Origin of the sequence: Catenulispora sp. EB89 (assembly GCF_041261445.1) — a bacterium.
Lineage (GTDB): Bacteria > Actinomycetota > Actinomycetes > Streptomycetales > Catenulisporaceae > Catenulispora.
On record NZ_JBGCCU010000019.1, the window covers coordinates 115,344 to 173,014 of the forward strand.

Genomic DNA, 57,671 nt, shown 5'->3' on the forward strand with positions numbered 1-57,671 from the left:
GAGGCGCCGCCGAGGAGGGCGCCGGACTCGGCCTCGCAGATCGTGCCGAAGGCGCAGGGCTGGCTCTGCGGGGCGCCCGGGCCGGGGTAGGCCGAGCCTGTGGTCACGACGGCGAGGCTGTCGATGTTGACGTTGCCCGAGTCGGACGCCGTGCGCGCGATGGTGACGGTGTTGGCTCCGGCGTTCAGGGTCACCGGGACCGTGGCGACGGCCCAGGTGTTCCAGTCGGCTGTGGTCGGCAGCGTGAGCTTCGCGGCGGCGGCGCCTCCGGCGGTCACGCTCAGGGTGCGGGTGGTGTTCTGGCCGTCGCCGCCGGTGCTGTTGGCGTAGCGGGCGGCGAGTTCGTAGGTGCCGGCAGTGGCTGCGGTGATCTGGAACGACAGCGAGTTGCCGGTGTTCTGGAAGCCGGCGGCGAAGCCGGTTCCGGTGTAGCCGCTGTGGTCGCTGGCGACCGAGACGCCGTTGAGGTCCAGGCCTTCGGCCTCGCACAGGACCCCGAACCGGCAGGAGGGCACCGGCTTCGGGGCCCAGGGGGCGGAGGCGACGGGCTGCTTGCCGGCGCGCTCGGTGATGCTCAGGTTGTCCGCGCCGAAGGGGCCGCTGCCGACCTTGTAGCGGAGCTGTTCCTGGCCGGTGTCGATGGTGAGCCAGCCGTTCACGACCCTTTGCGTGAAGTGCGTGGGGGCGAAGCCGTCGCGGCCGACGGCGTTGAACGTCGGGTCGTTCTCGAAGGTGCCGTTTCCGGCGTACTCGGTGCGGATGAGGGTGGGGGAGAGGACTTCGAAGCGGGCGTCGCCGGAGGTGACGGCGTGCTTCGAGGCGCTTGTCGCGGTGGCCGCCGAGGCCTGGGTGGCTGATACCGATAGCGCGGTGGTCAGGGAACCGGCCAGGACCAGGGTGGCGGTGGCGGCTGCGGTGGCCGCGCGGCGGCGCGCTCTTCGAGGGGGACGGAGAAGCATCGGGAAGCTCCTTCGGAGGGAAACCGGGGGCTTAGAGGGAGGGACGGGAGGGAGAGGGATGAGAGGGACTTTTCAACGACCGGGACGGGGCCGCGGCGGGCGCGGTCACCCTCCCGGGGTTCGCGGCGACCGGAGCAGAGGACTGATCCGTGAAGCGGCTGGACTCGGACAGGACGAGCGCCAGGGCGCCCATCAGCGAGGCCCGCGGGCCCAGCGTGGAGGTGCGCACGGCGACCGGCGCGCCGAACGGGACGGCGGCGAGCTCGGCGTGGACCGGGTCGAGCAGCAGCGGGCCGAGCGCGGTCAGCTCGCCGCCGAGGATGATGACCGAGGGGTTCAGGACCAGCGCGAGGGCGCCGAGCGAGCGGGCCAGGCGGCGGGTGCCGTCGCCGATCACGGCCAGGACGTCGGCGTCCCCGGCCTCGGCGCGGCGGATCAGTTCGTTGACATCGTCGATGCGGATACCGCGCGCGGCCAGGCGCGCGAGCATGCCCTCGGCGCCGGCGTAGAGCTCCAGGCAGCCGCGGCGTCCGCACCAGCAGGCCGGGCCGTCGGGGTCGGCGGTGACGTGGCCGAGCTCGCCGGCGTAGCCGTCGTGGCCGCGGTGGATGCGGGAGCCGAAGGCGCCGCGGGAGCCGAAGGCGATGCCGAGGCCGACGCGGCTCGCGAGCTTGACGTAGAGGAGGTCCTGCCCGTGCGGGTCCCCGCCGGGTGGCGCGGCGACGACCGACTCGCCGAGCGCGCCGAGGTTGGCGTCGTTCTCGACGGCGGCCGGGATGCCCCAGGTCCGGCCGATCAGCTCGGCCAGCTCCGAGCCGTTCCAGCCCGGCAGCACGCCGGGGACGAGGAACCGCCCGCTGTCCGGCGCGATCGGGGCGGCGATGCTGATGGCCGCGCCGACGATCTGGTCGCGGTCCGCCTCGGCCTCGGCAAGCGTGGTCTCGATGCTGCGCATGACGATGTGCGTCCCGCGCTCGGCGGAATGGCCCTGCGGCAGCGACACCCAGCGCTCGGCGAGGACGCTGCGCGAGAGGTCGCCGACCGCGACGGCGACGTGCCGCACACCGACGTCGACAGCGATGGCCAGGCCCGCGGCCCGGTTGAGCGCGAGGCGGGTCGGCGGGCGCCCGGGAGCGTCGGCGGCGGGCTGGGGGAGTTCCGAGACCAGGCCACGGTCGGCGAGCTCGCCGATCAGGCTGGAGACCGTGGCGCGCGACAGGCCGGTGCCACTGACCAACTCGGCACGCGTGGCGCTTCCGGAGCGGCGCAGGATGTCCACGACGCGGGCACGGTTCGCCGCGCGGACCGCCTCGCTCGTCGGCTGCACCCTGCGTTGCATGTAACCCTCTCGTGTCGGAGGTGGACGTGACACACCTTTGGGGCGTGGCACAGTTCCGTCAAGACTTCGACAGAAGGGCGGGGTTTTGCCAACCCCTGGGGAAGGTTTTGGCAACGGTGGCAGGGGACTGAAGATCAGTCCGCTGAGCTGGAGCTGGTGGGGGCGCTGCCGGTGGGGCGCGTGCGCGAGGGGCTGCGGGCGATGGTGGTCGGGCGGGTGCGGGCGTTGAGTGTTACGGCACCATTGCCGCGCACGCCTGCGGGCTGTGACATGGCACGCCCGAGACGCGGGAATCCTTCCCACAGGTGGGGTTGTCCCGGATCCCTCGTCGCTGTCGGCGGTGCTTGCACAACCAGCCCGGACTGGCGGTGTCCGGCCGAACGCAGCCCGACCACAGCAGCGTGCGATCCGGCTGGACACCGCCAGGCCGGGATGGTTCCCTTTAGGGCGACGTCAGCGACGAGGGATCCGGGACGCGGCGACCAACATTCGGACCGCCGCCGAGGCGGGGGGTTGGGGATCCCTCAGAGTCTCGAGTGCCCCCGCCGGAGGCGCCTGCTCTTGACTTCAGGTGCCCACCACACGCGGCCGCCACCCGCCCACCCGACGTGTGCGCAGTGACTCGAACCCGCGCGCGGTCGTGCACAAGAACAACCGCCAGCCGCCAGCGCAACCAGCGGCACACCACCGAACTGCGTCCCCCCGCGAGGTCACCAAACCTTAGGCGAAGCCGTCAAAAAACGCCTTTGACTGTCAACCCACGAACAAACAGCACCCGCCATACCCACCGCACCCACACATCAAGCAGCAGCGCCTAAAAATTGCCTTTGAAGCCACGGCGCGACCGCACCCGGCCACCTTGCCGACTACCTCACCGCGACCGCCGCAGGATCAGGTTGACCACCAGCGCCGTCCACCCCGTCTGGTGCGAGGCGCCGAGGCCGGCGCCGGTGTCGCCGTGGAAGTACTCGTGGAACGGGATGAGGTCGTGCCAGTCCGGGTTCTTCTGGAACAGTTCGTTCTCGCCGAAGACCGGGCGGCGGCCGTCGGCGTCGTTGAGGAACAGGGAGACCAGGCGGCGGGACAGGTCGTCGGCGATTTCGCCGAGGGTTGCCTCGTGGGGCGGGGCTTCGGGTGCTCCTGGCGTCGGCGTCGGCGTCGGCGCGTGCGCGGGCGTCGGATACGGCATGCGCAGCTGGTCGCCGAAGAAGCGGTGGTGGCGGTCGAGGGCGTCGATGAGCATGTAGTTCACCGGGAACCAGATCGGGCCGCGCCAGTTGGAGTTGCCGCCGAACAGGGTCGAGCGCGACTCGGCCGGCTCGTAGCCGACGCTGTAGTCGGCCTCGCCGAGGCGCACCGTGAACGGCTCCGCGAGGTGCGCTCGGGACAGGGCGCGCAGGCCGTGCGGCGACAGGAACTCGTCCTCGTCGAGCATGCGGTGCAGCAGCCGGGGGAACTGGTCGTGCCGGACCATCGTCAGCAGCCGCAGGTCGCTGGCCGGCATCATGCGGCCCGCCAGCACGTCGGCGTAGTGCGGCTTGTTCGTCCGGTACCAGGCCACGCGCTGCTCCAGCTCCGGGACGGCGGCCAGCGCCGCCGAGGACACCGTGGCGGTGGCGCTCAGCGGCAGCAGGCCCACCACCGAGCGGACGCGCAGCGGCACGCCCTCCTGCCCCGGGACGCGCACCACGTCGTAGTAGAAGCCGTCCTCCTCGTTCCACAGGCCCTGGGTGTTGGCCGCCTCGACGATCAGCGCGAAGTGCTCGAAGAACTTGGTGACCATCTCCCCGTACGCCTTGTCCTGTGTCGCCAGGATCAGCGCCATGTCCATCATCGTGAGCGTGAACAGAGCCATCCACGCCGTGCCGTCGCTCTGCTCCAGCGCGCCGCCGGCCGGGACGCCGGCGCTGCGGTCGAACGGCCCTATGTTGTCCAGCCCGAGGAAGCCGCCCTCGAAGACGTTCTTGCCCTCGGCGTCCAGGCGGTTGATCCACCACGTGAAGTTCAGCAGCAGCCGGTGGAAGACACGCTTGAGGAAGCCGAAGTCCCGGCTGCCGTCCGCGGCGAACACCTGCAGCACGGCCCAGGCGTGGACCGGCGGGTTCACATCGCCGAAGTTCCACTCGTACGCCGGCATCTGCCCGCTGGGGTGCAGATACCAGTCCCGGAGCAGGAGCTGCAGCTGCTGCTTGGCGAAGCCGGGGTCCACCCGGGCCAGTGCCACGGCGTGGAAGGCCAGGTCCCACGCCGCGAACCACGGGTACTCCCATGTGTCCGGCATCGCGATGACGTCGCGCGCCGACATGTGCCACCAGTGCGCGTTGCGCCGCGCGCCGCCGCCGATCGGCGCCGAGTGCCCGGGATCGTGGTCCAGCCAGCGCGGCACGTTGTAGTGGTAGAACTGCTTGGACCACATCAGCCCGCCGACGGCCTGCCGCAGCACCATCGCCTCGTCATCGGAGCAGGAGCCCGGAGTGAGCGCGTCGAAGAACTCGTCGGCCTCCTCCTCGCGCGCCTCCATCACCTTCTCGAAGCCGCTGCCCAGCAGGATCGCGCGAGTCTGCTGCGGGACGTCGGGGCCGGCCATCCGCAGCCGCAGCCGGATCTCCGCCGACTTCCACGCCGGGACGGTCAGCACGTAGCGCAGCGCGGCCTTGGTCCCCACGCGCTCGGGGTTGACGGTCTGCGCCCCGTTGACGACGTAGTCGTTGATCCCGTCCTTCGGGAAGTCGCTGTAGCCGCCGTACCCCCACAACCGCTCGCTGTTGGTCTCGTTGTCGCACACCAGCACCTCCGGGCTGCCCTCGCCGATCAGCGACAGGGGCCGCAGGTGCTCGTGCTCGCCGACCAGCCGTGCGCCGCTGGCCGTGATCCGCGGCATGGCGTCGCGCCCCGGCATCCCCCACGACCAGGTGTTGCGGAACCACAGCGTCGGCAGCACGTGCAGGGTGGCCGGCTCCAGCCCCATGTTCTCCACCCGCACCCGGATGCACAGGTCGTGCGGCCCGGCCTTCGCGTAGTCGGCGGTGATGGCCCAGTACCGGTCCTCGTCGAAGATCCCGGTGTCCGCGAGCTCGTACTCGGGATCCGCGCCGCCCCGGCTCCGCGTGGTGTCCAGCAGATCGTGGTACGGGAACTCCCGCTGCGGATAGTGGTACCGCCAGCGCATCCACGAGTGCGTGGGGGTGGAGTCCAGGAACCACCAGTATTCCTTGACGTCCTCGCCGTGGTTGCCCTCGTGGCCGCCGACGCCGAACAACCGCTCCTTCAGGATCGGGTCCGCGCCGTTCCAGAAGGCGAGCGCGAAACAGAACCGCTGCTGGTCGTCACAGATACCGCCGAGCCCGTCCTCGTTCCACCGGTACGCGCGGGATCTCGCGTGATCGTGCGGGAAGTAGTCCCAGGCCGTGCCGCCCTCGGAATAGTCCTCGCGGACCGTGCCCCACGCGCGTTCGGCCAGGTACGGGCCCCATCTGCGCCAGGGCACGTGCGCGTCCCCCTCGGCGTCGGCGGCGTTCAGGCGGATCCGCTCGGCGTCTTCCATGGGGCCAGTGTGGACCCTGATGGTTTCGGTCTGTTTCCGGAAAACCCATGCGCGCCGAACGCGAACACGATGGCCTCACGGCCGCAACGTCCGCGCAATGTCCTGCGGCGATGCTTGTCGCACCGCCGAAACACGCCTTGAGCGGACGGCATCCGTGATCCCTGACGAGGAGGCGACGATGACCGCTACGACCGCGTTCCGCAAAAGGAAGCTCCTCATGCTTTCCTGGGAGTACCCGCCGGTCATGGTCGGCGGCCTCGGACGGCATGTGCACGCCCTGGCCACCACCCTGGCCCGGGCCGGGCACGACGTGACCGTCGCCACCCGCCACGCCCCCGGCGCGCCGCTGGACGAGGTCGTGGACGGGGTGCGCGTGGTGCGGGCCCCGCAGGACCCGCCGGTCATCCCCCTGGACACCGACCACCTGCTGGCCTGGGCCGTCGCCTTCAACCACACTCTGACCCGCACCGCCCTGCACGCCGCCCGCGGCCAGGACTACGAACTCGTCCACGCCCACGACTGGCTCGTCACCCACGCCGCCGTCACCGTCAAGGACCACCTCGGAATCCCGCTGGTCGCCACCATCCACGCCACCGAGGCCGGCCGGCACCAGGGCTGGCTGCCCGGCGACCTGAACCGCGGCATCCACTCCATCGAGTGCTGGCTGGCCCAGGAGGCCTCCCGGGTGCTGGTCTGCTCCCAGTACATGCGGCGCGAGGTCTCGGTGCTGCTGGACGTGCCGGCCGCCAAGATCGACGCCATCCCCAACGGCGTGGACATGCCCCGCTGGCGCGCCGAGCCCAAGCAGGTCGGTCTGGCCCGCGCGAAATACGCCGGTAGCGGGCCGCTGGTCGGCTTCGCCGGCCGCCTGGTCCACGAGAAGGGCGTCCAGCACCTGCTGCACGCGCTGCCCGAACTGCGCCGCGCGCACCCCGGGCTGCGCGCCGTCATCTGCGGCGACGGCCCGAACCGCGGCGAGCTGGAGGACCTGACCCACCGCCTCGGGCTCCAGCACGCGGTCAGCTTCGGCGGCTTCGTCGGCTCGCACCTGTCGGCCACGATGGCCGCCACCGACGCGATGGTCGTGCCGAGCCTGTACGAGCCGTTCGGCATGGTGGCCCTGGAAGCCGCCGCGGCCGGCGCCCCGCTGGCGGTCGCGGCCACCGGCGGGCTGGCCGAGATCGTCGAGCCCGGCGTCACCGGCGTGACGTTCCCGGCGCGCGACGAGGACGCGCTGGCGCGCTCGGTGTCCACGCTGCTGGAGGACCGGCCCGGTGCGCGCCGAATGGTCGCCACCGCCAAGGCGATGGTGCGGCAGCGCTACGGCTGGCCGACGGTCGGGGAGCAGACGGCGGCGGCGTACACGCAGGCCGTCGATGGGGCGCCGGCGGTGCCGGCCGAGCCGGAGGAGCTGTGGCGCTCGCGCGAGCGGCAGATTGTGATACCGGACGGCAATCTGCTGGCGTCGGCGGGGTTGGCGGCTTGAGCGGCGAGCGTCGCTACTGGGACACGTTCGGCGCCCACCCGGAGTCGGGCGGGACCCGCTTCGCGGTGTGGGCGCCGAACGCGCGGCGGGTGCAGGTGGCCGGCGACTTCAACGGCTGGGACCCGGACCGGGCCGCGGAGCTGAACCGCGACGACTGGACCGGCTGCTGGCACGGCTTCGCCGAGGGCGCCGGGCAGTGGGACCGGTACAAGTACCGAGTGCTGGGCGCCGACGGGGTGTGGCGGCTCAAGGCCGATCCGGTGGCGTTCCACAGCGAGACGCCGCCGGCCAGTGCTTCGCGGATCTTCGCCTCGTCGTACGAGTGGCAGGATGCTGATTGGCTGAAGGTGCGCCGCGAGGCGGCCGGCGGCCTGGTCGTTTCGCAGCCGATGTCGGTCTACGAGGTGCACCTGGCCTCGTGGCGTCGGGGACGGACCTACTGGGACCTGGCGTCGGAGCTGGTGGACCACGTGCAGCGGCACGGGTTCACGCACGTGGAGTTCCTGCCGGTGATGGAGCACCCCTACGGCGGGTCCTGGGGCTATCAGACGACCGGCTTCTTCGCCCCGACCTCGCGGCTCGGGCACCCCGACGACCTGCGGTACCTGGTGGACCGGCTGCACCAGGCGGGGATCGGGGTGCTGTTCGACTGGGTCCCGGCGCACTTCGCCCGGGACGAGTGGGCCCTGGCGCGCTTCGACGGCACCGCCATGTATGAGCACCCTGATCCCCGGCGCGGCGAACATCCCGACTGGGGCAGCCTGGTCTTCGACTTCGCGCGGTGGGAGGTGCGCGACTTCCTGATCGCCTCGGCGCTGTACTGGATCGAGGAGTTCCACGCCGACGGGCTCCGCGTGGACGCGGTCTCCTCGATGCTGCACCTGGACTACTCGCGGGGGCCGGGGCAGTGGGAGCCGAACATGTACGGCGGCACGGAGAACCTGGAAGCCACCTCGCTGCTACGGAGCCTCAACGAGGCGATCCACAGCCGGCATCCCGGCGTGGTGACGATCGCCGAGGAGTCGGCGGCGTGGCCGGGGGTGACGCGGCCGACGAGCGAGGGCGGGCTCGGCTTCGATCTGAAGTGGAACATGGGCTGGATGAACGACACGCTGCGCTATGTGGTGCGCGAACCTGTGCACCGCAGTCATCATCACAGTGATCTGACACAGCCCTCGACGTACGCGTTCAGCGAGAACTACTTGTTGCCGCTGTCGCACGACGAGGTGGTGCACGGCAAGCAGTCGCTGGCGAGCAAGCAGCCCGGCACGCGGGAGGACCAGGTCGGCGGCCTGCGCGGGCTGCTGGCGTACCAGTGGGCGTTCCCCGGTAAGAAGCTGCTGTTCATGGGCGGCGAGTTCGGGCAGCGGGCCGAGTGGAGCGAGGAACGCGGACTGGACTGGCCGACGGACGACTCGGAGGATGGCGGTCTCACCCGGCTGCTGGCCGACGTCAACACCCGCTACCGCGAGACTCCGGCATTGTGGACGCGCGACGCCGACGCGCACGCGACGTATTGGCTGGCATCGGACGCCGGCGCGAACCTCCTGGCCTTCGCCAGGTTCGGGAGCTACGACGACGGCTCCGCACTCGTCTGCGTCGCCAACTTCTCCGGAGGAGAGCTTCGGGACTACCGGATCAGCATGCCCTGGCCCGGAACCTGGCGTGAAGTCCTCAACACCGACGCCGCCATCTACGGCGGTTCCGGCGCCGGCAACCTCGGCGCGGTGGCGGCGGCCGCCGACCCGGCGTCGGGCGAGGCCGCGTCGGCGCGGGTGACGGTGGGGGCGCGGTCGGTGGTGTGGCTGGCGGGGCGGCATCCGGGGGTTGGCGGGGATGGCGACGACGGGGAAGGCTGACCTTCTCGGCAGCTGATCAGTCGAGGGCGGTGGCGGCGCCGGCCTCGATCGAGCCCTCGGCGCTGGCACGGCCGCGAGGTCCCCGTCGTAGGCGCATGTCACCGGAGTATGGTCAGGCCAACGCTCCGGTAACTCGCGGCGCGCTCCGTCACTGCGGACGCTAGCGCCGCGAGGTTGGCGGACGCCATCTGGTAGTCGATGCGCCAGCAAGTGCCATGTTCTCTTTCCTGCGAAGTCGAGGCCGCCAGCACGGAACCGTGGCGATCACCATTCCGCCAACCGTTCTTATGAGAGTCACGCTTATGATGGACGTGGCCTTCGCCGGTACCGAGTGTCCGAACCGGCTACGGATTCGGTGCTCGGCTTAAACGGGGGATGTGTTATGGCGAGGCGTCGTGTTCCTGCCCGCGAACTCGACCCGACTATCGATGAGTATTGTCAGATCCTGGCCAGGATAGCTAGGCAAGCAGACTCGACTCTCGGCCTGTCGACCTTACAGATGATGGCACGGCGAGGTGCCCGGTCCGGTTCGATCGCCCCGGCGGATGCGTTGCGGTTGATCCGGCCCGCTGCGGTGACGGTCGATTTGGTGGCTGAGAAGGATCAAAGCGCTACGAGCATCGCTGTCGCCACGACGATCGTCGCAGCAGCCGGCGATAACGTCGCAGAATGGGCGCGACTGATCATTCGGATCGTGACATGGCGCGGCTCGCTCCGGGAACTGCTGGACGACAAGCCCGCAACCGATGGCGGCGTCGCGCCACCAGTCGGTCTACGCGCCCACGGCGAATCCCTGTGGGCGCCCAACATCCTGCTCGCGCTAGCGCCACCGCATGTGGCGCGAGCAATCCTTGCCGACGTGACTCCGCTACCCGTGCCGCTAGTTCCAGGGCTTGCGATGACCGATGTCATGGTCAGGCACGCGCCGCTGTGCCGGGAGCTTGTCGACCACGTCGTGGGACCTGCGGGAACCGCTAACCAGCGCCGTGTTTTGGCCCGCAATCCGCTGGCCTCGGACGCGCTGCTGGAGCGTTTGCTGGATCTGGCTCCCGACGGTCCTGAGGTGGCCGCGGCGATCCGCGTCCACCCGGAGGTCGGTGGTCGTGTCCGCCGCGCGGCATTCCTGGCAGGCCGCCACGACGGCACGGCGCTGGAAGCGTCGTTCAAAGCGATGAAACCATGCGGCAGGCAGTTCCTAGAGATGATCGAGGCCGCCCCGCATGAGATCGAGTGGATCCTTTCATCGCTTCGCCACTGCAATCGGTACCTGGAGGCGCCGGCGCGCCGGATTGTCTACGGACTTCTGGCCGAGACGGCCGGCCCCGAAGTCGTCTGGGCCCTCGACCTGGAGCGCGCCGGGTCTCTGGAAAAGATGGACGCACGCGTCCGCGCCTCGATGAAAGTCGGTTCCGGCGAGCCGTTGAGGGATACCGTCCGGGACCGCCGCCGCATGGAATCGGCCGCGGTGGCGACGGCTGACAGGTTCGGCCTCGACTGAGGTGCCGCCGTGCTGCCTGGCCAGTCCCACGCCGTTCAGTTAGTGCGGTGAGGTGGTCGTCAAGGGATCAGGGTGAACCGACCCGGATTTGATCCAGGGCGCATTACTCTCCCGATCGGGAGGCGCGGAGCATGCAGGGCAGCGACGTGCCAACCGAAGGCGTAGGTCACCGGAGCGTGATAGGCCCAAAGCTCCGCGTACGTCGCGGCCTTTCTCCACTGCCGCCGCTGTCGCGGTTTGTGCGATATTCCCTGTCGTCAGAATGAGCTCGATTCGCCAGCGGACCTTAGGATCCGTTTCACAAGGAGTTCGGGAAGGTGACCCTGGGCGTAGCCCGGCGCTTGCCAAGCAGCTGTGGGCCCTGGGTGCCGCAAGATCAGAGTGCCGCTTCACTCGCGTCGGCTGGAGCTGTTCCCTGCGAATCGGTCGGTGTTGCGCGGACCCGGCATGCCGCTGGTGTGGCCAGATTGTGTGACTGTTTGCCTTCACCTCGACGGGTGAGCCATAAGCGCCACAGCTCTAGGCGGTCTCGTGACTCTGACGGCATAAGGATCTTTAGCAGGCGGGTGAACCACCATAGTACGGTCGCGGTGCTGCCTAGGATCAGCGATGTTCCTGAATCGTGGAATTGGGTGATTGCCGAGGTCATTGTGACCTCGCATCCAGGTCAAGAGTGTGCAGTTCGAGCATGGCGGTCCCGAGGGTGAGCTGCCAACTATCGCGCGTCTCCAGCGCGGCTACACCGTTGATGCCGATTATGGGATGGGTTAGGGCCTTGATGAGAGATGCACCGGTTGGATATCCGGACCAAGCCAACTCCCAGCGGTCGCCTGAGCCCCATAGCCCGCGGCTGTCGTGGTCGTGGCCTTTGTATCGCGGGACGTGAGGCTCTCCGTGTGGTCTGAAAGGGTCCCAGAACCAATTGCCCGTTGACCACGTACCTGCGGGGTCGTTGATGTTCAGGCGGGTGAGCAGCCCGGCGAGTAGTCGTTTCGTGTCGTGTGACATCGGCGGTACCGTCGCGAGGCGCTCCGCTTCGCGAGGACGAGGGGTCTGCGGCCCGGCGGACCACCGCTGGTCGGGGCTAAAGAAGACCGTGTCGCTGGTGCGTGCGGTCTCGGTTACCCGCCCAGCCTGATCCGAAGTGACCACAACGTCTGAACCTGTGACGATGTCGCGCATGCGCACGCCGTTCCAGTCGTCGGCGACGACTCTGAGGCCCGGTAGTCCCGGTGCCTCGCCGCGGACCAGCCGGCCGGCGACATTGTCAGGTGTGCGAGTGATGAGCACGAGTTCATCGAACCGAGGGGACACGGTCAGGGTGTAGGCAGTGATCGCATTAGCAGACCACGATAGACCGTTCTCAAAACGGCTCAGCGAGTCGAGGTTGAAGACTCCGAGGGCCATTCGGGCCCGGAGATCGAGCTGAGCGGGGGAGCAGCGGTCCAGACCAAGCCGATCGGAATCCGGTCCTTTGGCGCGTTGCCCGGACGGAATACCCGCGTAGGCTGCGGCGATCGTTTCACCTGTGTACCGGCCACGGTCTCTCGCGGCGGCCTGGCGTGCGGAGTTCGGCCTTCTCGTCATGCGAAACCCCTCTCACGTCACCCGACTGACGTGCGAAGGTCGCAGGACTGGTACCACTGCATGACACTGGCTCAGGCCGAGTGACCCACACTCCTGGCCGTACATGATTGGAGGTCGGGCTCCAACAGGGGTACGCATCCAGACACCTGATGCGGAGGATCGTACCCGACCAGCCACCCGTTTACCGAGTCGGAACCATCTGTCGCAGGGACTGAATGCGATCCGAGGATGCTCATGCGGTCGATGTATGGCTAGCCTCGCGGGACCTCCGCCGTGACCGAGACCGAGAACACGTACCGTGGCTTGACCTGTGCATCGTGGCCATTCGCGAAGTTAACCGTCTCTGGCGACGCGGACCCGATCCATGTTCCCAGCAAGAGTTCCGGCAGGAACTGTTCGATCGGAATCCCGGAGTGCCGGACATCGTTGTAGCCGACCGTGAAGCTCGCCTGATGGAGTGCTCCACGGCCCCGCCCCATGCTGTGGATCCAGCGTGCCGGGACACACGGCAGTTCGCCGGTGGAGGCGATGAGCCAGTAGTTGGCAGTCTGGGACCGTTCCAGTAACGCAGTTAACTGTGGGACATCGATCCGCCATGACTCACCCTGGTTGGCGGTTGTGCCGCCGAGGAGCGCCTGCGACTTCTTGATCTGGACCAGTTCTGCCAACTCCAGGACTGCGACCTTCGGTATATCTACTGTTAGCAGCAATGCGATATCGCAGCCCCACAGCGCTTCTTCGGACTTCACCGTCGGCCGTTGCTCGACCTTGATAAGTCCCGACAACGGGGTGCCGCCAGCGGTCAGGCGCAGTTCGGCGTCGCGGAACGCCGACTCGAACTCGTGCAACAAAAAACCCGTCACGAGCTCTTCTTGGGCGCGGCCTTGTTGCAGTATGAAAGATCGGAACCGGTCTGCGGCGCTGCGAAGGCTGTTGCCCAGCGTTCCTTGGACCGCTAGTGACCCCAGCCAGATATTTGACAGCGGGGTTAGCGGGTGGGGGTAGATCGGGACGCCGCCTGCCGGCAGCTCTCCGCGGGTTTGTACCACGATGCCCTGTGCCTGGTCCCGGACCTCGGCGTCGTCGTCGCTTTCGGCGAGTCCGGTCAGGACGTCCAAGACCTGTGAATGCAGTCCTGCAGCCTCGGCAAGCAGGTCCAGGATGTCAGAGCCGAAATCTTCTGCGTGGGCGAGCATGTGCTTGGCAGAGAGCGTGAAGGCGTCTGGGTAGTGGCGTACATACTCGCGCAGTCGGGACAAGACCCCGTCGCGTCGGACTTTGTGTTTCCAAGTGTCTCGGTATTTGCGAAGCTGAAGCAGATCGGCCCACACAAACACCAGGCCGCATAACGTAGTTTCCTCAACAGCTGCTGTGTCCCGCGCCATGATAGTAGCGACGGAGGCTGCGGTAGGTGCGAGACCGGACATGTGCAACTCGACAGCCGCGACCCAGCCAATCTTGACGAGAAGCTCGCCTCGGGCCGAGAGCGGCAAGAATGGCAGTAGGTCCGACGCACTCGAATCCGGCGTCCCGGTGAAATCGATCGGTGGCAGACCATCGAGTATGGATTCGTCTGCGACCAAACGCTCCGCCGCCTCGGCGTCGATGAGGGCAGCTGTGACGAGGAACCGGTCACGTCCGATGCCGACCAGGCTCGCAGCTTCGAGCACCGCCTCCGCGTCAATTGTCTGCAGGGCAGCACGTGCGACGGACACAGCCTGTGGCGACTTCCACAGCGCCGCATTCCAGTTGGGCGCAGGAGTCCCATATACGTACCGACCGGCCTGTGCGAACCATCGCTTCATCGAAGAAGGAGCTGGCCGACCAGGGACGTGCCATCCGGGCGCGTTGTCCGGTGGTTGGGTTTCCGCCCAGGTGATCAGAAGTCGAAGCAGAGCCGGATCGTAGTGCGCGCCGTCGAGTAGGAACCTCAGCTCGGTGGCGCTGATCGGCCAGTCGACAGCTTGCGCGGCGGTGATGATTGTGTAGACGGCGACGGCCAAGTCGCCGCCGGTACCGTTCGGTTCCCTGTCCTGCTCGGACATCTGCCAGTATCGAAAGGGCAACGATAGGCCTGCCTGGTCGCTCGTCAAGGCGGAGCGAATCTGGGCCCATCCCTCGTCCAGCAGCTGCGCCAAGAGACGTTCGCCGTCGGCGCGACGTAGCAGCTGACGCAGTGTGATTTCAGCCGCCGCCGGGCTGCCGTCAACCCTTGACGCAACTTGACGCCAAATAGCGCGCTTCGCGCGTGATCTGGCCGGGAGATCGGTTAGCTGAGCCGTCAGCCAAACCTCGAAGTCGTCTTGCCACCGACCCACGTCGTCTTCCGCTCTCTGCTATATGCCCGAGTAAGCCACATCCTTAGCGAGCTTCCTCGTAAGTGGCTAGTCTGTCGCAAACGGCCCAAAGGGGAGGTCGAGCGTCGGCGCTTGATGTGGCGACAGTGCCAGCGCGACTCACTTCACAGTAGCGACACCTTGAATCGGACTCCGCGGAGCCGGCACCGCCGCGATGTCCCAGTCGTAAGCGCATGTCACCGGAGCGTGGTCCGACCAGCGCTCGGCGTAACTGGCGGCCCGCTCCGTCACCGCCGAGGACGCGACCGCCGCGAGGTTCGCCGATGCCATCTGGTAGTCGATGCGCCAGCCGCTGTCGTTGTCGAAAGCCTTGCCGCGGAAGCTCCACCACGAGTAGGGGCCCTCGACGCCGGGGTGCTGGGCGCGGACCACGTCCACGTAGCCGGCTTCTGCCATCACGCTGGTGAGCCACTGGCGTTCCTCGGGGAGGAAGCCGGAGTTCTTCTGGTTGGCCTTCCAGTTCTTGATGTCGGCTTCCTGGTGGGCGATGTTCCAGTCGCCGCAGATCAGGACGGCGCGGTTGGTTGCGGCGGCCTCGGTGGTCAGGGTGGTCAGGTGGGCGTGGAAGGCCTTCATGAAGCGTTCCTTCTCCGCCTGGCGTTCGGTGCCTACCTCGCCTGCGGGGAGGTAGAGGCTGCCGATCGTGAGGGTCGGGAGCTGCATCTCGGCGTAGCGGCCGGAGGTGTCGAATTCGGGGTCGCCGAAGCCGATGCGGCTGGCGGTGGGGGCGATGCGGCTGTAGAGGGCGACGCCGGCGCGGCCTTTGGTGGCTGCTGGGGCGATCAGCGTGTGCCAGCCTTCGGGGGCGCGCAGGTGCGCCGGGAACTGGTCCGGTTCGGCTCGGACCTCTTGCAGGCACACGACATCCGCCGGGGTGGCGTTCAGCCACTCGGTGAAGCCCTTGGCGGCGGCGGCACGGATGCCGTTGACGTTGACGGTGGAGACGGTCAGCACGCGCACCAGCGTAACGGGCGCCGGGGACGGTCACGGCCATCGGCACCGGCGGTGACCGGCGCGTTCGAGGTAATCGGGATGACGCCCGCCGGGCATCCCCGGCATCATGCCTGAATGACGAGACGATCGACGAGACGATCACTGCCGGCGGCCAGCGGCGTGCGCGCGCCGTGGACCGCCGTGCCGGAGCACCTCAGAGCCCGCGTCGTGGACCTCCTGGGCGGGGGAGAGGTGGTCGAGGCCGTGACGCAGACCGGCGGGTTCTCGCCGGGGCCGGCGGTGCGGCTGCGGACGTCGGCCGGACGGCGCGCGTTCGTCAAGGCGGTCAGCGTGGAGACGAACCCTGATTCGCCGGACATGCACCGGCGGGAGGCGAAGTACTCCGCGCTGATGCCGGAGCACGCGCCGGTGCCGAAGCTGCTCGGTTCGCTGGACGAGGACGGCTGGGTGGTCCTGGTCTTCGAGGAGATCGACGGCCGGAACCCGGGCCCCGACTGGGATCCGGACGAGCTGCGCCGGACCGTGGACGCGCTCGGCGAGTTGGCCGAGTTGCTGACGCCGTCGCCGATCGACGACGTGCCGCCGGTCTTCGAACAGCTGGTCGGGTTCGACGGTTGGCGCGGTCTGGAGAAGGCCCACGCGGCCGGCGAGGACGACTTGGGATGGCTCGACGCGTGGGCCTTTGAGCGGCTGGACCGGCTGGCCGCGATCGAGGAGGGCATGGCGGCGCTGTGCGAGGGCGACACGCTCGTCAATTTCGACGTCCGCGCCGACAACATCCTGATTACCGCCGACCGCGTGTACTTCGTGGACTGGCCGTGGGCTGCGCGGGGTGCGGCGTGGCTGGACATGGCGTTGTTCGTGCCGAACGTGTGGATGTACGGCGGCCCGGAGCTGGCCGCTGCCGTCACCGCGCATCCGCTGCTCGCGGGTGCGGATCCGGAGGCGGTGCGGGCATTCGCGGTCGGGGTCGTCGGCATGATCACGTGCGCGAGCCGGCGGCCGGCGCCGCCGGGACTGCCGACGCTGCGGCCGTTCCAGGCGGCGTTCAGCGTGGCGGGGTTGGAGTGGCTGCGGACCCTGATGGACTGAGGTCACTCTTCCGCTTTTAACGCGATCGCGTTAACGTGCGCCGCGTGAGCGCACGTATCAGGATCCTGGAGGCGGCCGAGCGGAGGTTCGCCGAGGACGGCATCGAGGCGGTGTCGCTGCGTCAGATCGCGGCGGACTCCGGGCAGCGCAACACGTCGGCGGTCGCGTACCACTTCGGGACGCGGGCCGCGTTGGTCGGCGCGCTGTACGAGCATCGGATGGGGCCGATCAATGCGCGGCGGCTGGAGTTTTTGGCCGCGCACGCCAGTGGCGATGGCGATGTGCGGACTTATGTCAGGGCCCTGGTGGAACCGCTGGCCGAGACGCTGACGGACGCCGAGAAGGCCGGGCGGTCGTCGTGGTATCTGCGCTTCCTTGCCGAGGCGATGCGGTATCCGGAGTACGACCCGGCGTCGCTCGCCTTGGAACGCCCGGAGGGGTCGAGCATCCGGGCCCTGATATCGGGGCTCCAGGCGGCGACCGGTCATCTGCGTCTGCCGCCCGGCATGTTCGCCGACCGGATGCGGTTGTTGGCGCTGCTGGTCATCACGTCGCTCGCCGATCGTGAGCGGCATCCGGGCACCGGCGTCGGGACCGAGACATTGGTTGCCGCCGGCGCCGCAATTCTTTCCGACCCGAAGCACCCGAAGCACCCGACGCACAAGGAGTGAGCCCATGGCCCCCTACGCCACCCTCCAAGCCCTCCTCACCGGCCGCGAACTCCACGCCGGCCCGCGCAGGGGCCTGCGACGCCTGCCGGAAGGCGAGGAATCTCACCCATACGAGTTCATCACGGTCGCGCCGTGCACCCGGCTGATCGGTGCCGAGATTTCGGATATCGATCTCAGCGAGCCGATCACCCCCGAGGTATTCGCCGAGCTGGACCGGGCGCTGCTGGAATTCAAGGTCCTGTTTTTCCGGGACCAGAACCGGCTCACCGGTGCCGGGCATCGTGATTTCGCAGGAATGTGGGGCGAATTGGAGATCCATCCCTTCCTGCCGCAGGGCGATGTTCCGGAGATCGTGCGTTTTGAGAAGGGGGCGGAGAACGCGGGAGTGGAGAACGTGTGGCACGCCGACGTCACGTGGCGCGAGCAGCCCGCGCTCGGCTCGGTGCTGCGAGCGCTGGACGTGCCCGAGGCCGGCGGCGACACCTGCTTCGCGGACATGGCCGCCGCGTACGACTTCCTGCCCGAGCAGGTCAAGGCCCGGATCGAGGGGCGGGTCGCGGTGCACGACTTCACGCTGCCGTTCGGGCTGGGCATGGACGCGGACAAGCTCCGGGAGATGCAGGAGAAATACCCGGCGGTGGAACACCCGGTCGTGCGGATCCACCCGCGGACCGGGCGGCGGACGCTGTTCGTCAACGCGATCTTCACGACGCACATCGTCGGGCTGGACGACGACGAGAGCGAGGAGCTGCTGAAGGTGCTGTTCCGGCAGGCCGCGGTGCCGGAGTTCCAGGTGCGGTTCAAGTGGTCGGCCGGTTCGATCGCGTTCTGGGACAACCGGGCCGTGCAGCACTATGCGGTCAGTGACTATTTCCCGCTGCGCCGGGTGATGGAGCGTGCTGCGATTCTGGGGGACCGGCCGAGGTAGGCGGGGGTTGGGGCGCGGGGACGGTGGGAGGCGCTGTCGCTTCCGTCGAAGACGCGTCCGGCGGAGCCGCGGGAGTGGCGGTTTCCGGTGCGGCCGGGGGCTGCGGCGGGGTCTCGGGGGCCGGTGTCGCCGGGGGAGCGGCCATCATCCCGGGCGGCTCGCTGTCGTGCTGGTCCCGCCACTTCTTCAGCCCGTCCAGGAACCCGGCGCGCAGCTCGTGCTTGATCGGCTCCAGCTCCGCCTCCCAGGTGTCGATGCCCAGGTCGTTGGCGAAGCGGAGCAGGTCCGGGTCCAGGTCGTGCGGGACCCAGGTCCAGGTCGCGGTCCAGTCGGTGAGGCGGCGGCGCTCGGCCTCGGTGGCGCGGGCCATCCAGCGGGCGACGTAGGCCCGGCCGACGTCGATCGGGTCGGCGCGGCCGAAGCTCTTGTTCTCCTCGGCGTCCAGGAAGCGCTGGGTCGGGGACGTGACCTGCCAGAGCTTGGGGAAGCGGCTGTTGGCCAGCGGGGTCTTGGGGGACTCGGTGGGGTGCAGCACGCGCGGCGGCATGTCCAGCGGGGAGGGGAAGACCTTGTGCGCGGGCTTCGCGTGCTCGCCGGGGCCGGTCTTGGCCGGCTCACAGCCGGCGTCGTCTCCCATGCCGGGCTGGTGTTTCACCCAGACGTAGGGCTTGAGCCACTCCTCGGACAGCGTCATCGACTTGTCCACGGCGGCGATGAGCTCCAGGGACTGGTTGTAGTCCGAGGCCGCGCCCCACAGGTGGATGCGGGTGCCGTACTCCTGCGCCTCCTCGACCGCGTGCAGCAGGTCCTCGTCCCCGCTGACCAGGACCACGTCGGCGACCGCGCGCTTGCGGGCCAGGCCGGTGAGGTCGGCGTGCAGGAAGGTGTCGACGCCCTTTTGTTCGAACTTGCCGTCGTCGCGCCGCACGAGCTTGCCCAGGCGGAGCTTGACGCCGTCCAGCACGCGCAGCAGGCGCTGGTCCCGGGTCGGGCCGGTGGCCGGGGCCGCGTCGTACCAGTACACACGCAGGACGGGCAGGCCGGTCTCGAGGGCGGCGCGCTCGGTCAGGGCGGTCACCAGGCCGGGGTAGTCGACATCGATTCCGGGACGGCCGGGATCACCGCTCACCACGTTGGCGGCGGCGGCCAGTACATATCCGGCGTCGACCAAGACGGCACAGCGATCCATTGGGTAAAAGTGTCACATGGTCGAGGAAGGTGGCAACACGACAGACCGGCTGGGAGGCGGGTTTACGGAATAAGCCTGCTGACGGCAGAATCGGCGACATGCGAAGACACGGGGGGATGATGACTCAGTTCTTGGCTGGGCGTCGCGGAATGCGGAATATGGCAAGCATATGCGTAGTGATGATCACGGGGGTGGGGCTTCAGGGATGCGCCAGTAGCGGGTCGGTCGCGGTGGCCGGTGGCAGCCCGAGCGGGGTGACGACGGGTTCTTCGACGACGGTGGCGGCGACGACAGCGGCGACTACGGCGACGACGGCGGGACCCACTGGGGTGACGGAGACCTCTTCATCGGTCCCTGCGTCGCCGCCCGCCGCCGGCACGTGGACGCCCCAAGGCCAGCTGGCCGACCCGCAGCCGATCAGCGTCGCGCTGAACCCTGACAAATCGGTGACGGCGACCTGGCCGAAGGGCGCGCCGGCGGGGCACGCGCTGACGATCAAACTCAGGGCCGCGCGCAACGGGGCGAAGATCGTGATCCACCTCGCCATCGACAACGAGAGCGGCCAGCAGGTCAGCATGAACGAGGGGGTCTTCACCGGCGGCGTGGTGGTCGACGCGCAGGGCAACACGCTGAAGGCGGAGAACTTCGACTCGCTGTGGACGCTCGGGAGCGGGAGCTCGGACGGCAACATCGACCCGGGGCAGCCGCTGATCGGCGACTTCGTGGTGGACGCGCCGGCGTCGGGGTCGACGGTGAATGCTTACTGGACGCAGGCCGTGGGGGTGAACGGGATCATGGCGGGGATCATTTTGGTGCGGGATATTCCGATCAACTGAGGGCGTTGGCGGGGCGGGCCGGGCGCGGCAGCCGCGGTGCGAGGCGCGGCGGTGCGAGGCGCGGCGGTGCGAGGCGCGGCGGTGCGAGGCGCGGCGGTGCGAGGCGCGGCGGTGCGAGGCGCGGCGGTGCGGGCATTTTGTTATGCCACTTTCGCCCCTTGTATGTATGTATAGCCCGCGCCGCCAACAGAAGCGCGCGCCACCGAATCCGTTCAGGATCGGCGGCGCGCGCTTCAAAACCGGCCCGACTCAGATCGCCTTAGCGATCCGGAACCGAAGCCCCAGATCCGCGTCCCCGACGATCGCGGCCTGCAGCTTTGCCAGCTCGGCGGGGTCCACGTCGGTCGCGACCTCGCCCTCGGCGAACTCCACGGCCAGCACCTCGTCGGCGATCATCGTCGCGTGCTCGCGGACCGCCGCCGCCGTCTCCGGGCCCGCCTCCGCGCCGGGCAGCGGTTCCCACGTCAGCCGGATCCGGTCCGCCACATCCAGTCCCGTGGCCTTCCGCGTCTCCTGCAGGAAGCGCACCACATCGCGCGCCAGTCCCGCGCGCCGCAGTTCCGGCGTGATGTGCAGGTCCAGGGCGATGGTCTCGCCGCCGGCGGTGGCCACGGCCCAGCCTTCGCGCGGGGTCTCGGTGACGATCACCTCGTCCGGCGACACCGTCACCTCCTCGCCCTCGACCGCCACCGTCGCCGAGCCCTGTGACCGCAGCGCCGCGGCCAGCGCCCCGGCGTCGGCGGCGGCGATCGCGGCGGCGACCAGCGGCGTCCGCTTCGCGAAGCGTGCGCCCAGCGTCCGGAAGTTGCCCTTCGCGCTGTAGTCGATCAGCTCCCCGCCGGCGTCCGCCAGCGGCGACGTCGTCACGACGTTCAGCTCCTCCAGCAGCTGCGAGCGCAGCTCCTCGCCGAGTGCGGCCCAGCCCGGGGCGCCGACCAGCGCGCGGGAGAGCGGCTGGCGGGTCTTCACGCCGGAGTCGGCGCGGGTGGCCCGGCCCAGCTCGACCAGGCGGCGGGTGAGCGCCATCTGCTCGGCCAGGTCGGCGTCGATCAGGGCGTCGTCCGGGACCGGCCAGGCCGACAGGTGCACCGACTCCGGCGCGTCGTCCGCGACCGGCCGGACCAGGTCCTGCCACACCCGCTCGGTGATGAACGGCACCATCGGGGCCATCAGCTTCGTCACCGTCTCCAGTGCCTCGTGCAGCGTGGCCATGGCGGCCGGCTCGGCGTTCCAGAAGCGGCGGCGGGCGCGGCGGACGTACCAGTTGGACAGGTCGTCCACGAAGGCCGACAGGAGCTTGCCGACCTTCAGGGTGTCGAACTCGTCCATGGCCGCGGTGACTTCGCGGACCAGGACGTTGAGCTCCGACAGCACCCAGCGGTCCAGCGCCGGCCGCTCGCTCGGCTTCGGGTCCGCCTCCGACGGCGCCCAGCCGCCGGTGCGGCCGTAGAGGGCCTGGAAGGAGACCGTGTTCCAGTACGTCAGCAGGGTCTTGCGGACGACCTCCTGGATCGTCGCGTGCCCGACCCGGCGGGCCGACCACGGCGAGCCGCCGGCCAGCATGAACCAGCGGACGGCGTCGGCGCCGTGCTGGTCCATCAGCGGGATCGGCTCCAGGATGTTGCCCAGGTGCTTGGACATCTTGCGGCCGTCCTCGGCCAGGATGTGGCCCAGGCACAGCACGTTCTTGTACGAGGACTTGTCGAAGACCAGCGTGCCGACCGCCAGCAGCGAGTAGAACCAGCCGCGGGTCTGGTCGATGGCCTCGGCGATGAAGTCCGCCGGGTAGGCGTTCTCGAAGGCCGCGACCGAGCCCTCGGCGTAGGGGTAGCCGTGCTGCGCGAAGGGCATCGAGCCGGAGTCGTACCAGCCGTCGATGACCTCCGGGACCCGGGTGGCGGTCTTCGAACACTGCGGGCAGGGCATCGTGACGTCGTCGACAAAGGGCCGGTGCGGGTCCAGCTCGGACACGTCCTGCCCGGACAGCTCCCCGAGCTCCTTCAGCGAGCCGACGGCGGTCACGTGGTTGTCCTCGCACACCCACAGCGGCAGCGGCGTGCCCCAGTAGCGCTTGCGCGACAGCGACCAGTCGATGTTGTTGTTCAGCCAGTCGCCGAAGCGGCCGTACTTGACGTTCTCCGGGAACCAGTTGGTCGCGTCGTTCTCGCGCATCATCGCGTCCTTCAACGCGGTGGTGCGGATGTACCAGGCCGGCTGCGCGTAGTAGAGCAGCGCGGTGTGGCAGCGCCAGCAGTGCGGGTAGCTGTGCTCGTACTCCAGGTGCTTGAACAGCACGCCGCGCTCGCGCAGGTCCGAGGTCAGGACCTCGTCGGCCTTCTTGAAGAACACGCCGCCGACCATCGGCACCGACTCCTCGAAGGTGCCGTCGCCGCGGATCGGGTTCACCACCGGCAGGTCGTACTTCTTGCAGGTGGCCAGGTCGTCGGCGCCGAAGGCCGGGGCCTGGTGCACCAGGCCGGTGCCGTCCTCGGTGGTGACGTAGTCGGCCAGCACCACGAAGTGCGCGTCCGGGACGTCGACGAGCTCGAAGGGGCGCTGGTAGGTCCAGCGCTCCATCTCGGCGCCGGTGTAGGTCTCGCCGGTGGGCTCCCAGCCCTCGCCGAGCGCCTTGGCCACCAGCGGCTCGGCGACGACCAGGCGCTCGGCGCCGTCGGTGACCACCACGTAGGCGACCTCCGGGTGCGCCGCGACCGCGGTGTTCGACACCAGGGTCCAGGGCGTGGTCGTCCAGACCAGCAGCGAGGTGCTGCCGGCCAGCGGGCCGGAGGTCAGCGGGAAGCGGACGTAGACCGAGGGGTCGACGACGGTCTCGTAGCCCTGCGCCAGCTCGTGGTCGGACAGGCCGGTGCCGCAGCGCGGGCAGTACGGCGCGACCCGGTGGTCCTGGACCAGCAGGCCCTTGTCGAAGATCTGCTTCAGCGACCACCAGACCGACTCGACGTAGGACGGGTTCATCGTCCAGTACGCCTCGTCGGTGTTCACCCAGTAGCCCATGCGCTCGGTGAGCTTCTCGAAGGCGCCCACGTGCCGGCGCACCGACTCGCGGCACTTGGCGTTGAACTCCGCGATGCCGTAGGCCTCGATGTCCTGCTTGTTGGTGAAACCGAGCTCGGCCTCCACGGCCAGCTCCACCGGCAGGCCGTGGCAGTCCCAGCCGGCCTTGCGGTCCACGCGGTGGCCCTGCATGGTCTTGAAGCGCGGGAAGACGTCCTTGAAGACGCGGGCTTCCACGTGGTGGGTGCCGGGGCGGCCGTTCGCGGTCGGCGGGCCCTCGTAGAAGGTCCAGCGCGGGGCGCCCTCGGTGGCCTTCAGGCTCTTGTCGAAGATGGCGGCGCCGCGCCAGAAGTCGATGATCTCGGCGTCCATCGCCGGGAGATCGAGCTGGGCGTTGACGGGGCGGTACAGCCTCGGATCAGGCGCAGTCATGCGCGGTGCCTTCCTTCGTCGTAGGAGCCGAACCGACGAAGGGACGACACAGGCACTCTCTATATAGAGCGCCGGTACCGCGGTACCACCCTCCTTGACACACCGTCGTCAACGATATGTCCACTTCATTGCGTATCCGGCCGGTTCTACTCGGGCCTGGCGGCCCTTTCTTCCGGCGGCTCGGGGCTGATTTTCGCGCGGCGTCCGCCTCCGGGCTCGCACCGTCCCCGGATCGCTGAGGCTTTCCCGCCGCGCTACTCGTCCCGTCGCTGCCTGCTCGGGTACTCGTGTCATTGTAAGCGGTATGGAGGAGCTCCGAATTCCAATTCGCGTGAAGCCCGGGAGCTCCCGGACGAGAGTCGGCGGACGGCACGGAGATCGGTCACTCATCGTGGCCGTCACGGCGAAGGCGATCGACGGCGCGGCGACCGAAGCGGCCCTCCGGGCGGTCGCGGAAGCGCTGGGAATGCCGCGCCGCGCCGTCGTGTTGATCACCGGAGCCACCTCGCGCGACAAAGTCTTAGGTGTTTCTTCGGAAGACCCCGAAACCCTGCGCGAGCTGGTGCGGGACCTGCTCGGCTGAACCGGGCGGAAACCGCGGGAACACCCGGCCGTACCGGCCCGGGAGGCCACTTAGCCCGAACGAGTGAATGTTTGGTGCGCAAGTGTTCGACGGGAACTGGTGGGCGGCTTGGGACGTTTCTCCCCTCACGAAGCGTGATTAGCGGGGGCCCGGCGTGGGCACGCTACACGTCGCGTGTGAGTTGGGGGCGGACGGGCCCGTGAGGGTGTACAGCGTGCTCAGTGAGAGCGCACTGCGCCGCCACGTCAGAGAGCGAGGATGACGGCCGTGACGACGAGCAGGACGAAGGCATCAGAGGCGGCCACGGGGGCCACGCACGCCGCCGGCACGGCGACGAAGGCGACGGCCGGCAAGGCGGTGCCCAAGCCGACTCGGGCCGCGACCGGGGCCAAGGCCTCGCCGCCGACCCGCCGCCCCGGCGCCGGTGAGGCGCGACGGTCGGCGACCGGGCCGGCCGCTTCGGTGTCGGCCAAGAGTACGGCGCAGAACGCGGCCCAGGCCACGGCCGAAGCCACCCCGAAGACGGCCCCGAAGCCGTCGGCGACCACCACCTCGGCAGAGGTTCCCGCGGACAAGGAGACTCCCATGACGGTCACGCAGATCACCGAGACCGTGGCCGGGGTCGGCGGGCTGCCGCCGTACCGGACCGGTGAGGACCCCTGGACCCCGGACGAGGTCGGCGAGCTCCAGGCCGAGCTCGAGGGCGACGCAGCGCGGCTGCGCCGGGAGATCAGCACCGCCGAGACCGGCATCGCCGACCTGCTGCGGGACTCCGGCGAGGGGGCCGGCGACGACCAGGCCGACGCCGGGACCAAGAACTTCGAGCGCGAGCACGAGATGGCCATAGCCAACAACGCCCGGGAGATGCTGCAGCAGACCGAGCGCGCGCTGGCCCGGCTGGCGGCCGGCACCTACGGCGTGTGCGAGTCCTGCGGCGAGCCGGTCGGCAAGTACCGGCTGCAGGCGTTCCCGCGGGCCACGCTGTGCATGAGCTGCAAGCAGAAGCAGGAACGCCGCTGAGGTACGGATCCGGCCCGGCGGAGGTGCCGGGCCGGGATCGTTGCTCAGGAGATCTTTCCTGATGCGATCTTCCCCGCGTGATCGTGCCTCGTCCCCGGTGCCGCGAAGGTAGGGTGTGCGCGTGGCTTCAGAAGTACGTGCGGATTCAGAGGTGGCCGAGGACGTGGTCGGGATCGTCGACGAGACTGCCGGGGATGCCGAGGTGACCGGTGCCTCTGAGGTTTCCGAGTCGGATTCCCCGAGCGCCGAGGCCGAGATCCAGACCGAGACCCAGACCCAGCCTGACATCGAGCTCGAGGCCGCCCCGCACCGCAAGCGCCGCATCGGCGTGGTGCTGGTCTTCGCGGCGCTGGCCCTGGCCATCGACGCGGTCAGCAAGGCGCTGGTGGTCGCCAAGCTCCAGGACCGCGGTCCGGTGCACGTGCCCGGCGGCTTCCTGGACCTCAACCTGATCCGCAACTCCGGGGCGGCCTTCTCCATCGGCGAGGGCCAGACCTGGGTGTTCACCTTCATCGCCGCGTGCGTGGTGTTCGTGATCCTGCGGGTCTCGCGCAATCTGCGCTCGCTGCCCTGGGCCATCGCGCTGGGGCTGCTGCTCGGCGGCGCGCTCGGGAACCTGAGCGACCGGCTGTTCCGGGCGCCGGGGGTGGGGCGCGGCGATGTCGTGGACTTCCTGCAGTTCCCGACGTTCCCGCTGGTGCACTACAACTTCCCGGTGTTCAACCTCGCCGACTCCTCGATCGTGGTCGGCGGCTGCCTCATGGTGCTGCTGTCCTTCCTCGGCATGCAGCCGGACGGGTCGCGGCACAAGGACGTGAAGCCGGAGGCCGTGGCGGTGCCGGCGCCGTCCTCGTCGGGGGACGCCGAGCCCGAGGACTCCTCCGGCAAGGACGCGTAGTCCGAGGCTGCCCCGCGCTGCCGGATAATGGTGGCCATGTCTGATCTCCGTAGCCTCCCCATCCCGGACGGCCTCGAGGGCGAACGCCTCGACGCCGCGCTGGCCCGCATGTTCGGCCTGTCCCGGACCCGCGCCGCCGAGCTGGCCGCGGACGGCCGGGTGCGGCTGGACGGCGCGGAGGCCGGGAAGTCCGACCGGGTGCGCGGCGGGGCGTGGCTGGAGATCGAGCTGCCACCGGCCGCCGACCCGGTGGCGGTGAAGGCCGAGGCCGTCGAGGGCATGCGGATCGTGCACGACGACGAGGACATCGTGGTCATCGACAAGCCGGTCGGGGTCGCGGCGCACCCGAGCGTGGGGTGGCTGGGGACGACCGTCATCGGCGGGCTGGCCGCGGCCGGGTACCGGATCTCGACTTCCGGGTCCGCCGAGCGCCAGGGCGTCGTGCACCGGCTGGACGTCGGGACGAGCGGCCTGATGGTCGTGGCGAAGTCCGAGCGCGCCTACACGCTGCTCAAGCAGGCCTTCCGCGACCGGACCGTGGACAAGCGCTACCACACGCTGGTGCAGGGGCACCCGGACCCGATGCGCGGGACCGTGGACGCGCCGATCGGTCGGCACCCGCACCACGACTACAAGTTCGCGGTGGTCCGGGACGGCAAGGACAGCGTCACGCACTACGAGACGATCGAGGCCTACCGCGCGGCGACGCTGCTGGCGATCAAGCTGGAGACGGGGCGGACGCACCAGATCCGCGTGCACATGGCGGCGCTGCGGCACCCCTGCGTCGGGGACCTGCAGTACGGCGCGGACCCGAAGCTGGGGGAGCGGCTGGGGCTGACGCGGCAGTGGTTGCACGCGGTGAGCCTGGGGTTCGAGCATCCCGGGACCGGGGAGTGGGTGCAGTTCGAGAGCCAGTACCCGGATGATCTTCAGCGCGCGCTGGACCTCATCGCGGCCGAGAGCTGATTCGACACCCGTTTCATCGAGCCCTGCGGCGTTGCTGCGGGGCGCCGGGGGATCTTGGCGGTTCACTGGACCCGTGCAGAGAACGGATTGGTGGTGGCCCCCGGCGCATCCGCGCACCTGGGCGTCGATGGTCGGTGCGGTCCTGCTGGTGGCGCTGGCCACAGGGGTCGGCGTCTACCTGTCCCACCTGGACCGCGGCGGCCGGCACAGCGGCTTCGGCGCGGGCGCGACCGGCGCGCCGGACCGCGTCGACATCGTGGCGACCATCAACCGGGTCGAGGCCGCGCGCAACGACGCGCAGGTGCGGGTGTTCGTGACCGTCGTCGGTAAATATGCCAAGGGCGGCGACGGCGTCTTCCCGACGCAGGACCTGACCGTCGAGACCTCGTCGCTGTCCTCCGGCGAGCTGACCTACCCGGCCGGCAAGCGCATCGTGTCCAAGGACATGCTGATGGACCTGCCCGGCGGCGACATCGCCGACTACCCGTTCGACCGCTACTCGACCACCCTCGCCTTCGCCGCGACCATCGGCGGCGAACCGGCCCCGACCGCCGTCGAGATCGTCGACTCCGACCCCGGCTTCGTCACCCGCGCGACCGTGAACGGCGACGAGTCCGAACCCGGCTTCGACATCCAACTGCGCCGGACCCGCGGCACGTTCGTGATGGTGTGGCTGATGTACGTCATCATGTGGGCCCTGGCCCTGTCCGTCCTGACCGGCGCACTGGTGATGGGCCACCGCCGCCTGGGCATGGTCTGGCCGGGCCTGGGCTGGATGGCGGCCTCGCTGTTCGCCCTGGCCGGGTACCGGAACACCGCGCCGGGCCAGCCGCCGATCGGCTGCCTGCTGGACTACACGGTGTTCCTGTGGGCCGAGGCGATCGTGGCGTTCTCGATGGTCTACGCGGTGCTGCGGGGGACCAAGGTCGAGGTGGCGGCGGAGGCGGGGCGGTAGCGGCTACCCCTCCCGCCCGATCTCCGCCACTACCGCGTCCGTCAGCCGCACCAGGTCCCCGGGCGCCAGCTCGATCTCCATCCCGCGCTTGCCGGCCGAGCAGAACATGGTGTCGAACAGCTGGGCGGTCTCGTCGACCACGGTCGGCAGCGGTTTGCGCTGGCCTAGCGGGGAGACGCCGCCGAGGACGTAGCCGGTGGTGCGGGTGACGGCGGCGGGGTCGGCCATCGCCGCCTTCTTGCCGCCGACCGCGGTCGCCAGGGCCTTCAGGTCCAGGGAGCCGGAGACCGGGACGACCGCCACGACCAGGTCGCCGTCCACGTCCGCGACCAGGGTCTTGAAGACGCGGTCGGGTTCGACGCCCAGGGCGTCCGCCGCCTCCTGGCCGTAGGAGGCCGCGCTCGGGTCGTGGTCGTAGGTGTGGACGGTGAAGTCCACGCCTTCCTTGCTGAGCAGGGCGGTGGCCGGGGTTCCGCTCGCCTGCCGGTTCTTCGCTGCCATGCGGCAATGGTGCCAGGAAGGCTGTCGGCGCGGGTGTCGCAGGCGTCGCGGCGTCCTGGTTCGGCACCAACCGCCACTCCCGGCTGCCAGGATGGGGCGCGGCATGAAAAGCTGATGGACGATGAACGACCAGACTTCGCCGACTGCCGATGGGCAGAGCCAGGGTTCCTCGCCGTGGCGGAACCCCTTCGAGGAACCGCAGAGTGCCCAGGGCCTGCCGCAGGTGCCGAACCTTGTGCCGACCGGTCCCGGCGGACCGGGTGCGGCGGGCGCGCCGGGTGCCTCGGGCGGGCCCGGGCGCTCCGGGCGGTCGCTGCGCGAGCTGCTGCTGCTCTGGCGTCCCGACCTGCTGGCCGCGGCGATCCTGCTGGTCACCGGGACGGTCCTCGGCGTGCTGGCCGCGCTCGCGTGGTACCGCTTCGCGCCCACGGTGTGGCTGACGCTGCCGGCCAACGCGGTCTCGCAGGTCACCTCCGGCGTCGACCAGTCCGCGCTGCTGGTGGCGCCCGAGGCGAAGGGCATCGCGAGCGTCGACGGGTACTACTTCGTCTTCACCGCGATCGTCGGCCTGCTGCTCGGGATCCTCGGGTTCCTGCTGGCCCGCCGCGGCATGTTCGCGGGGCTCGACCGCGAGGGCAACCGGGAGGGCGCGGCGATCGGCGCCTGGGCCGGCGTGCTGCTCGGCGGGTTCGCCGCCTCGACGATCGCGGCCGCGCTCGGGCGCTGGGTGTCGATGCCCGACCCGCTGACGGTGCTGCACATCATCGCCGCCGGACACAACTTCCACGCGCCGGTCGCGCTGCACGCGCAGGGGCTCTACCTGGCCGCGCCGATGCTGGGGACGGTGCTGTTCCTGGCGCTGACGTGGGCTTTCACGAAGCCGTCGCCGCCGGACTGGCAGGGGCCGACGCAGGGGCAGGGGTACTTCACGGCGGCGAATCCTTATGGGCTGCCGGCCGGTCAGCAGGCCCCGGAGCAGCAGGGACAGCCGCAACCGCAAGGGCAGCCGCAGCCCCAGCCCCAGCATCAGCCGGGATCCGACAACGGATCAGGTCCCGCATCCGGCGCCGCCTCGGGCGCGCCGCAGGCGGACAACTCCCTGGGCTGACAAGCTGCCGTCGTTCTCGCACGCGCCGCCGCCGACCTTCCGTCGCGCGGCGGCGTTCTGCGTTCAGGCGCGGCAAGCAGCAAGCAGCAAGCGGCAAGCGGCGACCAGCGGCGCGCGTCTACCGACTCCGCCGCCGCAGCAGATCCACCGCCGGCAGCGACGGCAGGTTCTTCAAGATCCCCGTCTCCCGCCGCAGGATCTTCGCCTCGGCGCGCAGCCGGTCCACCGTCGTCTCCGTGGTGAGCAGCCGCTGCTTCTCGTACGTGTCCAGCACCGTCGCCGCGCCGATCAGATACGACAGCACCGTCGGATCCTCCGGCAGCTCCGGGATCGACCCGACCTGCACGCCCCGCAGCTCCGACAGCGCGGCCTGGTACTTGCGGAACAGCGCCGTCAGCCCCGGCGCCAGCACTTCGGCCTCCGGGCCGGCCACCTCGTCGAGCAGCTCGACCTCGCCGCGCGCGTAGGGCCCCTCGTCGTCGAAGGCCTCCAGCCGGAAGCGGTGCACTCCGGTGGTGGTGATGTCGAAGCGGCCGTCCTCGTACTCCACGATCGAGTCGATCTCGGCGGTGCAGCCCACGTCGTACAGCGCCGTGACGTTGCCGTGCCCCACCTCGTGCCCGTCCTTGACGGCGAGCACGCCGAACCGGCGCGGCGCGCCCTCCGGGAGCGCCGACAGGTCGCGGACCAGCTGCCGGTAGCGGTGTTCGAAAATGTGCAGGGGGAGTACGACGCCCGGGAAGAGCACGCTTCCGAGGGGGAACAGCGGTAGCTCTGTCGTCACGCACCCAATCTAGTCGCTGCCCGGCGCGGGGTGCCCACTCTGCGGACGCGCCGGACCGGCGTTCCTCGCCGAACTAGAATCGTGACGTGATCACTCGAATCGACCTGCGCGGTCGCGCTCTGGACACGAGCCAGACTGATCCTCGCGCCCTGGTACCCAGGGCCGAGCTGGATGTGGAGGCGGCCCTGGCCGTCGTCCGTCCGATCGTCGAGGACGTGCACCATCGCGGCGAGGCGGCGCTGATCGAGTACGGGGCGAAGTTCGACGGGGTCGAGCTGGAGCAGGTCAAGGTTCCGAAGGCGGCGCTCGCCGAGGCCGTGGAGCAGCTGGATCCGCAGGTCAAGGCCGCGCTGGAGGAGTCGATCCGCCGGGCCCGCAAGGTGCACCGGGACCAGCGCCGCCAGGCCTCGACCACGCAGGTCGTCCCGGGTGGCACCGTCAGCGAGCGCTGGGTGCCGGTGGACCGGGTCGGGCTGTACGTGCCCGGCGGCCGCGCCGTGTATCCGTCCTCCGTGGTGATGAACGTCGTGCCGGCGCAGGAGGCCGGGGTCGGCTCGCTGGCCGTCGCCTCGCCGCCGCAGAAGGAGTTCGGCGGGCTGCCGCACCCCACGATCCTGGCCGCGTGCGCGCTGCTCGGCGTGGACGAGGTCTACGCCGTCGGCGGGTCGCAGGCCGTCGCCATGTTCGCCTACGGCTACCAGGACGCAGACGGCGCCATCGTCTGCCGCCGTGCCGACCTGGTCACCGGCCCCGGCAACATCTACGTCGCCGCCGCCAAGCGGCTGCTCAAGGGCGTCATCGGCATCGACGCCGAGGCCGGCCCGACCGAGATCATGGTGGTCGCCGACGCCACCGCCGATGCCGGGATCGTCGCCGCCGACCTGATCAGCCAGGCCGAACACGACCCGCTGGCCGCCGCGGTGCTGGTCACCGACTCCGAGGAGCTGGCCGACCAGGTCGTCGGGGAGCTGGAGACCCGGGTCGCCGCGACCAAGCACGTCGAGCGGATCCGCGAGGCCCTGGCGGGGCGGCAGTCGGCGATCGTGCTGGTCGACGACATCGACGCGGCGCTGATCGTGGCCAACGGCTACGCCGCCGAGCACCTGGAGATCCAGACCCGGGACTCCGCCGCCGACGCCGCCAAGGTGCGCAACGCCGGCGCCGTGTTCGTCGGCTCCTTCGCGCCGGTGAGCCTCGGCGACTACCTGGCCGGCTCCAACCACGTGCTGCCCACCGGCGGCTGCGCCTGCCACAGCTCGGGGCTGTCGGTGCAGAGCTTCCTGCGCGGCATCCACGTCGTCGACTACACCCGCGAGGCCCTGGCCGAGGCCTCGGCGCTGGTCGTGGCCCTGGCCAACGCCGAGGACCTGCCCGCGCACGGCGAGGCCGTGACGGCCCGCTTCGAGGATCGGGGCTGAGACGTGGACTACCGCGACCTGCCGATCCGCGACGATCTGCGGGAGCTGACGCCGTACGGCGCGCCCCAGATCGACGTGCCGTATCCGCTGAACACGAACGAGAACCCGTACGGCCCGCCGGCCGAACTCGTGGCGGACCTGGCGAAGGCCGTCACCGACGCGGCGACCACGCTCAACCGCTACCCCGATCGCGACGCCACCGACCTGCGCAAGGACCTGGCCGACTACCTCGACCACGGCCTGACGGTCCGCAACGTCTGGGCCGCCAACGGCTCCAACGAGGTCCTGCAGCAGATCCTCCAGGTCTTCGGCGGCCCCGGCCGCAGCGCCATCGGCTTCGAACCCTCCTACTCGATGCACCGCCTGATCGCGCTGGCGACCGCCACCGAGTGGATCTCCGGCCTGCGCGAGGGCGACTACACGCTCGACGCCGCCAAGGCCGTCGCGGCGATCGAGAAGCACCAGCCGAACATCGTGTTCCTGACCTCGCCGAACAATCCGACCGGGACGGCGATGGAGCTGGACGTGATCCGGGCCGTGGTCAAGGCCGCGGACCAGGTCGGCGCGATGGTGGTGGTGGACGAGGCGTACTTCGAGTTCGCGCGGCCCGGCACTCCTTCGGCGCTGACGCTCTTGCCTGAGAACCCCCGGCTGATCGTCACGCGCACCATGTCGAAGGCGTTCGCCATGGCCGGCGCGCGCGTCGGCTACCTCGCCGCCGACCCGGCGGTGATCGACGCGCTGCTGCTGGTGCGCCTGCCGTACCACCTCTCGGCGCTCACGCAGGCCGCCGCGCGGACCGCGCTGAAGCACGTCGACGCGCTGCTCGGCACCGTGGACGCGGTGAAGGCGCAGCGGGACCGCATCGTCGCCGAGCTCGTCGCGCTCGGGCTGCACGTGGTCCCCTCCGACGCCAACTTCGTGTTCTTCGGCGTTCCGGGCGGGGACCAGAAGACGCTGTGGCAGAAGATCCTCGACCACGGCGTGCTGATCCGTGACGTGGGCATTCCCGGCATGCTGCGGGTCACCGCCGGGACCGAATCTGAGACGACGGCGTTCCTGGACGCCTTGAAGGAGAGTCTTGCCGTGTTGGATGGAGAATCGTGAGCCGCGTGGGCAGGGTGGAGCGGACGACCGGCGAGACCGGCGTCCTGGTGGAGATCGACCTCGACGGCACCGGCGAGGCCGAGATCTCCACCGGCGTGGGCTTCTTCGACCACATGCTGCACCAGCTGGCCAAGCACGGCCTGTTCGACCTCACCGTGAAGACCGAGGGCGACCTGCACATCGACGGCCACCACACCGTCGAGGACACCTCGCTGGCGCTGGGCGCGGCGTTCCGCGAGGCGCTGGGCACCAAGGCGGGCCTGCGCCGGTTCGCCGACGCCCGGGTGCCGCTGGACGAGACCCTGGCCGAGGTGGTCGTGGACCTGTCCGGGCGGCCGTACCTGGTGCACGAGATGCCCGAGCACCTGGCGCCGATGATCGGGGACTTCGACACCGAGCTGACCCGGCACATCTTCGAGTCGTTCGTGGCGCAGGCGCAGATCTGCCTGCACATCCGCGTGCCCTACGGCCGGATCGCGCACCACGTGGTCGAGGCCCAGTTCAAGGCGCTGGCCAGGGCGCTGCGGGAGGCGTGCACGCCGGACCCTAGAGTGAACGGTATTCCGAGCACGAAGGGTGTCCTTTAGAGATGACCGGCAGTTACGCGGCCGCGGGACTTCTGTTCCTCGGCCTTTTTCTCCTTGGCGGAGCGTTCTCGCTGTTCCGGCAGGCCTCCGGCAACGGCAACATGCGGGTGATGTCGATACTGCTGGTGCTGTGCGCCGGCATGGCGATCGCCGGCGGGGTGATGCGCTGGTGAGCAAGCCCTCCGTCGTGGTCCTGGACTACGGCTCCGGGAACATCCGCTCCGCCGAGCGGGCGCTGGAGCGGGCCGGGGCGCAGGTCAGCGTCACGGCGGACGTCGACGCCGCCTTGAACGCGGACGGGCTGTTCGTGCCCGGGGTGGGGGCGTACGCGGCGTGCATGGCCGGGCTCAAGGCGGTCAAGGGCGACCGGATCATCGGGCGGCGGCTGGCCGGGGGGCGGCCGGTGCTGGGGATCTGCGTCGGGATGCAGATCCTGTTCGAGCGCGGGGTGGAGCACGGCGTGGAGACCGCCGGATGCCACGAGTGGCCCGGGACCGTGGAGCGGCTGGACGCGCCGATCATCCCGCACATGGGGTGGAACACGCTGGACGTGGCCGCGGGGTCGCGGTTGTTCGCCGGGCTCGACGCCGACACGCGGTTCTACTTCGTTCACTCGTATGGGGTGCGCAAGTGGGAGCTGACCGACACCGGGCGGATGGCCGCGCCGTTGGTGACGTGGGCCACGCACGGCGAGCCGTTCGTCGCCGCGGTGGAGAACGGGCCGCTGTCGGCCACGCAGTTCCATCCGGAGAAGTCCGGCGACGCCGGTCTGCACGTGCTGCGGAACTGGCTCGAGCAGCTGTCCTGAACCCGACACCGTTAATCAACACTCGCAGAACAGGGATCTGATGTCCGGCTACCTCGAACTCCTGCCCGCCGTCGACGTCGCCGACGGCCAGGCCGTCCGTCTCGTGCAGGGCGCCGCCGGCTCCGAGACGTCCTACGGAGACCCGCTCGCCGCCGCGCTGGCCTGGCAGGAGGCCGGCGCCGAGTGGATCCACCTGGTGGACCTCGACGCCGCGTTCGGCCGCGGGACCAACGCCGACCTGCTGGCCGTGGTGATCGGGTCGGTGGACGTGAAGGTCGAGCTGTCCGGCGGCATCCGGGACAGCGTGTCGCTCAAGCGCGCCCTGGCCACCGGCTGCGCGCGCGTCAACCTCGGGACCGCCGCACTGGAGCGGCCGGAGTGGGTCAGCGAGGTGATCGCCGAGCACGGCGACAAGATCGCGGTCGGGCTGGACGTGCGGGGCACGACGCTGGCCGCGCGGGGCTGGACGCAGGAGGGCGGGCAGCTGTTCGAGGTGCTGCAGCGCCTGGACGCCGACGGCTGCGCGCGGTACGTGGTGACGGACGTGAACCGCGACGGGACGCTGACCGGGCCGAACCTGGACCTGCTGCGCGACGTCTGCGCGGCCACCGACAAGCCGGTCGTGGCCTCGGGCGGGGTGTCGTCGCTGGCGGACCTGGAGGCTCTGGCGACGCTGGTGCCGATCGGCGTCGAGGGCGCTATCGTCGGCAAGGCGCTGTACGCGGGCGCGTTCACGCTTGAAGAAGCCCTCGAACTCACCAGGAGTGCGTGAGATATATGAGCAGCATCCAGCGGATCGGCTCCGAAGGGCAATGGGAGAACGAGTACGGCTACTCGCGGGTGGTCGTCGCCGGGCCGCACGCGTGGGTCGCGGGGTGTACCGCCACTGTCGACGGCAGGGTGCAGGGGAACGGGGATCCGTACGCCCAGATGAAGGTCGCGCTGGAGATCGCTCGCAAGGCGTTGGAGCAGGCCGGGTTCGGGCTGCACGATGTGGTGCGGACCCGGTGGTATGTGGTGCATGCGCGGGATGTCGCCGAGGTGGGGCGGGCGCATGGGGAGGTTTTCGCGGAGTGCCGGCCTGCGGCCACGGCTTTGGTGGTGTCGGGGCTGACGGATCCTGGGATGTTGGTTGAGGTGGATTTGGATGCTTATCGGGTTGGGGCTGCTTAGCGTCGAGCCTCGGCCCGGTATTCATACCTTTGAGAAGGAGTAGCAAGTGAGCACCGCCGCCCTCGGCCAGCTGGCCGTCCGCGTCATCCCGTGCCTGGACGTCAACGCCGGGCGCGTGGTCAAGGGCGTGAACTTCGAGAACCTGCGGGACGCGGGGGATCCGGTGGAGTTGGCGCGGGCTTATGACGCGGCCGGTGCCGACGAGCTGACGTTTCTCGACGTCACCGCTTCGAGCGATGCGCGCGAGACGGTCTACGACGTGGTCGGCCGCACCGCGGACCAGGTCTTCATCCCGCTGACGGTCGGCGGCGGGGTGCGCTCGGTCCAGGACGTGGACCGCCTGCTGCGAGCCGGGGCGGACAAGGTCGGCGTGAACACGGCGGCGGTGACCCGCCCGGAACTGATCGCCGAGATCGCCGACCGCTTCGGAAACCAGGTACTGGTGCTGTCGGTCGACGCCCGCCGCTGCCCCGAGGGCGTGAGCACGGAATCCGGCTACGAGGTCACCACGCATGGCGGCCGCCGCTCCACCGGCATCGACGCCGTGGCGTGGGCGGCGCGAGCGGCGGAGCTGGGGGCGGGCGAGATCCTTCTGAACTCGATCGACGCCGACGGCATGAAGCAGGGCTTCGACCTGGAGATGCTGGCTGCGGTGCGGGCCGCGGTGACCGTCCCCCTGATCGCCTCCGGCGGCGCGGGCGCGACGGAGCACTTCGCCCCGGCGGTCGGCGCGGGAGCGGACGCGGTGCTGGCGGCCTCGGTGTTCCACTTCGGGGACGTGACGATCGGCGAGGTCAAGGGTGCGCTGCGGGCGGCGGGGTTCCCGGTGCGGTAGGTGCGGGAGGTGCGGGAGCGTGGTGCTGCGGTGTGTAGGGCTCCGGTGTGTAGTGCCCCGCCCTACCAAGGGGGCTGACCACCTCAAATAGGGCTCTGTCGGCGATCTTGTTGCTGGCGTTTGATGGACCGATCAGGGACGGGCCCAGAATCACGAGCTGTCAACGTGCTCAGGTTGTGTAGCCCCTGTCGCGCATTCTGCGCGCACCAGGGGCCCACCACGCGCCTTCGCCGCCGTTGACGATCGAATCCGCATCCGAGGCCCTGGCCTCCGATGCATACAGCGCGTAGCTGTTGCGTGCGTCGGTCAGACTCTCTGATCCGTTGGGGCCGCCCCAGACCTCGTCGGCGTTCAGATCGTCTTGACCGTCGTCTTCCCAACCGCACTCGTTGCAGATCTCATAGTTGCCTCGAGCCTCGAGCGTCAAGAATCGACAACAGGGGCAAGCGTACGGACCGCCACCAGGCTGGGATGCAGCATCCACGCGGCCATCGACGAGTTCGCGCGCCGCTACGACAGGCTCCGCCTCGAACGACCAGACGTCAAACGCAGACCCCTGACCTCAACAAGGTCGCTGGCAGAGCCTTTAGTAGGGCGCGCGCCAGCAGATCCAGTTCAGGATCGGCGGCGGGCGCTTCGTCGTTAACGCCCAGGTCCGGAATTCGCGCAGAAGTTGGGTCGAACGTGGGCGTGGCGCTGCGGCCGGTTTGTGGTTTGCAGGCGATTTTTACGGCTTCGCCTAACGTTTGGTGACCTCGCAGGGGGACGCAGTTCGGTTGCGCGACTCGGGTCGCGCCGGCGGCCGGCGGTTTGCGCGGGGTCGCCTTTCCGCAGGGGTGTGATGGTTCGGGGTTGAAGATCAAAACCGTGGCGGGCACAACCGCTGCCCAAGGAACCGGACGGGTTCCGTAGCGGGCCGGGTTTGGTCGCCCGGGCTGCGGTCCGAGTGTGGGAAAACCGGTTTGTGTCCCTCGGTCGCGACGTCACCCGGAGGGAACCACGACGGTCCGGGGATATCAAGGCGAAGGCCGGCGGTCGTGCGCGGCGGCGGCGGTTGCGTACGCCTTGACATCCCCGGACCGTCGAGGTTGGCAGAGCCTGCCGCCGCAACCGAGGAACACAAACCGAAAACCGGGAGGGACGTGGTGGCGCGAGGCGCACACCCGTCACGGATGCAGAACCCTGGCATGAGCACCGACCGCCGTCACTTCCGCCGGCCGCTCGCGACTGCCGCGTGGATCCGGTGTGAGACCGGCCGCTGCCACGATCGTTGGCCGCGCGCCACCACCCCACCTCCATCCCGCTATGCACCCCGCATACATCCCAAGATGCAGTCCGCCCCCGCGCAAGGTCGCCATCCGGTCTGACGACCGCACCGCCCCGCGCCCCATAGCGTTGCCGCATGATCGAGGCACGCAGCCTGACTAAACGCTACGGCGACAAGACCGCCGTCTCCGACTTGTCCTTCACCGTCCGTCCTGGTGTGGTGACCGGCTTCCTCGGCCCGAACGGGGCCGGGAAGTCCACCACCATGCGCATGATTCTGGGGCTGGACCGGCCTACCTCCGGGGCGGTGACCGTCAATGGCAAGGCCTATGCCGAGCACGCCGCGCCGCTGCATGAGGTCGGTGCGCTGCTGGAGGCCAAGGCCATCCACACCGGGCGTACCGCCTACAACCACCTGCTCGCGCTCGCCGCGACGACCGGGATCGAGCAGTCGCGGGTCGATGAGGTCATCGACCTTGTCGGGCTTCGCGATGTGGCCAAGAAGCGGGCCGGGGGTTTCTCGCTCGGTATGGGGCAGCGGCTCGGCATCGCCAGTGCGCTGCTCGGCGACCCGGACACGCTGATCCTGGACGAGCCGGTCAACGGGTTGGACCCCGAGGGCATCCTCTGGATCCGGAACCTGCTGAAGAACCTGGCCTCCGAGGGCCGGACCGTCTTCGTCTCCAGTCACCTCATGTCCGAGATGGCGCTTACCGCCGAGCACCTGATCGTGATCGGGCAGGGCAAGCTCATCGCCGACACGTCGGTGGCCGAGTTCATCTCGCGCGCTTCCACCGGCAGCGTCAAGGTGCGGACGCCGGATGCCGCCAAGCTGCGGGAGCTGCTGGCCGGTCCGGATGTCACCGTCTCCTCCTCGGTCGAGGGCGAGCTGCAGGTGCAGGGCCTGACCAGCGACCGGATCGGCATCATCGCGGCCGAGAACCGGATCACGCTGTTCGAGCTCGCTCCGCATGAGGCCTCGCTGGAGGAGGCGTTCATGGAGCTCACCGGGGACGCCGTGGAGTACCGCGCCCCGGCGCAGAAGACCGCCGGCGAGGCGGCCACCACTGAGGTCGAGGTGAACGCGTGACCGCCGTCGCACAGAGCCCCACGGGCCCCACGAGCCCCGCGCCGGCCCGGCGCGTGCACACCGGCAAGGTGACGCAGGGCCGGATCATCAAGAGCGAGTGGATCAAGTTCCGGACGCTGCGTTCCTCGCGCTGGTCGCTGATCGCCGGCGTCGGGGCGATGATCGCCATCGCGCTGCTGTTCAGCCTCGCGATGAAGAGCCACTACCCGCACATGAGCGCGGCGCGGCAGAAGGAGGTCGACCCGGTCGCCGACCCGATGCGCGGGGTGTTCCTCGGGCAGCTCGCGGTGGGGGTGCTCGGGGTCATGATGATCACCGGTGAGTACACCACCGGCATGATCCGGGCCTCGCTGGCCGCCGCGCCCAAGCGGCTGCCGGTGCTGTGGGCCAAGGCGCTGGTGTTCACGGTTGTGGCCTGGGTCGTCATGACGGTCACCTCCTTCGTCTGCTTCTTCCTGGCGCAGTCGATCTTCTCCTCGATCCACCTGAACAAGTCCCTGTCCGACCCCGGCGTGCTGCGCGCGGTGTTCGGCGAGGGCCTGTACCTGACGGTGGTCGGGCTGCTCGGCGTGGCCCTCGGCGCGATCATCCGGAGCACCGCCGGCGCCATCGCCTCGCTGTTCGGGATCCTGCTGGTGCTGCCGGTCCTGGGCGAGGTCCTGAACCTCACTTCCTGGGGCGACCACGTCAACCCCTACCTGCCGAGCAACGCCGGACAGCAGGTGATGGCGCTGACCACCACCTCCCCGGACCTGAAGCCGTGGCCCGGGTTCCTGCTGTTCGTTGGCTACGCTGTGGTGGCGATGGCCGCGGCGGCCGTCCTGCTGAAGAAACGAGACGCGTGAGCTCTGCGACCGTCCCCGAAGACCCCGGCAGCCGCCGGGGCCTTCGGGTCGTCGTGGACGCGCCGACCACGGTGTCGGCGTGGCTGAGCTCGCCGGGGATGAAGCGCTTCCTGCAGGCCGCGGGCCTGGAGAACGCGCTGCGGCGGGCCCAGCAGTGGGCCTCCGCGCATCCCACGACGGTGGACGCCCTGTCCGTGGCGGCCGTGCTGGTGCCGTTCAGCGGCCACCTGTACCTGCGTCCGCCGCACCAGCCCGTCCTGGGCTGGCTCCTGATGTTCGGCTTCTTCCTGCCGCTGGCGCTGCGCCGGCGCTACCCGACCGGGGTGTTCGCCGTCGTGGCGGCGTTCGCCTTCGCGCAGTGGGCCTTCGACATGCTGATGCCCCAGGTCGACTTCGCGCCGCTGATCGCGCTCTACTCGATCGCCGCGCACGCCCCGATCCGCCGCACGCTGGCCGCCATCGGCGTGATGGAGATCGGCGCGGTGATGGTCGCCGCGTCCTGGGCGAGCGGCAACGGCACGCTGCGCGTCTTCGTGTTCGTCTCCGGCATGGTCACGGCCGCGGCGGTGCTCGGCGTCAACACCCGCACCCGGCGCGCCTACTTCGCGACGCTGGAGGAGCGCGCGCGGCGCCTGGAGTTCGAACGCGACCAGCAGGCGCAGATCGCGGCGGCCTCCGAGCGCGCCTCGATCGCCCGCGAGGTCCACGACGTCGTCACGCACAGCCTCTCGGTGATGGTCGCGCTGACCGACGGCGCCTCCTACGCCGTGCACACCTCCCCGGACCGCGCGGCCGAGGCCGTCGCGAAAGCCTCGGAGGTCGGACGCCAGGCGATCACCGACATGCAGCGCGTGCTCGGCGTCCTGCGCGGCTCGGCCGGCGCCACCATGGCCGAACTGCATCCGCAGCCCGGACTCGCGCAGCTGGACACGCTGCTGGCCGAGGTCCGGGTCGCCGGGCTGCCGGTGGAGCTGGTGGTCAGCGGCGTGCGGCCGGACCTGTCCTCGGGCGTGGAGCTCGCGGTGTTCCGGGTCGTGCAGGAAGCCCTGACCAACACCCGCAAGCACGCCGAACCCGGCGCGTCGGCGCGGGTCCGGCTGGACTTCGGCCAGGAGGCCATAGAAGTGACGGTGGTCGACGACGGCACTGTCGTCACGATCGCGAACGGCGCCGCAGCGCTCGGTGCCGAAGCCGGCGGCCACGGCATCGCCGGCATGAAGGAGCGCGTCGCAGCCTTCGGCGGCGCGCTGGAAGCCGGCCCGCGCGGCGTCGGCCGCGGCTGGCGCGTGCACGCGCGGGTGCCGGTGACGGTCGTGCCCGGGGAGCCCGCGTGATCGACGTCCTGCTGGTCGACGACGCCCCGCTGCTGCGCATGGGCTTCCGCATGGTGCTGGAGGCGCAGCCGGACGTCGCGGTCGTCGGCGAGGCCGGCAACGGCGCCGAGGCCGTGGCGCTGGCCGCCGAGCTCAAGCCCGACGTGGTCCTGATGGACGTGCGCATGCCCGGCGTGGACGGCATCGAGGCCACCGCCCGCATCACCGCCGCCGACCTGCCCTCGCGCGTCCTCATCCTCACCACCTTCGACCTCGACGAGTACGCCTTCGCCGCGCTGCGCGCCGGCGCCGCCGGCTTCCTGCTCAAGAACGCGCACCCGGCCGACCTCATCGCCGGCATCCGCACCGTGGCCGCCGGCGACGGCGTCGTCGCCCCGCGCATCACCCGCCAGCTCATCGAGGCCTTCGCGCGCCAGAGCGACCCGGCCGGCGCCGGGCCGCGCGCCGACGAGCGCCTGGAGCGGCTGACCGACCGCGAGCGCGAGGTCCTGGTGGAGATCGCCCGCGGCCGGTCCAACGCCGAGATCGCCGAGACCCTGGGTCTGTCCGAGGCCACGGTGAAGACCCACGTCAGCCGGATCCTGCCGAAGCTGGAGCTGCGCGACCGGGTCCAGGGCGTGGTGTTCGCCTACGAGGTCGGCCTGGTCGCCGCCGGCTCACAGCCCGGCACGGACAAGTAGCCGGTCCATCTCCTCCAGCGGCAGGTACGGCGAGGCCGCGGCGGCGTGGACCACGCGCTCGGAGGTGTCGGCGAACAGGGCCACCAGGTTCGCTGTCGGCAGATTCCGGTGGCCGGCCACGGCCGCGCGCACCGAGGCCTCCGGATCGGCCGCCAGCCGCACGGCCAGCTCCGCCGGCAGGTCCGGATCGCCGGAGGCCAGGGCCCGCAGCCGCGGCTCCGGGTCGACGGCGAAGCGCTGCAACGTCTGCGCGGAATGCGTCAGGACCGGCTCGTATTCCCACCACATGGTCAGGTCGTCCCACCGGTGTAAGCGCTCGATCCGTTCGGCGCGCGCCGGGTCGACCAGGTGCGGCGCGGTGCGCACCATCGTCATGCGGACCTGTTCGTCCTCGTCGTCCAGCAGCCGCCGCACGGCTTCGATCGGCAGCTTCGTGCTGAGCGCGGCGGCGGCGCGGAAGCAGGGGTAGGGGGAGTCGACGTGGCGCTCGGCCTCGGCGGTGACCCAGGCCGGCCGCAGCATGCCCAGGGCCGAGTCGGCCTGTAAGTACTCGAAGACCAGGCCGTACTCGTCGTCGGCGGCGATCAGGTCGTCCAGGGTCGGGGCGTTGTCGGTGATGTCGGCGTGCACGGCCGCCCGGACCGCCTCGGGGGTGTCGGGGCGGGCGAACACGGCCAGCCGCACCACCGGACTGGGATCCCGAGTAAGGACGCAGAGCATCTCCTTCGGCAGGTCGGGACGCGCGGCCAGCTGCGCCCGCACCGTGCTCTCCGGGTCCCGGGCCAGCAGGTCGATCAGGGCGTCGTCGAGGTCCAGGTGGCGGAAGTAGGCGGAGAAGGCCGCCGAGCGGACCTTCTCGTCCGGGTCGCCGAGCAGGGCATCGCGCACGTTCTCCGGCGCCCCGGGCCACCACTGCGCGAGCATGACGCGGATCTGCGGGTCGGGGTCGGCGGCCAGCCGGGCGCGCAGGTCCGCCGGGACGCCCTCGGTGCGCGCCAGGGTCTCGCGGACCTCGCGCGAGTCGTCGTCGATCAGCGCCTCGAACAGCTCGCGGCGCTGATCGCGCTGTTGATCGGGCCGCTGATCAGGCCACTGGTCAGGCCGCTGATCCGGGCAGGCCGCCCCGACCTCGCCGCCGACCACGACCGCGGCCCGGATCCCGGGGTCGCCGTGGCGCGCCAGCAGCATCCGGAACCGGTGGCACAGCCACGGGTTCAGCGCCAGCGCGTGCACCTGCCAGCGGTCGTCGCGCGCGATGACCTCGGCGACCATCGCGTCGGTCAGGTCCGGCCGTTCGGCCACGCCCCGCAGCTCGCCCGGCCACGCGAGCAGCCGGAACACCATGTCCGGCGGCAGCGCCGGATTCTCCGCCAGGCCTTTGACGGCCTCCCGCACCATGACATCGCGCGGCCCATCCCCGCCCATGTCTCCCCCGTTCCGTCACCGGCCGCGATCGACGTTGGTCGCGGCCCACCTCAGGAGTTCGTGTTACCCGCACGCCAGTGCGAGTAACACCGCACCGCCCCCGCTGACCGGCCGTACGAACGTTCCGGCCAGGACAAGCCCGGCACCGGACGGCGCCACCCGAGCGCAGACAGTGCGCGCCCCGGCGGGCCGGCGGTGAACCTCTCGAACGACGGCTTCGTGCTTACTGTCCTCTTATAAACACTTGCGTACACCGATTTGGTTGCAAGATGCCATCGGTGTATTCGCAGGATGCCCCCGGTGTGTCGGTGACCGAAGCAAATCGGGAGTAATACCTGCGCATCCGGAATGGGTTTTACCCGGCCCGGTGTTGTCCGCCACAGTGGTGCCTGGGCAGGCAGTCGTCGTGACATGGGTGGGATGAGTTGAGCACGGAGAGTTTACAGACATCTGCGCGCGCGCAGGAATCCATCCTCAGAAGAGGGTTCGGATTGCTCGGGGTGGCGATCCGGACCGAGCCGCGGGTCTTCGCCGCGGCGGTCACCGGCAGCGCGGTGTACGGGATCATGACCGTCGGCGCCGCCTGGGCCGTGGGCTGGGCCACCGACCACGCGGTGCTGCCGGCGTTCCGGGCCGGGAAGGTGCCGACGGGCGCCACGCTGACCGCCGGGCTGCTGATCCTGGGCGTGGCGCTGGCCAAGGTGCTGGGCATCATCGGCCGGCGCCTGCTCGCCGGCGTGATGCAGTTCCGCCTGCAGTCGCGCTACCGGCGCGCGGTCTCCGAGCGCTACCTGCAGCTGCCGCTGTCCTGGCACCGCCGGCACCCCACCGGCCAGCTGCTGTCCAACGCCGGCTCCGACGTGGACATGACCTGGCAGTTCATCGCCCCGCTGCCGATGTCCCTGGGCGTGCTGATCATGATGGTCGCGGCCCTGGTGTCGATGGTGCTCACCGACCCGGTGCTGGCGATCATCGGCTTCCTGCTGTTCCCGGCGATCATCGTGCTGAACACCGTCTACCAGCGCTTCGCCGCGCCCCGGCTGGCCGCCGCCCAGGAGATGCGGGCCGGCGTCGCGGAGATCGCGCACGAGTCGTTCGACGGCGGCCTGGTCGTGAAGACCCTCGGCCGTGAGGACGTGGAAACCGGGCGTTTCGCGGAAGCCGCCGACCGGCTGCGGGACGCGAACATCGCCGCCGGCCGCGCCCGCGCGTTCTTCGACCCGGCGCTGGAGGCGGTCCCGAACCTCGGCGTGCTGGTCGCGCTGCTGGTCGGCACCTCCAGAGTCGCCTCCGGCGCGATCCAGGCCGGGCAGGTCGTGCAGGTCGCGTACCTGATCACGCTGCTGGCCTTCCCGCTGCGCGCCATCGGCTGGGTGCTGGGCGAGCTGCCGCGCTCGGTGGTCGGCTACAGCCGGGTCAAGGCCGTGCTGCAAGCGCAGGGCGACATGGAGTACGGCACGCGGCAGGCGCCCGCCGGCGGCGCGGCCGACGTCCGCCTGGAACACGTCGACTTCGGCTACGACGGCCAGGCCATCCTGCGCGACGTCGACCTGACCCTGCGGCCCGGCTCGACCGTGGCCCTGGTCGGGCCGACCGGCGCCGGCAAGTCCACGCTCACCGGCCTGCTGGCCCGGCTGGCCGACCCGGACAGCGGCACCGTCCGGCTGGACGGCACCGACGTCCGCGAGTTCGCCCGCGGCCAGATCCCGGCGCAGGTCTCGCTGGTCCCGCAGCAGACCTTCCTGTTCGCCGACAGCATCCGCGACAACATCCGCCTGGACAGCGACGCCGACGACGAACAGGTCTGGGCCGCGCTGCGGCTGGCGCAGGCCGAACGGTTCGTCCAGCGCCTGCCCGAGGGCCTGGACGCGGTCATCGGCGAGCGCGGCGCGACCCTGTCCGGCGGCCAGCGGCAGCGGCTGGCGCTGGCCAGGGCGCTGATCCGGCGGCCCCGGCTGCTGATCCTGGACGACTGCACCGCCAGCGTGGACCCGCAGGTCGAGGCCGCGATCCTGGGCGGGCTGCGGGACGCCGCCGGCCGCGGCACGCTGGCCTCCACGGTCCTGGTGGTGGCCTACCGCAAGGCCACGATCGCGCTGGCCGACGAGGTGGTGTACGTGGAGCACGGCCGGGTCGTGGACCGCGGGCCGCACCTGGAGCTGGTCGAGCGGTGCGCGGGGTACCGCGACCTGATCACCGCCTACGAGCGCGACCACGAGGAGCGCGACGCGGCGCACGAGAAGGAACAGCGGGACAGCGAGAAGCGCGACAGCGACAAGCGGGACAGCGACAAGCGCGACAGCGAGCTGCAGGAGGCCGGCCGATGAGCACCGCGACCGCCGACGCGAAGTCCGGCGCCAAGAACGCCGACGCCAAGAAGGCCGGCACGAAGAAGACCGGCGCCAAGAAGGCTGATGCCGATCTCGACGACGACCTCGGCACCGAAGAGAACACCGTCGCCCCCGGCGGCTACCAGCTCCCTGAAGCCCTCGACGGCGGCTACGCCGTCCTGCGCCGCGGCGTCCGCCTGGCCCCGGCCTTCACCAAGGGCCTGGGCTGGACCGTGGCCCTGGCGCTGATCGCCACCGTGGGCCGGGTCGTGATCCCGCTGACCGTGCAGCAGACGCTGGACCACGGGATCCTCGCCAAGGGCGGCCCGGACTACGGCGAGGTGCGCGATATGGTCGCGCTCAGCGCCGTGGCCGTGCTGATCACCGCGGTGTCGGCGTACCTGATGAACTTCCGGCTCTACACCTCCAGCGAGCGCGGGCTGGCCGAGGTGCGTACCAAGGCCTTCCGGCACGTCCACGACCTGTCGCTGCTGCACCAGCAGGCCGAGCAGCGCGGCGCCCTGGTCAGCCGGGTCACCAGCGACATCGACACGGTCACGGTGTTCATCCAGCAGGGCGGCATGCAGCTGTTCGTGGCCGTCGCGCAGGTCGTGGTCGTCACGATCGTGATGGCCGTGTTCTCCTGGCAGCTGACGATCCTGGTCTGGGTCTGCTTCGTGCCGATGTTCCTGGTCATGCGCAAGATCCAGGGCCGGACCGGCCGCGCGTACCGCAAGGTGCGGCGGCGCTACGGGAAGATGCTCGGCGAGGTCTCCGAGGCGCTGGTGGGCGCCGACGTGCTGCGCGCTTACGGCATCGAGGACCGCACCGGCCGCCGGATCGGCGCGGCCGTTGAGGACACCCGCGACTCGCAGGTGCGGACGCAGCGGCTGATCGTCGTCACGTTCTCCATGGGCGAGCTGGTCGCCGGGGTGGTCAACGCCGCGATCGTGGTGGTCGGGGTGATGATCGGGGTCGGCGGCCACCTGTCCGCCGGCGACCTGACGGCGATGCTGTTCCTGGTGAACCTGTTCATCTCGCCGGTGCAGTTCGCCACCGAGCAGCTGAACGAGGCGCAGAACGCCATCGCCGGCTGGCGCCGCATCGTCGGCCTGCTGGAGCAGCCGCCGGACGTGGTGGACCCGGGCACCGCCGGCGTCACACCGCCGGACGGGCCGCTGGGCGTCGGGTTCGAGGACGTCGTGTTCGCCTACCCCGGCGGCGCCCCGGTCCTGCACTCGCTGAGCACGCAGATCACGCCGCGCACGCGCGTGGCGGTGGTCGGCGAGACCGGCTCGGGCAAGACCACGTTCGCCAAGCTGCTGACCCGGCTGATGGACCCGAGCTCCGGCCGCATCCTGCTCAACGGCGTGCCGCTGAAGGACGTCGACTTCGAAACGCTGCGCTCCCGCATGGTGATGGTGCCGCAGGACGGCTTCCTGTTCGACATGACCGTCGGCGACAACGTGCGCTACGGCAAGCCCGGGGCCACCGACGCCGAGGTGCGCCGCGCCTTCGAGGACCTGGGCCTGACCGACTGGCTCGACGGCCTGCCCGAGGGCCTGGACACCCGGGTCGGCCAGCGCGGCGAGTCGCTGTCGGCGGGGGAGCGGCAGCTGGTGGCGCTGGCCCGGGCCTACATCGCCGACCCGGACCTGCTGGTGCTCGACGAGGCCACCTCGGCCGTCGACCCGGCTACCGAGGTGCGGATCACGCGCGCGCTGGACGGCCTGACGCGCGGCCGGACGTCGATCGCCATCGCGCACCGGCTGTCCACGGCCGAGGCCGCCGACGAGGTGTTCGTGTTCGACGCCGGCCGGATCGTGGAGCGCGGGCCGCACCGGGAGCTCGTGGGCGCCGGCGGGGTGTACTCGGGGCTGTACGAGAGCTGGGCGCGGCAGCAGTCGTCGTAGCGGGGGAGTGTTGTGACAGGGCGCGCGTCGGCCGGGTGTTTCCGGGCGGCGCGCGCTTTGTTGCTCGGCTGCCGGGTCAGTCGGCGGTGTCGGTCGGCTGGTTCTTCTCGTCGCCGGGCTTGTCATCGCCGGGCCGCGGGTCGCCGGGCCGCACCCAGCGCGTCTCGATCCCGCCGTGCTTGAGCCGGCCCACGATCCGGATCCGCAGCGTCGTCGGCGCACCGTCGCCGGAGTCCCGGGTGATCGTCGTCCCGCCGAACTTCACCGCCAGGTCGTTGGCGTCCACCACCATGCCCGGCGTCAGGAATAGCGTCACCCCGCCGCCGACCACCTGCAGGTCCACGACCAGCTCCGGCCCGGTCTGCACGGCCTGCGTCAGGTCCAGCTCGACCGCGGACCACCGGGTCCGCACCACCAGGCGCTCCGGCAGCGTCCAGTCGCCGTCGCGGCGCACGAACCCGTGCTTCTGCTTGACGGCCAGCGGCTTGGCCGCGCGCTTCGCCGCCGGCGGAGGCACGGCGACCCCGGCGCCGGGCCCCGGACCCAGGTCGGCCGTCAGCGGCGCCAACGCCTCGAAGGTGCGCGCCGTCAATGCCGTCTCGACGCGCTCGTCGTACTCCGCCGGATCGAGCCGGCCGTCGGCGACCGCCGCGCGCAGCATGTCGATGACCCGGTCACGGTCCTCGTCGGAGGCACGCAGCGCGGGTGACTTGGCCGGCTCGGTCGACATTCGCAGGTCCCTTCTACGCGGCCATGGTTACCTTCACGTTATATCGCAAACCCGGGCCCGGGTCGTCCGCGGGCTGAACCCGCCCGATCCGGCGATCCGCACCGGGGCGACAATGGGTGCATGACCGACGAAGTCCCCACCGCAGCCCTCCTTCCGGCGATCGCCTCGCGGCTCAAGCGCGACGAGCACGGCCTGTTCGCCGCGATCGCGCAGCAGCACGACACCGGCGAGGTGCTGATGCTGGCGTGGATGGACGACGAGGCGCTGCGGCGGACGCTGACCAGCGGCCGGGTCACGTACTGGTCGCGGTCGCGGCAGGAGTACTGGACCAAGGGGGACACGTCCGGGAACGTGCAGATCCTCAAGGCCGCCGCGCTGGACTGCGACGGGGACGCCGTGCTGCTGAAGGTCGATCAGAGCGGCGGGGCGTGCCACACCGGGGACCGGACCTGCTTCGACGCCGGGGCGCTGCCGCTGGGGGCGGCTGCGGAGGCCTCCGGTGAGGGCAGCGCGGAGGTGCCGACGGACGCATCCCCGGGCTCCCCGTCGGCGCCGCGCGGGCCTCTGGGAGAATCGGCGGCATGACGGCCTTCCCCCCAGGGGTGGACACCCCGGACCTGCCGACCTTCCGCGAGCTGGCCGCCGACCGCCGGGTGATCCCGGTCGTGCGGCGCGTGCTGGCCGACGGCGAGACGCCGGTCGGGCTGTACCGCAAGCTCGCCGGGGAGCGGCCCGGCACGTTCCTGCTGGAGTCGGCCGAGCACGGCATCTGGTCGCGCTACTCCTTCGTCGGCGTCAGCACCGGCGCCGCGCTGAGCGAGCGGGACGGCGCCGCGCACTGGATCGGCGAGCCGCCGGTCGGGCTGCCGACCTCCGGGGACCCGATGGACGTGCTGCGCGAGACGCTGGAGCTGCTGCACACCCCGCGCCTGCCGGGCCTGCCGCCGCTGACCGGCGGCCTGGTCGGCTACATGGGGTATGACGCGGTGCGCCGCCTGGAGCGGCTGCCCGAGCTGGCCAAGGACGACCTGCGGATCCCGGAGCTGACGTTCCTGCTCAGCCTGGACCTGGCGGTGCTGGACCACGCCGACGGCTCGGTGTGGCTGATCGCAAACGTCGTTAATCATGACAATCTGCCCTCGGGTGTAGAGGCGGCCTACGCGCGCGCCGTCGAGCGGCTGGACGCGATGACCGCCGCGCTGAACGCCCCGGTGGTGAACACGCCGGTGGTGTACGACCCATCCGTCGCGCCGTCGTTCACCGCCAACCGCACGCCCGAGGACTACCGCGAGACGGTGCTGCGCTGCATCGAGGAGATCAAGTCCGGCGAGGCCTTCCAGATCGTGGTGAGCCAGCGCTTCGAGGCGGAGGTGTCGGCCTCGGCGCTGGACGTCTACCGGGTGCTGCGGGCGACGAATCCGAGCCCGTACATGTACCTGCTGCGCGTGCCGGGCCCGGACGGCAGCGCACAGGACGGCTTCGACATCGTCGGCTCCTCCCCGGAGGCGCTGGTGAAGGTCACCGAGGGCCGCGCGATGCTGCACCCGATCGCCGGCACGCGCCCCCGCGGCGCGGACCCGGAGCAGGACGCGCAGCTGGCCGCCGACCTGCTGGCCGACCCGAAGGAGCGCGCCGAGCACCTGATGCTCGTCGACCTCGGCCGCAACGACCTGGGCCGGATCAGCCGCCCGGGCTCAGTGGAGGTCGTGGACTTCATGGCGGTCGAGCGCTACAGCCACGTGATGCACATCGTGTCGACGGTGATCGGCGACCTGGCGCCGGGCCGGACCGCCTTCGACGCGGTGACCGCGACCTTCCCGGCCGGCACCCTGTCCGGCGCCCCGAAACCGCGCGCGATGGAGATCATCGAGCAGAACGAACCGACGCGGCGCGGCCTGTACGGCGGCATCGTCGGCTACCTGGACTTCGCCGGCGACGCCGACACCGCGATCGCGATCCGCACGGTGCTGATGCGCGACGGCGTGGCGTTCGTGCAGGCCGGCGCCGGGATCGTCGCGGACTCCGATCCGGCCTCGGAGGATCAGGAGTGCCGGAACAAGGCGATGGCGGTGCTGAAGGCGGTCGCGGTCGCCGGGACCATGCGGTCGGCGGTCGGGGAGGGGGTCGCGTGAGTTCGGGAGCTGATTCGCGAGCTGATTCGGGAGTTGAGGAGAGCCGGTCGGTGGTGCCTGCGCAGGCCGGTGAGCCCGACGCCGAAGGACAGGCCGCCGAGGCGAATGCTCCAGCGGCAACCGAACCCCCGGTCGTCGACCCGGCCCAAGCCGCCCGCCGAGCGGGCCGCCGCGAGCTGACCATCACGGTCCTGATCGCCCTCCTCGGCGGCATCATCGCCTGGGCCTCGGCCGGCCGCCCCTGGGCCACCGGCCTGGCCGGCGTGGCCCCGAACACCCTCAAGGTCACGGCCAGCGGCGACGACCTCTCCGCCGGCGTCACCGCCCTCGGCCTCGCCGCGCTGGCCGGCGCGCTGGCGCTGTTCGCCACCCAGCGGCTGGCGCGGCGGCTGGTCGGCGTGCTGCTGATCGCGGCCGGTGTCGGCGTGGCCGTCTACGCGTTCGGCGAGCGCGGCGCGAGCCACGCTTCCCGCGTGCTGGCCGACAAGGCCGCGGCCAAGGGCTACGCGACCCGCTCCATGGACGCGCACATGGCGTCCTGGTGGACCCTCGCGGCCGTCGGCGGCGTGCTGGTGGTGCTGGCCGGCGTGGTGGCCGCGGTGCGCGGCGCGACGTGGCCGGGCATGTCCTCGCGCTACGAGAACGCCGCCACGAAGGCCGCCGCGCGCGCCGCCGACACCGGCACCGCCAAGGACCTCTGGGACGCCCTCGACCGTGGCGAGGACCCCACCGAGCTCGTCGAGCCGGCCGGAGTCACGCCGGCAGCTACGACGGCAGCCACGACGCCGGCCACCGCGGCAGCGAACCCCGGGGCCACGCCGGCAGCCGCCGCAGCCGCCCCCGGGGCCACCCCGCGCGCCGAGCATTAGGCCGAATCGGTGACAATGGAACCGACTCAGACCACCCGTAAGTCTAGGAGCACCATGTCGTCATCCCACGGCGAAGACCACGGCAGCACCCCGGCCGCCTGGACCGCTGTCTTCCTCTGCATCATCGGCTTCCTGATCGGCGGCGCGGGCCTGGTGACCGGCATCCCGGCGCTGGCCATCGTCGGCGGCGCGATCGCCGTGCTCTCGCCGATCGTCGGCAAGGCCATGTCCGCGATGGGTCTCGGCGCCGCCGCGAAGTAGTGGCCGAGCGGTAGCGCGCCTGCGCCGCGACGACCGGCCGCGACCGGCCGCGGACCAGCGGATCCGCGGCCCCGGCGGCCGGCCGGCGGCGCGCTTCGCGGGCCGGGCGTTGGTCCCACCAGAAGATCACTGGACTTCGGAGCCCCTCCGGAGCCGCTAGAGTGAGACGTCGGACACGCCGCCCATCCAGTCGTACTCGGGGGGCGGAGCAGTCCAATTGGTGAGGCGATCGAGGGGAGCTGACGACGGTGAACGTACTTGCCGAGATCATCGAAGGCGTCCGCCTCGACCTCGCCGAGCGCCAGGAGAACGTCAGCCTGGACGACCTGAAGGCCAAGGTCGCCCGCATGGACAGCGCGATCGACGGCGTCGAGGCGCTGCGCCGCGGCGGGGCCGGCGGCGACGGCGTGAAGGTCATCGCCGAGGTGAAGCGCTCCTCGCCGTCCAAGGGCGCGCTCGCCGCCATCGCGGACCCCGCGGGCCTGGCCGCCGACTACGAGGCCGGCGGCGCCACCGTCATCTCCGTGCTCACCGAGCAGCGCCGCTTCGGCGGCTCGCTCGCCGACCTGGACGACGTCCGCCAGAAGGTCGACATCGCGGTCCTGCGCAAGGACTTCATCGTCACCAGCTACCAGCTGTGGGAGGCCCGCGCGCACGGCGCCGACCTCGCGCTGCTGATCGTCGCCGCGCTGGAGCAGCCGGCGCTGGAGTCGCTGATCGAGCGCGCCGTCTCCATCGGGCTGACGCCGCTGGTCGAAGTGCACGACGAGGAAGAGGTGCGGCGCGCGCTGGATGCCGGCGCGCGGCTGATCGGCGTCAACGCCCGCGACCTGAAGACCCTGGAGGTCAGGCGCGACACCTTCGCGCGGCTGGCCCCGCTGGTGCCGGACGGCGTCGTGCGCGTCGCCGAGTCCGGGGTGCGCGGCCCGCACGACCTCATCGCCTACGCCAACGCCGGCGCCGACGCGGTGCTGGTCGGCGAGTCGCTGGTGACCGGCAAGGACCCGCGCGCCGCGGTCGCCGACCTGGTGGCCGCCGGCGCCCATCCCGCTCTGCGGAACGGTCGCGCCTGAGCGCCGCGCGCGCGGGCCGAAGACGGTAGAGTCCAGGATCGTGAAGTCGACCAAGCCCAGGGCCGCGGCCCGCCGCCGACCGTGGTGGCGGCACGCCCCGGCGGCCCGGCGATGGCAGGAAGCGTAGTCACTCGCTCCTGTCCTAGCTCGACACATCACCCATCCATGGGAATCCACCATGTCTGAATCCACTCTGTCTGACCAGACAGATCCGCGCGCCGAGATCATCTCCGCGTACGCGGCCACGGCCGCGCTGCCCGACGGCACCGGGCACTTCCCCACCGACGACGCCCTGTTCGGCGGCCGCTTCATGCCCGAAGCGCTGATGGCCGTGCTGAAGGAGGTCACCGAGGCCTATGAGACCTCGAAGACCGATCCGGCCTTCCACCAGGAGTTCGCCGACCTCCTGCTGCACTACGCCAACCGCCCGAGCCTGCTCACCGAGGCGCGCAACCTGTCCCGGCGCGCCGGAGCCCGCATCCTGCTCAAGCGCGAGGACCTGAACCACACCGGTTCGCACAAGATCAACAATGTGCTCGGCCAGGCGTTGCTCGCCAAGCGCATGGGCAAGACCCGGGTCATCGCCGAGACCGGCGCCGGCCAGCACGGCGTGGCCACCGCGACCGCGGCGGCGCTGCTCGGGCTGGACTGCGTCGTGTACATGGGCTCCGAGGACACCAAGCGCCAGGCGCTGAACGTGGCGCGCATGCGGATGCTCGGCGCCGAGGTGGTGCCGGTCGCCATCGGATCGCAGACCCTGAAGGACGCGATCAACGAGGCGCTGCGCGACTGGGTCGCCAGCGCCGACACCACGTACTACCTGCTCGGCACGGCCGCCGGGCCGCATCCCTTCCCGGCCATGGTGCGCGACTTCGCCCGGATCATCGGGGTGGAGGCGCGGCGGCAGACGCTGGAGGCCACCGGCGCGCTGCCGGACGCCGTCGCGGCCTGCGTCGGCGGCGGGTCCAACGCGATCGGCGTCTTCCACGCCTTCGTGCCGGACGAGTCGGTCAAGCTCTACGGCTTCGAGGCCGGCGGCTCCGGCGTCTCCACCGGCCTGCACGCGGCCTCGATCACCGGCGGCTCCGTGGGCGTGCTGCACGGCACCCGCACCTTCCTTCTCCAGGACGAGTACGGCCAGACCAAGGAGAGCCACAGCATCTCCGCCGGCCTGGACTACCCGGCCGTCGGCCCCGAGCACGCCTGGCTGCACGCCACCGGCCGCGCGATCTACGAGCCCGTCGACGACAGCGAGGCGATGGACGCCTTCCGCGTGCTGTGCGAGACCGAGGGCATCATCCCGGCCATCGAGTCCGCGCACGCCCTGGCCGGGGCGCTGCGCATCGCGCCGCGGCTGGCGGCCGAACTCGGGCGGGAGCCGGTGATCGTCGTGAACCTCTCCGGTCGCGGCGACAAGGACATGCACACGGCGGCGGCGTACTTCGGATTCGAGGGGGGAGAGCTGTGAACCGGCTTCAGGACGTTCTCAAGAGCGCGCGGGCGGAGAACCGCGCCGTGCTCATCGGCTACCTCCCGGCGGGCTACCCGACGGTCGACGGCTCCATCGACGCCATGCGCGCCATGGTCGAGGGCGGCTGCGACATCATCGAGGTCGGGCTGCCGTACTCCGACCCGGCGATGGACGGGCCGGTCATCCAGGCCGCCGCCGACCAGGCGCTGGCGCGCGGCGTCGGCACGCCGGACGTCATCCGCGCGGCCGGGGCGGTCGCCGACACCGGCGCGGCGGCGCTGATCATGTCGTACTGGAACCCGATCGAGCACTACGGCGTCGACCGCTTCGCCGCCGAGCTCGCGGCGGTCGGCGGAAGCGGGGTGATCACGCCGGACCTCATCCCCGAGGAGGCCGGACCGTGGATCGCCGCGACCGGGGCGCACGACATCCGGCGGGTGTTTTTGGTCGCGCCGAGCTCCTCGCCGGAGCGGATCGCGCTGACGGCGCAGGCCTGCGACGGGTTCGTGTACGCCGGGGCGGTGATGGGCGTCACCGGGGCTCGCGAGCAGGTCGGGCACGCCGCACGGGCGCTCGTGGAGCGGACCAGGCAGGCGACCGAGCAGGCGGTGTGCGTCGGGCTCGGGGTGTCGACCGGGGACCAGGCCGCGGAGATCGCGGCGTACGCGGACGGCGTGATCGCCGGCTCGGCGTTCGTGCGGCGACTGCTGGACAACCGCGACCCGCGCAAGGGCGTCGAGGCGGTGCGGGAGCTGGCCGCGGAGCTGGCCGACGGTGTGCGGCGGGGGAGTAAGGGGCGGTAGGGGGCGGTAGGAGGCGCGGGGCGCTTTCTGCGTGGGTGGTGTGGGTGGTGTGGTTAGTGTGGTCGGTCGTGCGGCTGGGCTTCGGGCTCGGCCGCATGATCGGTATTTGTATGTGTATCTGTATCGGGGCGGGCGGCGGTTTGCCTGCGGGTTTTAAGAGCCTTTTTACGGCTTCGCCTAAGGTTTGGTGACCTCGCTGGGTGGCGCAGTTCGGTGGTGTGCCGCTGGTGACGCTGGCGGCCGGCGGTGTTCGTGTCCACGACCGCGCACAGGTCCGAGTCACTGCGCATGCGTTGCGTAGGCGGCGATCGTCGGGCGTGGTGGGCACCGAAAGTCAAGAGCAGGCGCCTCCGGCGGGGGCACTCGAGACTCTGAGGGATCCCCAACCCCCCGCCTCGGCGGCGGTTCGAGTGTTGGTCGCCTCGTCCCGGATCCCTCGACGCTGACGTCGCCCTAAAGGGAACCATCCCGGCCTGGCGGTGTCCAGCCGGATCACACGCTGCTGTGGTCGAGCTGCGTTCGGCCGGACACCGCCAGTCCGGGCTGGTTGTGCAAGCACCGCCGACAGCGACGAGGGATCCGGGACAACCCCCACTGTGTGAAAACCATGCACGAGGTGCCGCAGAGCCGGGCCGGCGGCGCCGGTCGCCGCGCGAGGTTGTCAGGTACCGCGCGGTCTACAAGCAAAGGCCGGTCGTGGCGATGGGGCAGGAGTCTCGGATGCGGCTGCGATGCGGCTGTGGCTTGGGCCGGAGCTTGAGTCGGCGGCTTGACCTTCGCCCGACGATGGCCAACCGCCAGGCACCAGCGCAGCCAGGCACCAGCACCAGCACCGCGAACCGGGAACCGCGCGTCGGTCGCCGACTGTCCCGTCGCCGGTCGGTTCCCGCCACGGCCTCGCGGCCTCGGTAGCCTGCGTGTCGGCAGCGAGCCCCCACAGCCCGGCCGATGCCGCATCCTCACTCGCCGCCCCACCTACACGACCAGCGCGGCTAGCCTTAAGCATCCCCACGGCACCTCGTGCATGGTTTTCACACAGTGGGGGTTGTCCCGGATCCCTCGTCGCTGTCGGCGGTGCTTGCACAACCAGCCCGGACTGGCGGTGTCCGGCCGGACGCGACCCGACCACAGCAGCGTGCGATGCGGCTGGACACCGCCAGGCCGGGATGGTTCCCTCCGGGCGACGTCAGCGACGAGGGATCCGGGACAAGGCGACCAACACTCGGACCGCCGCCGAGGCGGGGGGTTGGGGATCCCTCAGAGTCTCGAGTGCCCCCGCCGGAGGCGCCTGCTTTTGACTGTTGGTGCCCACCACACGCGGCCGCCACCCGCCCACCCGACGCGTGCGCAGTGACTCGGACCCGCGCGCGGTCGTGCCCAGACCGGCCGCCAGCCGCCAGCGCAACCTGCGGCACACCACCGAACTGCGCCACCCAGCGAGGTCACCAAACCTTAGGCGAAGCCGTAAAAAGCCTGTAAACCCACAAACCAATCGCAGCCCTGCCACCCAGCCCTGCCACCCAGCCCTGCCACCCAGCCGAGCCACCCCACCACTCACGCTCAGTAGCTGAGAAACCGCTAGGAAGTTCCCCCGCGGGAGTGAGCGGCACTCCCGCCCGGGTCCGAACTGCCTGTAACTTGTGAAGCCCGCCCAGACTTGCGGTGCGCCTGCACCGTCACCGTCCGAGGACAGAAGGTTATGACTTCGATGGCTTCCAAGGCCGCCGCCAAGGACAAGAGCGCGCCCGCGGCCGGCGGCATCCGCGGGTTCGTGGACAGCAACCAGCAGTGGATCAGCCTGGTCATGCGCCTGTTGCTGGCGGCCATGTGGCTCAACTACAGCATCGGCAAGCTGGGCTCGCCGGAGACCAACGCGCAGAGCGTGCGGGACTTCAAGATCCTGCCGGAGTCGCTGGTCACGCCGTTCGGGTACGCGCAGCCCTACTTCGAGATGGCGCTGGGCCTGCTGCTCATCCTCGGCCTGGGCACGCGCCTGGTGGCGATCTTCTCCGCGCTGCTGCTGCTGGTCTACATCGGCGGCATCATCTCGCTGGGCGCTCGCGGCATCGCCATCAGCTGCGGCTGCGGTGGCAGCGGCGGCCTGGTGCCCAAGGGCCACACGCGGTACACCCTGGACGTGCTGCGCGACCTGCTCTACATGGTCCCGGCGGCGTGGTTGATCTGGAAGCCGGCGTCCAAGCTCTCGCTGGAGCGGGCGCTGCTGGGTGACCCGATCTGACCTGTCCGATTGTTGGTTGATCATGGCCCCTGCACCATGGGGTCATGACGAGCTCTGGCGGCAGCGGTCCGCGACGCACCGGACGGGAGCGGGCCGCTGAGGCGCGCCGCCAGCAGGCCGCGGCCGAGCGGCGGCGCAAGCAGTTCATCGTCGGCGGCGTGGTGGTCGCGCTGATCGCGCTCGCGGTGCTGATCGGGGTGCTGGTGCAGCACAACCAGTCGAACAGCAACAAGAACGCGCGCAACGCCTACGGTGCCGGCCAGCCGTTCGCGGCGCCGTCCGGAGTCGTGCCGAGCCCCGGGACCACCTCCGATCCCGGCGCCATCGTCTACGGCAAGCCTGGGGCCAAGGTCACGGTCGAGGTGGACGAGGACGTCCGCTGCCCCTTCTGCAAGGAGGCCGAGTCCTTCTTCGGCGCCACCAACAAGGAGTACGCCGACGCCGGCAAGATCCAGGTCCACTACCGGTTGGTCGACCTCATCGACCGCAACGGCGGCGGCCAGGGATCGCTGGTCGGCGGGGCCACGCTGGCCTGCGCCGCGGACGTCGGGCAGGCGGAGTTCATCGCCTTCCACGACCTGATCTACAAGAACCAGCCGGACGAGACCAACGACTCCTACGGCTCCGTGGACACCATGCTCAACCTCGCCAGCCAGGTTCCGAACCTGCGCAGCGCGACGTTCGACGAGTGCGCGCGCGGCGGCAAGTACGCGCAGTGGAT

General features: G+C 70.5%; 51 protein-coding genes (2 of these 51 cut by a window edge). 36 read left to right on the top strand and 15 right to left on the bottom strand.

Features of this window, described 5'->3' with window-relative positions:
* The 3 genes from ABH920_RS33160 to ABH920_RS33170 form a co-directional block, all read right to left on the bottom strand.
* On the bottom strand, positions 1-959 hold the 5' portion of the coding sequence (locus tag ABH920_RS33160; protein WP_370353175.1) for a TIM-barrel domain-containing protein. It extends 2,296 nt beyond the left edge of the window; 959 of the gene's 3,255 nt are visible here — the first part of the coding sequence; it begins with the start codon at positions 957-959; its stop codon lies beyond the left edge, outside the window.
* A 31-nt stretch (positions 960-990) separates the two neighbouring features.
* Complete coding sequence (locus ABH920_RS33165; protein WP_370353176.1) at positions 991-2,298, bottom strand: ROK family protein; 1,308 nt, start codon at positions 2,296-2,298, stop codon at positions 991-993.
* 871 nt (positions 2,299-3,169) lie between these two features.
* Complete coding sequence (locus ABH920_RS33170; protein WP_370353177.1) at positions 3,170-5,842, bottom strand: glucosidase; 2,673 nt, start codon at positions 5,840-5,842, stop codon at positions 3,170-3,172.
* 178 nt (positions 5,843-6,020) lie between these two features.
* On the opposite strand from ABH920_RS33170, the gene ABH920_RS33175 reads away from it, so the two are divergent.
* From ABH920_RS33175 to ABH920_RS33185, 3 genes are all read left to right on the top strand, one after another.
* Entirely contained in the window at positions 6,021-7,328 is a 1,308-nt protein-coding gene (locus ABH920_RS33175) for a glycosyltransferase family 4 protein (protein WP_370353178.1), read from the top strand.
* Positions 7,325-9,187, top strand: a complete 1,863-nt coding sequence (gene glgB / locus ABH920_RS33180) for a 1,4-alpha-glucan branching protein GlgB (RefSeq protein WP_370353179.1) — start codon at positions 7,325-7,327, stop codon at positions 9,185-9,187. The genes ABH920_RS33175 and glgB overlap by 4 nt, the downstream gene beginning before the upstream one ends.
* A gap of 382 nt (positions 9,188-9,569) precedes the next feature.
* Entirely contained in the window at positions 9,570-10,685 is a 1,116-nt protein-coding gene (locus ABH920_RS33185; protein WP_370353180.1) for a hypothetical protein, read from the top strand.
* Positions 10,686-11,330: 645 nt separating this feature from the next.
* On the opposite strand, the gene ABH920_RS33190 is transcribed toward ABH920_RS33185, so the two are convergent.
* The 3 genes from ABH920_RS33190 to ABH920_RS33200 all read right to left on the bottom strand — a co-directional run bounded on the left by ABH920_RS33190 (position 11,331) and on the right by ABH920_RS33200 (position 15,583).
* On the bottom strand, positions 11,331-12,272 hold the full coding sequence (locus ABH920_RS33190; protein ID WP_370353181.1) for a hypothetical protein: 942 nt from the start codon (positions 12,270-12,272) through the stop codon (positions 11,331-11,333).
* 251 nt (positions 12,273-12,523) lie between these two features.
* Entirely contained in the window at positions 12,524-14,317 is a 1,794-nt protein-coding gene (locus ABH920_RS33195) for a hypothetical protein (RefSeq protein WP_370353182.1), read from the bottom strand.
* Positions 14,318-14,728: 411 nt separating this feature from the next.
* Positions 14,729-15,583, bottom strand: a complete 855-nt coding sequence (locus ABH920_RS33200) for an exodeoxyribonuclease III (RefSeq protein ID WP_370353183.1) — start codon at positions 15,581-15,583, stop codon at positions 14,729-14,731.
* 114 nt (positions 15,584-15,697) lie between these two features.
* Here ABH920_RS33200 and ABH920_RS33205 point away from each other — a divergent pair, with 114 nt between their 5' ends.
* From ABH920_RS33205 to ABH920_RS33215, 3 genes are read left to right on the top strand one after another with little or no spacing between them, the layout of a single operon-like run.
* On the top strand, positions 15,698-16,675 hold the full coding sequence (locus ABH920_RS33205) for an aminoglycoside phosphotransferase family protein (protein ID WP_370353184.1): 978 nt from the start codon (positions 15,698-15,700) through the stop codon (positions 16,673-16,675).
* Positions 16,676-16,719: 44 nt separating this feature from the next.
* Positions 16,720-17,346 (top strand): TetR/AcrR family transcriptional regulator, encoded by a 627-nt coding sequence (locus ABH920_RS33210; protein WP_370353185.1) that lies wholly within the window; start codon positions 16,720-16,722, stop codon positions 17,344-17,346.
* Positions 17,347-17,350: 4 nt separating this feature from the next.
* Positions 17,351-18,274, top strand: a complete 924-nt coding sequence (locus ABH920_RS33215; RefSeq protein ID WP_370353186.1) for a TauD/TfdA dioxygenase family protein — start codon at positions 17,351-17,353, stop codon at positions 18,272-18,274.
* Here the strand turns inward: ABH920_RS33215 and ABH920_RS33220 are convergent.
* Together ABH920_RS33220 and ABH920_RS33225 are read right to left on the bottom strand one after the other, a co-directional pair.
* Complete coding sequence (locus tag ABH920_RS33220; RefSeq protein WP_370353187.1) at positions 18,207-19,463, bottom strand: NYN domain-containing protein; 1,257 nt, start codon at positions 19,461-19,463, stop codon at positions 18,207-18,209. The genes ABH920_RS33215 and ABH920_RS33220 overlap by 68 nt on opposite strands.
* A gap of 199 nt (positions 19,464-19,662) precedes the next feature.
* Positions 19,663-19,788, bottom strand: coding sequence for a hypothetical protein (locus tag ABH920_RS33225; protein WP_370353188.1), 126 nt, complete (start codon positions 19,786-19,788; stop codon positions 19,663-19,665).
* 4 nt (positions 19,789-19,792) lie between these two features.
* On the opposite strand from ABH920_RS33225, the gene ABH920_RS33230 reads away from it, so the two are divergent.
* Positions 19,793-20,299, top strand: coding sequence for a hypothetical protein (locus ABH920_RS33230; RefSeq protein WP_370353189.1), 507 nt, complete (start codon positions 19,793-19,795; stop codon positions 20,297-20,299).
* A gap of 249 nt (positions 20,300-20,548) precedes the next feature.
* On the opposite strand, the gene ileS is transcribed toward ABH920_RS33230, so the two are convergent.
* A complete protein-coding gene (ileS, locus tag ABH920_RS33235) occupies positions 20,549-23,746 on the bottom strand; it encodes an isoleucine--tRNA ligase (protein WP_370353190.1) in 3,198 nt (1,065 codons plus the stop codon).
* Between the two features lie 304 nt (positions 23,747-24,050).
* Here ileS and ABH920_RS33240 point away from each other — a divergent pair, with 304 nt between their 5' ends.
* Complete coding sequence (locus ABH920_RS33240; RefSeq protein ID WP_370353192.1) at positions 24,051-24,329, top strand: DUF167 domain-containing protein; 279 nt, start codon at positions 24,051-24,053, stop codon at positions 24,327-24,329.
* Positions 24,330-24,574: 245 nt separating this feature from the next.
* Here the strand turns inward: ABH920_RS33240 and ABH920_RS33245 are convergent, their stop codons facing one another.
* A complete protein-coding gene (locus ABH920_RS33245) occupies positions 24,575-24,925 on the bottom strand; it encodes a hypothetical protein (RefSeq protein WP_370353193.1) in 351 nt (116 codons plus the stop codon).
* Between ABH920_RS33245 and ABH920_RS33250 the strand changes: the two genes are divergently transcribed.
* The 4 genes from ABH920_RS33250 to ABH920_RS33265 all read left to right on the top strand — a co-directional run bounded on the left by ABH920_RS33250 (position 24,915) and on the right by ABH920_RS33265 (position 28,168).
* Positions 24,915-25,349, top strand: coding sequence for a TraR/DksA family transcriptional regulator (locus ABH920_RS33250; protein ID WP_370353194.1), 435 nt, complete (start codon positions 24,915-24,917; stop codon positions 25,347-25,349). The two genes, ABH920_RS33245 and ABH920_RS33250, sit on opposite strands and share 11 nt — an antisense overlap.
* 121 nt (positions 25,350-25,470) lie before the next feature.
* A complete protein-coding gene (gene lspA, locus ABH920_RS33255) occupies positions 25,471-26,247 on the top strand; it encodes a signal peptidase II (RefSeq protein WP_370353195.1) in 777 nt (258 codons plus the stop codon).
* A gap of 27 nt (positions 26,248-26,274) precedes the next feature.
* Positions 26,275-27,213 (top strand): RluA family pseudouridine synthase, encoded by a 939-nt coding sequence (locus ABH920_RS33260; protein WP_370353196.1) that lies wholly within the window; start codon positions 26,275-26,277, stop codon positions 27,211-27,213.
* Positions 27,214-27,286: 73 nt separating this feature from the next.
* Positions 27,287-28,168: a DUF4436 family protein gene (locus ABH920_RS33265; RefSeq protein ID WP_370353197.1), complete on the top strand. Its 882-nt coding sequence runs from the start codon at positions 27,287-27,289 to the stop codon at positions 28,166-28,168.
* A 3-nt stretch (positions 28,169-28,171) separates the two neighbouring features.
* Here ABH920_RS33265 and ybaK read toward each other — a convergent pair whose 3' ends face one another.
* Positions 28,172-28,669 carry a Cys-tRNA(Pro) deacylase gene (gene ybaK, locus ABH920_RS33270; RefSeq protein WP_370353198.1) on the bottom strand — a complete coding sequence of 166 codons (498 nt, stop codon included), beginning with the start codon at positions 28,667-28,669 and terminating at the stop codon, positions 28,172-28,174.
* Between the two features lie 121 nt (positions 28,670-28,790).
* Between ybaK and ABH920_RS33275 the strand changes: the two genes are divergently transcribed.
* Positions 28,791-29,777, top strand: a complete 987-nt coding sequence (locus ABH920_RS33275) for a hypothetical protein (protein ID WP_370353199.1) — start codon at positions 28,791-28,793, stop codon at positions 29,775-29,777.
* Positions 29,778-29,895: 118 nt separating this feature from the next.
* Here ABH920_RS33275 and ABH920_RS33280 read toward each other — a convergent pair whose 3' ends face one another.
* Positions 29,896-30,561 carry an LON peptidase substrate-binding domain-containing protein gene (locus ABH920_RS33280; protein ID WP_370353200.1) on the bottom strand — a complete coding sequence of 222 codons (666 nt, stop codon included), beginning with the start codon at positions 30,559-30,561 and terminating at the stop codon, positions 29,896-29,898.
* An 86-nt stretch (positions 30,562-30,647) separates the two neighbouring features.
* Here ABH920_RS33280 and hisD point away from each other — a divergent pair, with 86 nt between their 5' ends.
* From hisD to hisF, 8 genes are read left to right on the top strand one after another with little or no spacing between them, the layout of a single operon-like run.
* Positions 30,648-31,979, top strand: coding sequence for a histidinol dehydrogenase (gene hisD / locus ABH920_RS33285; RefSeq protein WP_370353201.1), 1,332 nt, complete (start codon positions 30,648-30,650; stop codon positions 31,977-31,979).
* Positions 31,980-31,982: 3 nt separating this feature from the next.
* Positions 31,983-33,086 carry a histidinol-phosphate transaminase gene (locus ABH920_RS33290; protein WP_370353202.1) on the top strand — a complete coding sequence of 368 codons (1,104 nt, stop codon included), beginning with the start codon at positions 31,983-31,985 and terminating at the stop codon, positions 33,084-33,086.
* Positions 33,083-33,673: an imidazoleglycerol-phosphate dehydratase HisB gene (gene hisB / locus ABH920_RS33295; protein ID WP_194917447.1), complete on the top strand. Its 591-nt coding sequence runs from the start codon at positions 33,083-33,085 to the stop codon at positions 33,671-33,673. The genes ABH920_RS33290 and hisB overlap by 4 nt, the downstream gene beginning before the upstream one ends.
* Positions 33,674-33,675: 2 nt before the next feature.
* A complete protein-coding gene (locus tag ABH920_RS33300; protein ID WP_194917445.1) occupies positions 33,676-33,846 on the top strand; it encodes a hypothetical protein in 171 nt (56 codons plus the stop codon).
* Entirely contained in the window at positions 33,843-34,481 is a 639-nt protein-coding gene (hisH, locus tag ABH920_RS33305) for an imidazole glycerol phosphate synthase subunit HisH (protein WP_370353203.1), read from the top strand. Before ABH920_RS33300 ends, hisH begins: the two co-directional genes overlap by 4 nt.
* Positions 34,482-34,521: 40 nt before the next feature.
* Positions 34,522-35,253, top strand: coding sequence for a bifunctional 1-(5-phosphoribosyl)-5-((5-phosphoribosylamino)methylideneamino)imidazole-4-carboxamide isomerase/phosphoribosylanthranilate isomerase PriA (priA, locus tag ABH920_RS33310; RefSeq protein ID WP_370353204.1), 732 nt, complete (start codon positions 34,522-34,524; stop codon positions 35,251-35,253).
* Positions 35,254-35,258: 5 nt separating this feature from the next.
* Positions 35,259-35,654 (top strand): RidA family protein, encoded by a 396-nt coding sequence (locus tag ABH920_RS33315; RefSeq protein WP_370353205.1) that lies wholly within the window; start codon positions 35,259-35,261, stop codon positions 35,652-35,654.
* Positions 35,655-35,700: 46 nt separating this feature from the next.
* The gene (hisF, locus tag ABH920_RS33320) at positions 35,701-36,489 is read left to right on the top strand and encodes an imidazole glycerol phosphate synthase subunit HisF (protein ID WP_370353206.1); all 789 of its coding nucleotides are present in this window, start codon (positions 35,701-35,703) and stop codon (positions 36,487-36,489) included.
* 169 nt (positions 36,490-36,658) lie between these two features.
* On the opposite strand, the gene ABH920_RS33325 is transcribed toward hisF, so the two are convergent.
* A complete protein-coding gene (locus tag ABH920_RS33325) occupies positions 36,659-36,973 on the bottom strand; it encodes a CPCC family cysteine-rich protein (protein ID WP_370353207.1) in 315 nt (104 codons plus the stop codon).
* 918 nt (positions 36,974-37,891) lie between these two features.
* Between ABH920_RS33325 and ABH920_RS33330 the strand changes: the two genes are divergently transcribed.
* From ABH920_RS33330 to ABH920_RS33345, 4 genes are read left to right on the top strand one after another with little or no spacing between them, the layout of a single operon-like run.
* Complete coding sequence (locus tag ABH920_RS33330) at positions 37,892-38,845, top strand: ABC transporter ATP-binding protein (protein WP_370353208.1); 954 nt, start codon at positions 37,892-37,894, stop codon at positions 38,843-38,845.
* On the top strand, positions 38,842-39,690 hold the full coding sequence (locus ABH920_RS33335; RefSeq protein WP_370353209.1) for an ABC transporter permease subunit: 849 nt from the start codon (positions 38,842-38,844) through the stop codon (positions 39,688-39,690). Before ABH920_RS33330 ends, ABH920_RS33335 begins: the two co-directional genes overlap by 4 nt.
* Entirely contained in the window at positions 39,687-41,024 is a 1,338-nt protein-coding gene (locus tag ABH920_RS33340; RefSeq protein ID WP_370353210.1) for a sensor histidine kinase, read from the top strand. Before ABH920_RS33335 ends, ABH920_RS33340 begins: the two co-directional genes overlap by 4 nt.
* On the top strand, positions 41,021-41,704 hold the full coding sequence (locus tag ABH920_RS33345; RefSeq protein WP_370353211.1) for a response regulator: 684 nt from the start codon (positions 41,021-41,023) through the stop codon (positions 41,702-41,704). Before ABH920_RS33340 ends, ABH920_RS33345 begins: the two co-directional genes overlap by 4 nt.
* Here ABH920_RS33345 and ABH920_RS33350 read toward each other — a convergent pair.
* On the bottom strand, positions 41,681-43,129 hold the full coding sequence (locus ABH920_RS33350) for a hypothetical protein (protein WP_370353212.1): 1,449 nt from the start codon (positions 43,127-43,129) through the stop codon (positions 41,681-41,683). The genes ABH920_RS33345 and ABH920_RS33350 overlap by 24 nt on opposite strands.
* A 500-nt stretch (positions 43,130-43,629) precedes the next feature.
* On the opposite strand from ABH920_RS33350, the gene ABH920_RS33355 reads away from it, so the two are divergent.
* Positions 43,630-45,456, top strand: a complete 1,827-nt coding sequence (locus ABH920_RS33355) for an ABC transporter ATP-binding protein (RefSeq protein WP_370353214.1) — start codon at positions 43,630-43,632, stop codon at positions 45,454-45,456.
* Complete coding sequence (locus tag ABH920_RS33360; protein WP_370353215.1) at positions 45,453-47,372, top strand: ABC transporter ATP-binding protein; 1,920 nt, start codon at positions 45,453-45,455, stop codon at positions 47,370-47,372. The genes ABH920_RS33355 and ABH920_RS33360 overlap by 4 nt, the downstream gene beginning before the upstream one ends.
* 76 nt (positions 47,373-47,448) lie before the next feature.
* On the opposite strand, the gene ABH920_RS33365 is transcribed toward ABH920_RS33360, so the two are convergent.
* Complete coding sequence (locus ABH920_RS33365; protein ID WP_370353217.1) at positions 47,449-48,102, bottom strand: DUF1707 domain-containing protein; 654 nt, start codon at positions 48,100-48,102, stop codon at positions 47,449-47,451.
* 120 nt (positions 48,103-48,222) lie between these two features.
* Between ABH920_RS33365 and hisI the strand changes: the two genes are divergently transcribed.
* The 9 genes from hisI to ABH920_RS33410 all read left to right on the top strand — a co-directional run.
* Positions 48,223-48,687 (top strand): phosphoribosyl-AMP cyclohydrolase, encoded by a 465-nt coding sequence (hisI, locus tag ABH920_RS33370; protein ID WP_370353218.1) that lies wholly within the window; start codon positions 48,223-48,225, stop codon positions 48,685-48,687.
* Positions 48,684-50,234, top strand: coding sequence for an anthranilate synthase component I (locus tag ABH920_RS33375; protein ID WP_370353219.1), 1,551 nt, complete (start codon positions 48,684-48,686; stop codon positions 50,232-50,234). Before hisI ends, ABH920_RS33375 begins: the two co-directional genes overlap by 4 nt.
* 50 nt (positions 50,235-50,284) lie before the next feature.
* Complete coding sequence (locus ABH920_RS33380; RefSeq protein WP_370353221.1) at positions 50,285-51,103, top strand: Trp biosynthesis-associated membrane protein; 819 nt, start codon at positions 50,285-50,287, stop codon at positions 51,101-51,103.
* A gap of 54 nt (positions 51,104-51,157) precedes the next feature.
* Positions 51,158-51,364: an HGxxPAAW family protein gene (locus tag ABH920_RS33385; RefSeq protein ID WP_370353222.1), complete on the top strand. Its 207-nt coding sequence runs from the start codon at positions 51,158-51,160 to the stop codon at positions 51,362-51,364.
* A 248-nt stretch (positions 51,365-51,612) separates the two neighbouring features.
* Complete coding sequence (gene trpC / locus ABH920_RS33390) at positions 51,613-52,437, top strand: indole-3-glycerol phosphate synthase TrpC (protein ID WP_370353223.1); 825 nt, start codon at positions 51,613-51,615, stop codon at positions 52,435-52,437.
* A gap of 178 nt (positions 52,438-52,615) precedes the next feature.
* Entirely contained in the window at positions 52,616-53,905 is a 1,290-nt protein-coding gene (trpB, locus tag ABH920_RS33395) for a tryptophan synthase subunit beta (RefSeq protein WP_370353224.1), read from the top strand.
* On the top strand, positions 53,902-54,711 hold the full coding sequence (gene trpA / locus ABH920_RS33400) for a tryptophan synthase subunit alpha (RefSeq protein ID WP_370353225.1): 810 nt from the start codon (positions 53,902-53,904) through the stop codon (positions 54,709-54,711). Before trpB ends, trpA begins: the two co-directional genes overlap by 4 nt.
* Before the next feature lie 1,699 nt (positions 54,712-56,410).
* A complete protein-coding gene (locus tag ABH920_RS33405; RefSeq protein WP_370353226.1) occupies positions 56,411-56,950 on the top strand; it encodes a MauE/DoxX family redox-associated membrane protein in 540 nt (179 codons plus the stop codon).
* A gap of 44 nt (positions 56,951-56,994) precedes the next feature.
* Positions 56,995-57,671, top strand: the 5' portion of a protein-coding gene (locus tag ABH920_RS33410; protein WP_370353227.1) for a DsbA family protein. The gene runs 172 nt beyond the window's last position; the window shows 677 of its 849 coding nt (coding positions 1-677); the start codon lies at positions 56,995-56,997; its stop codon lies off the right edge, out of view.

Bases quoted from the DNA above. Each gene is read 5' to 3' on its own strand.
- priA (WP_370353204.1), top strand. From the start codon at position 34,522: ATGTCCGGCTACCTCGAACTCCTGCCCGCCGTCGACGTCGCCGACGGC.
- ABH920_RS33350 (WP_370353212.1), bottom strand. From the start codon at position 43,129: ATGGGCGGGGATGGGCCGCGCGATGTCATGGTGCGGGAGGCCGTCAAA.
- ABH920_RS33190 (WP_370353181.1), bottom strand. From the start codon at position 12,272: ATGACGAGAAGGCCGAACTCCGCACGCCAGGCCGCCGCGAGAGACCGT.
- ABH920_RS33250 (WP_370353194.1), top strand. From the start codon at position 24,915: ATGACGGTCACGCAGATCACCGAGACCGTGGCCGGGGTCGGCGGGCTG.
- ABH920_RS33260 (WP_370353196.1), top strand. From the start codon at position 26,275: ATGGTGGCCATGTCTGATCTCCGTAGCCTCCCCATCCCGGACGGCCTC.
- ABH920_RS33315 (WP_370353205.1), top strand. From the start codon at position 35,259: ATGAGCAGCATCCAGCGGATCGGCTCCGAAGGGCAATGGGAGAACGAG.
- trpB (WP_370353224.1), top strand. From the start codon at position 52,616: ATGTCTGAATCCACTCTGTCTGACCAGACAGATCCGCGCGCCGAGATC.
- hisI (WP_370353218.1), top strand. From the start codon at position 48,223: ATGACCGACGAAGTCCCCACCGCAGCCCTCCTTCCGGCGATCGCCTCG.
- ABH920_RS33195 (WP_370353182.1), bottom strand. From the start codon at position 14,317: ATGTCCGAGCAGGACAGGGAACCGAACGGTACCGGCGGCGACTTGGCC.
- ABH920_RS33385 (WP_370353222.1), top strand. From the start codon at position 51,158: ATGTCGTCATCCCACGGCGAAGACCACGGCAGCACCCCGGCCGCCTGG.
- ABH920_RS33365 (WP_370353217.1), bottom strand. From the start codon at position 48,102: ATGTCGACCGAGCCGGCCAAGTCACCCGCGCTGCGTGCCTCCGACGAG.
- ileS (WP_370353190.1), bottom strand. From the start codon at position 23,746: ATGACTGCGCCTGATCCGAGGCTGTACCGCCCCGTCAACGCCCAGCTC.
- ABH920_RS33240 (WP_370353192.1), top strand. From the start codon at position 24,051: ATGGAGGAGCTCCGAATTCCAATTCGCGTGAAGCCCGGGAGCTCCCGG.
- ABH920_RS33170 (WP_370353177.1), bottom strand. From the start codon at position 5,842: ATGGAAGACGCCGAGCGGATCCGCCTGAACGCCGCCGACGCCGAGGGG.
- ABH920_RS33205 (WP_370353184.1), top strand. From the start codon at position 15,698: ATGACGAGACGATCGACGAGACGATCACTGCCGGCGGCCAGCGGCGTG.
- ABH920_RS33215 (WP_370353186.1), top strand. From the start codon at position 17,351: ATGGCCCCCTACGCCACCCTCCAAGCCCTCCTCACCGGCCGCGAACTC.
- ybaK (WP_370353198.1), bottom strand. From the start codon at position 28,669: ATGGCAGCGAAGAACCGGCAGGCGAGCGGAACCCCGGCCACCGCCCTG.
- ABH920_RS33275 (WP_370353199.1), top strand. From the start codon at position 28,791: ATGAACGACCAGACTTCGCCGACTGCCGATGGGCAGAGCCAGGGTTCC.
- ABH920_RS33330 (WP_370353208.1), top strand. From the start codon at position 37,892: ATGATCGAGGCACGCAGCCTGACTAAACGCTACGGCGACAAGACCGCC.
- ABH920_RS33360 (WP_370353215.1), top strand. From the start codon at position 45,453: ATGAGCACCGCGACCGCCGACGCGAAGTCCGGCGCCAAGAACGCCGAC.
- ABH920_RS33175 (WP_370353178.1), top strand. From the start codon at position 6,021: ATGACCGCTACGACCGCGTTCCGCAAAAGGAAGCTCCTCATGCTTTCC.
- ABH920_RS33220 (WP_370353187.1), bottom strand. From the start codon at position 19,463: ATGGATCGCTGTGCCGTCTTGGTCGACGCCGGATATGTACTGGCCGCC.
- ABH920_RS33375 (WP_370353219.1), top strand. From the start codon at position 48,684: ATGACGGCCTTCCCCCCAGGGGTGGACACCCCGGACCTGCCGACCTTC.
- ABH920_RS33300 (WP_194917445.1), top strand. From the start codon at position 33,676: ATGACCGGCAGTTACGCGGCCGCGGGACTTCTGTTCCTCGGCCTTTTT.
- ABH920_RS33165 (WP_370353176.1), bottom strand. From the start codon at position 2,298: ATGCAACGCAGGGTGCAGCCGACGAGCGAGGCGGTCCGCGCGGCGAAC.
- ABH920_RS33405 (WP_370353226.1), top strand. From the start codon at position 56,411: ATGACTTCGATGGCTTCCAAGGCCGCCGCCAAGGACAAGAGCGCGCCC.
- ABH920_RS33185 (WP_370353180.1), top strand. From the start codon at position 9,570: ATGGCGAGGCGTCGTGTTCCTGCCCGCGAACTCGACCCGACTATCGAT.